The organism is Dyella tabacisoli, from assembly GCF_003350925.1.
GTDB lineage: Bacteria > Pseudomonadota > Gammaproteobacteria > Xanthomonadales > Rhodanobacteraceae > Dyella_C > Dyella_C tabacisoli.
On sequence record NZ_KZ857185.1, the window covers coordinates 1 to 57,428 of the forward strand.

A 57,428-nucleotide genomic window follows, 5' to 3' on the forward strand; every position below is an offset into this window, starting at 1 on the left:
TCCCCCTACTAGTAGGGGGAGGCTGGGAGGGGGTGCAACCTCGCCGCAAGATTGAACCCCTCCCCAACCCTCCCCTGCTAGCAGGGGAGGGGGCTGTGTGGCGTGCGTTTCATATATCGGCGACTGTGTGTAGTCGCTCCCGAGTGCGCGCACGACGCGCGCTGCTCTTCGGGGCCCCTTTGCAGCGGTGAGGCTTGGACGACAAGGCCCGCAGGGGCATCGACACGGATGTCGATGCCTTTTCGCCAGGGCAGGAAGCCCTGTCGAAAAGCCCGGCCAAGCCTCACGCACTCGCAGGGCAGGATGCCCGTAGAGCGCTGCATCGGGGTGGCCTTCTCTTTGGTTACTTTCTCTTGGCCACTCAAGAGAAAGTGACTCGGACCCCGGCAGGGGTTCGAAAACCGCCGCAGGCGATCCAGCTCGCGATAACGTCAAGGAGCTAATAAGCCTCACTAAAACGCAACGCTAGTCTTCAACCCCAACACAAAAGCATTGCTGTTCTGCCGCGTCCCCCCTGGATGCAAGATGTACTGCAAGTTCGGGCGCAGGTTGATCGAGGGAATCGGTGACCAGTTATAGAACAGTTCCGAGACGTACTCGTAACCGTTCTTCACTAGCCTCGGGGTATTCGGATGGAGTTGGTTGTACAGGCGTTGATACTTGGCCAGACGGCTATTTGCATGGCTGGCGCCGATGGCGAAGCCGACCATGTCGTTGGCGCGATTGAACGGGCCTTTGTATTCCATGCCCATGGCGATCTGGCGATCAGTCGCCGAGGTGTTGCGATCGGCTTGGGTAGCATTGAAGAACACCGTGGTGCCCTTACCGCTGACCTGTTGTTGAAAGCTGAGGTAGCCGCCGTAGCGGAAATCGCGCTTGAGCGCAGCACTGCCGGTGATGGCGAGCGGTTGGCGATTAACGTCGTAATACAGGTCGGAGCCGCCGGCATTGTTATACCAGGCACCTACTTTGTAACTGCCGGGTAGCCCATTGGCATTCGGTGTCCAGCCAAACTCCAGCGGAATCAACGCACCGGTGGTGCCGCCGGGATTATTGAGCTTCCAGCCGTTGCGACGTGCCCAGCGATCATTCACGTAGTTGGGGTTGATCTGATAGGCGCCTATTTGCACATAGGTCTGCTCGCTGGTATGTAGCTTAAGGTGTGTGGCCCATTGGCTGGTCGGCCAGTTCACCCAGTAGTCGCCGACGATATTGCCTGGCGGCGCGCCGCAGAATGTGAGGTTTTGAAAGTCGCAGGAGAAGCTGGCGAAATCCTCGCCTACCGGCAGTCGGCCGATGCGCCAGTCGAGCTTGCCGTCGAAGAATTTCTGGTTGAGCGCGAAGACGGTCAGATGCCAGGTCTGCCCACGGCCATACACTTCCTGGATGAGCTGGTTATTGCCGATATGGGCATCGGCGCCCAGATTGCGGCCGTTGCGGTTGGTCATCATGATCTGGAAGGTGCCGCCGCTCCAGCCCCACAATTTTTCCAGATCGAGCGTGGAGCCGAGCTTCCATTGATCGGTATAACGGGTGATCTGCTTGGTACCGCCGGTGAAGTTGTGTGCCGCTTCACTGCCATAACCAAATTCGAAACGAATGCCTTCATCGGCGAGTCGGCTGCGGGTGCCGTTCCAGTCGCCGAACAGGTAAGGGCTGTCGGTGGCCTGGCTTTGCGATGACACGGTGAAGCCGAGGAGGGCGAATAGGGTGCATGTAGCAAGTGATTTTCTAGGCGCGCTCAGGTCCATGGAATGACTCCGTTGCGGCTTGAGTTGTTATTGCCTTGTGCAGGGTTTTAGTGGGCCGGAATGGTTGGCATGCAGGGTGAAGATAGAGTGCTCCATCCCCTTCTCTACAAGCAGTGAAGGGGATGGAGCGTCGGTTGCTATGCCGTCGTTTTCAAACAACCATCAAAGCTTGATACCCAGCGCTTTAGCCACTCCTTCGGCATACCCTTTATCTGCCTTGGCGAAGTGACCAAGCTGACGGCGCACGATCTCTTCGGGCACGCCATGCATCGCAGCGGCGATGTTGCCGAACAACTGCTGCTTTTGGTCTGCGCTCATGAGGCGGAACAGATCGCCGGCCTGGCTGTAGTCGTCGTTGCCATCGCGATGGTTATAACGGTCTGCATCGCCGGAAATTTTCAGCGGTGGTTCTTTCACCGACGGATCTTCAACCGGGCCGCCGAAAGAGTTCGGCTCGTAGTTCACGCTGCCGCCGCCATTGCCGTCGAAGCGCATCGCACCATCGCGATAGTAGTTATGCATCGGACAACGCGGGCGGTTAACCGGTAACTGCTCGTGATTGCCGCCAAGGCGGTAACGTGCCGCATCGGCGTAAGAGAAAATACGAAACTGCAACATCTTGTCCGGGCTATGGCTGATGCCTGGGACGACATTGGCGGGAGAGAAGCTCGATTGCTCTACTTCGGCGTGATAGTTCTCCGGGTTCTGATTGAGTTCCAGTACGCCCACTTCAATCAGCGGGTAGTCCTTGTGCGGCCATATCTTGGTCAGATCGAAGGGGTTGTACGACGTCTTTTCGGCGTCGGCCTCGGGCATCACCTGCACATACATGGTCCAGCGCGGAAACTCTTTACGCTCGATGGCCTCGTACAGGTCGCGCTGGTGTGACTCGCGATCCGCGCCGATCACGTTCGCCGCATGCTCGTTAGTCCAGTTCTTGATGCCTTGCTGAGTCTTGAAGTGGAATTTCACCCAATGACGCTCGCCGGCCTCGTTCCAGAAGCTGAAGGTATGACTGCCGAAACCGTCGATGTGACGCAGGCTCGCCGGCAGGCCGCGATCGCTCATCAAGATGGTTACTTGATGCAGCGACTCAGGTGACAGCGACCAGAAGTCCCACATGGCGGTCGCGTTACGCATATTGGTGCGCGGGTCGCGCTTCTGCGTATGGATAAAGTCAGGGAACTTGTAGGGGTCGCGCACAAAAAATATCGGGGTGTTGTTGCCGACCAGATCCCAGTTGCCTTCTTCGGTATAGAACTTCAGTGCGAAGCCGCGTACATCACGTTCGGCATCGGCGGCGCCGCGCTCACCGGCGACGGTGGAGAAGCGCAATAGCAGCGGCGTTTTGCTGCCCGGCTTGAACACCTTGGCGAGCGAGTACCGGGTGATGTCGTGGGTGATGCTGAGGGTGCCGAAGGCGGCGGAGCCTTTGGCGTGCACTACACGCTCGGGGATGCGCTCGCGGTTGAAATGAGCGTGCTTCTCGAACAGTTGGTGATCTTGCACCAGCAGCGGGCCACGCGGGCCGGCGGTGAGGCTGTTCTGGTTGTCGGGAATCGGCGCGCCTGCGGCGGTGGTGAGGGTCTTGCGATGGCTGCTCATGGGCGGATCCCTTTCTGAGTGGCTTGAATGTGGCTTGCAGCAACTAATGGAGTGGCTGGTGTCGGCCGGCTTGAACTGGAATCTACGCAGATCGGGCGATTGATGGAAGTCGATTCTTTCAATACATGCGATAGCTGATGGCTATCAATGGGCGGGTTGCCCCGAATGTACTGCGCCAACACGATATCTGACGTCGATTCACTGCCGAGTGATTGGCGTCAGCCGATCAATTCGAGTGCCAGTGCCTGGGTGGCTTCGCGAATCTCATTGCGAAACGCTGCGTCGTCGAAGGTGCGTGCCAGCACCATACCGCCAACGCACAAAGCGGTGAGGGCGAGCCCGCGTTGATGTGCTTTTTCCTTGGGCATGTCATCCGGGTTATCCAACGGTGGCAGACCATCGGCAAAGATACCGGCCATGCGCACCAATAGATCGAAATAGGCCTGTTTGACGCGCGGACTTGCCCTGGCCGCGTCGGACGGTAACGCAATCATGGGGCAGTGGCCGTCGATATCGTCCAGATGCGAGCGCGAAAGGTAGGCTTGAATCATCTGCTTGGCATGCGCTTTGCCGCATCGCGTTGGATCGAAATCCAAGCCTTCCCAACGGTCGGCCGGGTTGAAGTTCTGGAAGGCGATCACCGCTTCGGCGAACAGATCTTCCTTGGTCTTGAAATGATTGTAGAAACCGCCGCGGGTCAGGCCAGCGTGCCCCATGATTTCGTCGATCGAGACGCTGACGAAGCCTTTGCGGTTAAACAGTTCGCGGGCGCATTCCACGATGCGATCACGTGTTTTCTGCTTGTGTTCGGTGGTGTAAGGCATGGCTGGCTCCAAGTGACTGGAAGAGCGTAGCGTGTCACCAGAATATGTTCTTGAACATATGTTGTTCGCTGCCAGACTGCGCCCGTTCACCAGCCTCACCACCTCAGCCTCAATCATCCAGGAGAGAGTCGTATGAAGCTCTATTACGCAGAGACATTGAATCCACGTAAATCTTGCGCGGTCGCGAAATATCTCGGTTCGCCCGTGGAGTTCGTGCGGATAGCACTGGAACACGGCGAACACCTCAAGCCGGAATATCTGGCCAAAAACCCGAATGGAAAAGTGCCGCTACTGGTCGATGGCGATCTCATATTGTGGGAAAGCGCGGCGATCATGACGCATCTGGCGGTGAAGGCCGGTTCCAATCTATGGCCCAGCGACGGTGCGCAACAAGTCGAGGTAATGCGTTGGCTGTCCTGGGACTTGGCGCATTTTTCGCGCCATGGCGGGGCGCTGTATTTCGAGAACTACGTCAAGCCCGCGATAAGGATGGGCGAGACGGATGCGGCTGTGGTGGCAGAGGCGACTAAGTTCTTCAAACGCTTCGCCGGCATACTCGATGAGCATCTGGCCGACCGTCGCTACCTTGTAGCCGATCAGCTCAGCCTTGCCGACTTTGCGGTCGCCTCGGTTTTGCCTTGGGCCAAGGAGGCGAAATTGCCGCTGGAAGGGTTTACCCACATTGTCCGTTGGCATGATCGGATGATGGAGCTGCCGGCATGGCGCGAACCGTTCCCGACGCCGCTTTCGGCAGCGGCTTGAGTCGTTGACTAACGCTCCCCTTGCATCGCAGGGGGAGCTGACCCGTCAGAGCAGCGCCTTAAGCCGATATAGCGCTTCCAACGCTTCGCGCGGCGCGAGTGCATCGGGGTCCATCGCCTCCAGCGCGCGCTCCACCGCCGAAGGTGCCGACGGTGCGAATAACCCGAGTTGCGGCGAGCTTTCGCTGACGGGATGAGCCGCTGAAGCATGCGCATGCATGCCACGCTCCAGTTCGGCCAAGGTGCGTCGCGCATCGGCGATCACTGATTTAGGCAAGCCTGCCAGCGCTGCGACTTGCAGGCCAAAGCTGCGATTGGCAGGCCCCTCTTTCACCGCATGCATAAACACCAGTTGCTCGCCGTACTCGACCGCATCCAGATGCACATTGGCGATGGTGGTGTATTCGCCGGCCAGCTCGGTCAACTCAAAATAATGTGTGGCAAACAAGGTGTAGGCGCGGCTGGCGGCTGCCAAATGCACGGCGGCTGCGCGAGCCAGTGCCAAACCGTCGTAGGTGCTGGTGCCGCGGCCGACTTCATCCATCAATACCAGGCTGTGTTCGGTAGCGTTATGCAGGATATTGGCGGTCTCGCTCATCTCCACCATAAAGGTGGACTGGCCGCGGGAGAGATCGTCGCCGGCGCCGATACGGGTAAATATGCGGTCGATCGGTCCAATCACCGCGCGGCTGGCCGGCACGTAGCTGCCGATATGCGCAAGCAGCACGATCAAGGCGTTCTGCCGCATGTAGGTGGATTTACCACCCATGTTCGGGCCGGTGATGACCAGCATGCGGCGATGATTATCGTCGAGGCACAGATCGTTCGGCTCGAACGGTTCGTCGCGGACTTTTTCAACCACCGGGTGGCGGCCGCGTTCGATGGCGATGCCGGGTTCGTCGGTGAGTTCCGGCGCGCTCCAATCCAGCACACTGGCACGCTCGGCCAAGTTGGCCAGTACGTCCAGTTCGGCCATCGCGTTGGCGGCGGCTTTCAGCGGTTCGAGTTTTTCAGTGAGGGTGTCGAGCAAGGCTTCGTAAAGGGCGCGCTCACGCATCAGCGAGCGCTCTTTCGCCGACAGTACTTTGTCTTCGAAGGTTTTCAATTCTTCGGTGATATAGCGCTCGGCATTCTTGGTGGTTTGCCGACGTGTGTAATGCGTAGGCGCTTTGTCCGATTGACCCTTGCTGATCTCGATGTAGTAACCGTGCACTCGGTTGTAGCCGACCTTGAGCGTGGCGATGCCGCTGGCCGCTTTCTCGCGCTCTTCCAACTCGACCAGGTACTGGTCGGCATGGGTGGAGAGGCGCCGCAGCTCATCGAGTTCGGCGTCGTAACCGTCGGCGATCACGCCACCATCACGTTGCAAGACCGGCGGTTGCGCCACGACAGCGCGCGCGAGCAGGGCGGCGGTATCGGCATGGTCGCCGATATGCGCGACGAGTGCGTGCAGCAGCGGGCTATCCAGGGTAGCTATGCGCTCACGCAAGGTCGGTGCGGCGGCGAGGCCATCGCGCAAGGTGGACAGATCGCGTGGCCGTGCCGAGCGCAGCGCGATGCGCGCGAGAATGCGCTCCAAGTCGCCAATGCCGCGCAATTGCTCGCGCAAACCTTCGTGACGGCGGTTATCGATCAGTGTGCCGATAGCCTGATGGCGCCGGCGCAGCAAGTCGCGCGAGCGCAGTGGGCGATTCAACCAGCGACGCAGCAGGCGTGCACCCATCGGCGTCACGGTTTCGTCCAGCACGCCCAGCATGGTGTGCTCTGTGCGGCCGCTGGGATGGGTGTCCAGCTCCAGATTGCGGCGGGTTGCCGCATCCAGTGCAATGGTTTCGCTGGCGCTTTCCACCGCCATGCCGGAGAGATGCGGCAGCGCGCTCTTCTGGGTTTCTTCGACATAGCCGAGCAGGCAGCCGGCGGCGGCAATCGCCAGTGGCAGATTCTCTACCCCGAAGCCGCCGAGATCGTGCGTGCCGAAAAAGCGATTCAATTCGCGCCGGGCGGCATCGGCGTCGAAGTGCCACGGCGCCCGTTTGCGCAGGCCGGGCAAGGTGCTGACGAGTTTGGGCCAGGCAACGTCCTCGCCGACCAGGGTTTCTGCGGGCTGCAGTCGTGCCAGCTCGGCAGCCAGTGCCTCTGCGCTAGGCACTTCGCTGAGCAGGAAACGGCCGCTGGATAGATCGACCCAGGCAAGGCCATGCGCGCCGCCCGCGCCAGCGGCGATCGCCAGCAGCAGGTTGTCGCGACGTTCTTCCAGCAACGCGGCATCGGTGACGGTGCCGGGGGTGACAATGCGCACCACCTTGCGTTCTACCGGGCCCTTGGAGGTGGCCGGGTCGCCAATCTGCTCGCAGATAGCGACCGATTCGCCTAGCCGGACCAGCCGCGCCAGATAATTTTCCGCCGCGTGATACGGCACCCCCGCCATCGGAATCGGCTGGCCGGCCGATTGACCGCGTTGCGTCAGCGTAATGTCGAGCAGTCGCGCCGCTTTGCGCGCATCGTCGTAGAACAGTTCGTAGAAATCGCCCATACGGAAAAACAGCAGCACATCGGGGTGCGTGGCCTTGGCGGCGAGGTATTGCCTCATAAACGGCGTGTGTTCCTTCACCGGATGAAAGGGGGCGGCATCGGTGTGAAGGGTGGCAGAATCGTTCATGTATCCGGGCTGGCGTGGGTGAGCTGGGTATTGTCGTTCACGGCCGCCGGGTTTGCACTGCGCGACGAGCAGGCTCTCAATGGTGGTGATGATTTGCAGTCGCGATGATTTCCGCTACAACAAGAGGGAATTCCCTCCGCTTCCCTGGTTGCCGTGATGTCTTTGCTTTCCGATGTTCCCACTGATACCGATCTGCAGGTTCTCGCCGATGCCCTGGGCGTGCAGCTACGCGCTACGCATCAACGCCTGGTCACCGCTGAAAGTTGCACGGGTGGCTGGATCGCCAAGGTGGCCACCGATATCGCCGGTTCGTCGGACTGGTTCGACTGCGGCATTGTCGCCTACAGCTACGAGGCCAAGCAGGCGCTGCTTGGGGTGCGTCCGCAAACGCTTGAAATACATGGCGCTGTCAGCCGCGAGACGGCGATGGAGATGGTTTCCGGGGCGCTTATCACCGCGGGTGCCAGCCTTGCCGTGGCTGTGACCGGCATCGCCGGCCCAGGTGGCGGTAGCGAGGACAAGCCGGTCGGTACAGTCTGGGTCGCCTGGAAGCGCCGCGGCGGCTATGCCCGCGCGGAAGTGTTTCATTTTGCTGGTGATCGTGAAGCAGTGCGGCGGCAGACGGTGGCGAAGGCGCTCATCGGCGTGCGGGATATGCTGACGGCATAATCAGCCGCCGCCGTCTGACCCGGCCCGGCAATGTGGGATACTTTCAAGTCAGCAGGTCGCAGCCCGTGAGATTCACTCCGGGCATCATGCACTCCATTCACAGCCACTCCAGGATTCACGACAATGGATGACAACAAGCGCAAAGCGCTCACCTCCGCTCTCGGCCAGATCGAAAAGCAGTTCGGCAAAGGTGCCGTCATGCGTTTAGGCGACCGTGTAGGCGAGGCTATTGAGACAGTCTCCACCGGTTCGCTGGGCCTGGACATTGCCCTGGGTATCGGTGGCCTGCCGCGTGGTCGTGTGGTCGAGATCTACGGCCCGGAATCCTCCGGTAAAACCACGCTGACCCTGCAAGTCATCGCCAGTTGCCAGAAAGCCGGCGGTACGGCGGCGTTTGTCGATGCCGAGCACGCACTGGACCCTTCCTATGCCGAAAAGCTCGGTGTCAACGTCGACGATCTGCTGGTTTCGCAGCCCGATACCGGTGAGCAAGCGCTGGAAATCGCCGACATGCTGGTGCGCTCCGGCGCGGTAGACGTGGTGGTGGTCGACTCGGTCGCCGCATTGACGCCGAAGGCTGAAATCGAAGGTGAGATGGGCGACTCGCACGTTGGCCTGCATGCACGCTTGATGAGCCAGGCCCTGCGCAAACTCACTGCCAATATCAAGAAGTCGAATTGCCTGGTGATCTTCATCAACCAGATCCGCATGAAGATCGGCGTGATGTTCGGCAGCCCGGAAACCACCACCGGTGGCAATGCGTTGAAGTTCTACGCCTCGGTGCGCCTGGACATCCGCCGCATTGGCGCGGTGAAGAAGGGCGACGAAGTGATCGGTTCGGAAACCCGCGTCAAAGTGGTCAAGAACAAGGTGGCACCGCCGTTCCGCCAGGCCGAATTCGAAATCCTCTATGGCGAAGGTACCTCGCGTGAGGGTGAGATCATCGAGCTGGGCGTGGCACAGAACCTGATCGACAAATCCGGCGCCTGGTACAGCTACAAGGGCGACCGCATCGGCCAGGGCAAGGAGAACGTGCGCCAGTTCCTGCGCGATAATCCGGCCATTGCCAATGAGGTCGACCTGGAGCTTCGTAAGCGCTTGCTGGTGACTGGCAAAAGTGCGGCGACATCGGAAGAGGCGCTTGCTGAGGCGTAAGGTTTGCGCTCCTGCGCTCCCCCTTGCTATGCATGGACGAGGTAGAGCCTCGTTGTTGCATCACTCTATTTCCGCAGAAGCAGCTCAATCCTATGAGCCGACGGCGCGACAAGTCCGGTGACGAAAAACCCAAGCCCAGTGCCTATGACAAGGCGCTGGGCTTGCTCGCGCGTCGCGAGCACTCCCGCCGCGAATTGAAGCTCAAGCTGCGCCAGCGCGGCTACGAGGGCGAAGAGGCCGGGGCCGCGCTGGACCGACTCGGGGAGCAAAGCTATCAAGATGACGATCGCTTCGCCGAAATACTGGTGCGCAACCGGTCGGGACAGGGCTATGGGCCACAGCGGCTGCGGGCTGAATTGAAAAGCCATGGCTTGTCCGATGCCCGCATTCGCGAGCTGCTGGACGCTGCCGGGATCGACTGGACGGCCTTGGCCGCCGCTCAGTTGCGCCGTCGCTACGGCGCCGCGGCCACGGTCGACCCCGCCGAACGTACCCGCTGGGCGCAATTTCTCTTGCGCAGAGGCTTTGCCGCCGCCACAGTACGGAGTGTTACCCACGCCGAAGTGGACGAAACTGCAGACGATTGATCGCGGTACCGTCATGGCGTGGCCCCTCGCAGCCTGAACGCCACGAACCGCATGACTCAATACCGAATGAAAACGGCAGAAATTCGCTCGACCTTCCTCGATTACTTCCGCTCCAAGGGCCATGCCATCGTGCCGTCCAGCTCGCTGGTGCCGGCCAGCGACCCGACCTTGTTGTTCACCAACTCGGGCATGGTGCAGTTCAAGAACGTGTTTCTCGGCAGCGAGAAGCCCGGCTATGTGCGTGCGGCCGACGTGCAACGTTGCCTGCGGGCCGGCGGCAAGCACAACGACCTGGATGCGGTGGGCTACACCGCCCGTCATCACACCTTCTTCGAGATGCTCGGCAACTGGTCGTTTGGCGATTACTTCAAGCGCGATGCGATCAGCTACGCCTGGGATCTGCTTACCAACGTCTTTAAATTGCCGAAAGATAAGCTCTGGGTCACCGTCTATCACACCGACGACGAGGCCTACGACATCTGGCATAAGGAAATCGGCGTGGCCGCCGAGCACATTGTGCGTATTGGCGACAACAAGGGCGCGCCCTTTGCCTCCGATAATTTCTGGCAGATGGCCGATACCGGCCCCTGTGGCCCGTGCACCGAAATCTTCTATGACCACGGTGCGGACATTGCCGGAGGCCCACCGGGCTCGCCCGACGAGGACGGTGATCGCTACATCGAAATCTGGAATCTCGTGTTCATGCAGTTCGACCGCGCGCCGGACGGCTCGCTGACGCCGCTGCCGGCACCGTGCGTGGATACCGGCATGGGCCTGGAGCGCCTTGCCGCGGTGTTGCAGCATGTGCATTCCAACTACGAGATCGATCTGTTTGCGCACCTGATTCGCGTGGCAAGTGCGCTCACCCAGACCAATGACCTGGCGAACAAGTCGTTGCGCGTGATTGCCGATCACATCCGCGCCTGTTCGTTCTTGATCGTCGATGGCGTACTGCCATCCAACGAAGGTCGTGGCTATGTGGTGCGCCGGATCATCCGCCGCGCGTTGCGCCATGGCTGGATGCTGGGCGTGCGCGGTGATTTCTTCTGGAAGATGGTGTCGCCGCTGGTCGAGGAAATGGGCGAGGCCTATCCCGAACTCGCGGCCAAGCAAGCCTTTGTCGAAGAGGCGTTGCGTATCGAAGAGCAGCGCTTCGGCGAAACGCTAGAGCACGGCATGCGAGTGTTCGATGACATTGCGGACAAGGTCGGCAAAATCATTCCGGGCGAGGACGCATTCCGTCTGTACGATACCTACGGTTTCCCGGTCGATCTCACGGCCGATATCGCACGCGAGCGCGGCCTGACTGTCGATATGGCCGGTTTTGAGCAGGCTATGAAAGAGCAGCGCGAGCGTGCGCGCGGGGCCAGCCGTTTCGAAGCCAAAGGCCTGATGCCGGCCGAGCTGGCCAGTCATTTGAAACCCACCGTGTTCCTTGGCTATGAGTCCTTGCTCAGCCAGGGGAGCAAGGTGATCGGTATCGTTCGCGGCGGCAAACAGATTGACCAATTGAGCGAGGGTGAAGAGGGGCTGGTCATCCTCGATAGCACGCCGTTCTACGCCGAATCCGGCGGTCAAATGGGCGATGCCGGCACCCTGTCCAATACGGCTGGTCGCTTGACAGTCGCCGATACCATCAAGATGGGTGGCGTGTTCTTCGGTCACGCCGGCCGCTGGCACGGAGCGCAGTCGCTGCGAACGGGCGATATGGTTGAGGCCGGCGTGGATGCCTCCCGCCGCCAAGCCATCGTATTGAATCATTCAGCCACCCATTTGCTGCACGCCGCCCTGCGCAAGTTGCTCGGTGAACACGTCGCGCAGAAGGGCTCGCAGGTCGCACCCGAGCGCCTGCGCTTCGACTTCTCGCACTTCAAGCCGCTGAGCCGCGACGAGCTGGCACAGGTTGAGCTCATGGTGAATGACGAAGTGCGCCGTAACGTGCAGGCCGAAGTGCATCAGATGGCTTATGACGAAGCGATCGACTTCGGCGCCATTGCCCTGTTCGGCGAGAAATACGGCGACGAAGTGCGCGTGTTGAAGATGGGCGAGTTCTCTACCGAATTGTGCGGCGGTACGCATGTTGGCCGCACCGGTGATATCGGGTTGTTCAAAATCGTCAGCGAGGCTGGTGTGGCCTCTGGCGTGCGCCGTATCGAGGCGGTGACGGGGGCTGGTGCATTGGCCTACGTGGCCGACGAAGAGCGGCGCCTGGGCGAGCTGTCGCAGTTGTTGTCCAGCAGCGGAGACGACGCGGTAGAAAAGCTGCGCCAGATGTTCGACAAGCAGAAAAAACTAGAGCGTGAATTGGACTCGCTGCGCTCCAAGGCCGCCGGCTCAGCCACGGCCGATCTGGCCACCGCCGCACACGAGATCGACGGTATCAAGATCGTGGCAGCACGGCTGGAAGGCCTGGATGCGAAGGCCTTGCGCGACAGTGTCGATCAGCTCAAGCAGCAGTTGGTCGATTGCGTGGTGCTACTGGCAGGTGCTGCAGACGGCCGCGCATCATTGGTGGCCGGTGTCCATGGCAAAGCACTGGGACGGGTCAAGGCCGGCGAAATAGTGGCTCACGTCGCCGCTCAAATCGACGGCAAGGGCGGTGGACGCCCCGACATGGCCCAGGGCGGCGGTAACGATTCACCGCAGTTGCCAGCGGTGCTGGCGAGCCTGCCTGCCTGGATCGGCGCTCAAATGAGTGGCGTATAAGTAGGTGAATAAGTGCCTCTGTTTGGGCAGGAACGCATTGCATACGGCGAGCGCGCTCGGCTAGTATCGTCCGAATGTCGGCTCACAGGTTGTAGTGTGCCGCCCGGCAAAATGTCTCCCGGGACATTTTGTCTGTGAGCCGGGGAGGGCGTAAGCCTTCGAAGGAATATTTCGGACAGCCAGGCGGTGATGCTCAGGGGTGAGGCATCGCGGGTTGCTGGCCTTGACCAATAGCATTCATGGAGTGGCAAACATGTTGATTCTGACCCGCAGGGTCGGTGAAACCTTGATGATCGGTGACGAGGTGACCGTTACCGTCTTGGGTGTGAAGGGCAATCAGGTGCGTATCGGCATCAATGCTCCTAAGACCGTAGCCGTGCATCGTGAAGAGATCTTTGACAAGATCAAGAACGAACGCGAGCAAGGTGGTAGTACTCCTGGCAACACCGGCGAGCACTAACTATCAATTAAGGCTTTACCTTGATCGCGCCGGTCAGTATGCTTGCCGGCTCCGCAGCGATGCGGAACAAAAATCGGAGAGATGCCCGAGTGGCCGAAGGGGCTCCCCTGCTAAGGGAGTATAGGGTCAAAAGCCTTATCGAGGGTTCGAATCCCTCTCTCTCCGCCAGATACGCAAAACGCCCCCTAGTGGGGCGTTTTGCGTATCTGGCGGAGAGATGGTGGTGGACGAACCCTCCGGTTCGACAAATTTGTCAGGAACAAATTTGGACAGCCGAACGGCTGGCCCCGGAGCGCGCAGCGCGTAGGGGTGAGGCCCATGGATGGGCCGAACAATCCCTCCCGTCACGAAATAGGGACCTGCATCGATGCGTGGGGCGTTTTGCGTATCTGGCGGAGAGATGGTGGTGAACGAACACTTACGGTTCGACAAATTTGTCTAGAACAACAAGGACAGCCGCAGGCTGGCCCCGGAGCGCGTAGCGCGCAGGGGTGAGGCCCATGGATGGGCCGAACAATCCCTCGCGTCACGAAATAGGCACCCGCATCGATGCGTGGGGCGTTTTGCGTATCTGGCGGAGAGATGGTGGTGGACGAACCCTTACGGTTCGACGAATTTGTCAGGAACAAATTCGGACAGCCGCAGGCTGGCCCCGTAGCGCGTAAGCGCGAAGGGGTGAGGCCCATGGATGGGCCGAACAATCCCTCGCGTCACGAAATAGGCACCCGCATCGATGCGTGGGGCGTTTTGCGTATCTGGCAGAGAGATGGTGGAGGACGAACCCTATGGTAATTCGGCGGCACTCCTGTGCCTCGCCCTTCGTGCCATCGGCCACGCCGATGTTCGCTCCGGCATCCTGCTTCCGCAGTCGACGAATTTGTCAGGAACAACAAGGACAGCCGCAGGCGAAAATCTTTCCTGATGGCCTCACCGCTCTTGCTCCTCCCCCTACTTGTAGGGGGAGGTTGGGAGGGGGTAAGGCCCTTGCGATAACGCGAGGCAAGAGCCTCCGCCCTCCCCAGCCTTCCCCTGCAAGCAAGGGAGGGAGCCAGCAAGCCGTATCAGCCGCCGAAGCTGCTGGGCATGCAGTGCAAGTGAGGATGGTTAGTGGCGACAATCAGCCAGTAGGGAGGCCACGCAGTTCGGCGGCATCGGCGGTTACCCGCAATACCGACCCCTGCTCGTACCAATCGCCGAGAACAATGCGTTCGGCTGTTTTTCCGTCCAGTTCGAGGCGATGGGTTGCTGGTCGATGGGTGTGGCCGTGAATCAGCCGGTCGACACCTGCCGCGCGCAATGCTTCAAGTACGGCGTCCTGATTCACATCCATGATCGTCTCCATCGTGTTGCCAGTATGTGCGCGGCTGTCTTCGCGGGCTTTGGCTGCGAATGCGCGGCGGGCATCGAGGGACATGGAAAGAATCTGCGCCTTCCATTGAGGCGTGCGTACCTGCTTGCGTACGGCCTGGTAGGCGGTGTCGTCAGTACACAGCAGGTCGCCATGCATCAGCAGGGTGCGGTGGCCGTACAGGTCATGTACGACGCCGTCTTCGAGCAGGGTGAGGCCTGCGCGGCGAGCGAAATCTTCACCGAGCAGAAAGTCGCGGTTACCCACCATGAAATACACGGGCACGCCGCTATCGCGCAGCGTGCGGGTGGCGTTTGCGATGCGTTGGGGCAGCTCGGCATCGTCGTCGTCGCCGATCCATGCTTCAACCAGGTCGCCGAGGATATACAGCGCATCGGCGCGGCGTGCTTCGTCGCTGGCGAGATAGTTCTCGAATAGCTGGGTGATGTGCGGGCGGCTGGCGTCTAAGTGGAGATCGGCGATAAACAACGTAGCCATCGTGTGCTCAGTCCTTGGCCTTGGTACGCTTTTTCGCGGGTTTGGTGGGTGCGACGGCCGGAACGTTGCTGGCGGCAGGGAGGGGCGCTTTGCTGCTGGAGGCTGCCGCAGGCGCTTCTTCGCCGACGACATTGGCACCGTCGACCACGATCAGCGGGTTGGGCACGTCGCCGGCAAAGGGGCCGAGGCCGCGGGTGGGCAGAGCGGCGATCTTGTCGATCACATCCATGCCTTTGAGCACTTTGCCGAACACGGCATAGCCCCAGGTAAGGCCACTCTGATTGCCGACATAGTCCAGCCGACGGTTGTCGACCAGGTTGAAGAAAAACTGGGCGGTACCGGAGTTGGGGTCGGCGCCGCGGGCTACGGCGATGGTGCCGCGCACGTTAGGCAGGCCATTGTCCGCTTCGCTGGGAATCGCCGAGCGCGTGCGCTTGGGCTGCAAGTCGCGGGTGTACAGGCCGCCCTGCACGAGATAACCGGGAATGGCCCGATGGAACACGGTGCCGTTATAGAAGCCATCGCGCACGTACTGCAGAAAATTGGCGGCGCTCTTAGGCGCCTTGTCCGGGTATAGCTCTAGTGTGATTTCGCCTTGCGAGGTGTGCAGCACCACTTGCGGATGTGCTGATGTTTCCGGGCTGGGCGCGCTCGCTGGTTTGGCTGTTTGCGCGGCAAGCGCAATGGGCACAATGAGCAGCAATAGAGCGAGTGAGAATCGTGGCATGGCGAGTCGGGCGGCTTGTGACATCCGGGCATGATACGCGGCTGCGGTGAGTGAGCCTATTCACATCGCAGCGAGGGATTCAGATAGTGATCAAATCCAGCCGTGGCCCAAGCTCGGACATGGGGGCGCGTTCTTGCTCAAGATCGGCTTCGGTCAGCGGGTGCTGCTCCAGCCATGCGGCCGGCACGGCCAGCCGCAGTCGCTGACTGGTCGCGGTCAGGCGCATTTGCGGCAGTGATTCGGCGCGACGGGCGCGGCGGAACAATACGGCCAGCCGCAGTAACGCGGTGATATGGCGGGCTAGCACGCGATAGCGCTGCGGCAGGGCAGAGAACAGGGTTTTGTCTGGTTTGCGGCGATGCGATTGAACGATGGCTGCGAGCAGTTGTTGCTCCTGCCGCGAGAAACCGGCCAGATCGGCATGGCGCAGGATATAGGCGCCGTGATGATGGTGTTGGCTGTGCGCGATGGCCAGGCCGATCTCGTGTACGCGAGAGGCCCAGGAAAGCCATTCGCGAGCTTCGAGGTCCATCTTCCAGGCCTTGGCGACTTGGTCGAACAGCAGTAGCGCGGTCGATTCCACCCGTCGGGCCTGCGCACGATCCACGCCGTAGCGGGCGGCCAGCGCGTCGATACTGGCGGTGCGCGGGTCGCTGCCGCCGGCGCGGCCCAGCAGATCCCATAGCAGGCCCTCGCGCATCGAGCTTTCGCATACCCGCAGGCGCTCGATGCCGAGTGCGGCAAACGCCGCTTCGAAGATCACCACGGCGCCGACGATCACCGGCGCGCGATCTTCGGCCAGGCCGGGCAGCTTGATGGCGCTGATCTGGCCCTGCTCGATCAGCGCGTCGCGCAGCAAGGCCAATGCGGCGGGGGTGATGCCGTCATCGGAGAACTTCATCGCCTGGACCACCGCGCCGATGGCCTTGGCCGAGCCCGATGAGCCGTAGGCATCGAGCCAGCCGGCCTCGCGGTAATCTTCGGCAAACTGCTGCAATAGCACGCCGATCTCACTACGTGCGCGTTGCCAGCGCTTGCGGTTGAGCTTGCCGCCGGGGAAAAAACGCAGGGTCGAGGCGATACAGCCTGCCTGCACGCTTTCGGTCTGCAGTGGGGCCAGTCCGCGGCCGATGATGAACTCCGTGCTGCCGCCGCCGACATCAATGATGAGCCGGTTCTCGCGTGAGGCTGGCAGATCGTGCGCCGCACCGAGGAAGATCAGGCGGCCCTCCTCGCGACCGGAGACGATTTCCACAGGGTGACCCAAGGCAGCCTCCGCCGCCGTCAGGAACGCCTGTGGCGAGGCCAGCCGGCGCACGGTATTGGTTGCTACGGCACGAACGCGCATCGACGGTACGCCGGCGATGCGTTGACCACAGCGAGCCAGGCAATTGAGCGCACGGGCGCGGTGTTCGGCGTCCAGGGTGCCATCGGCGCGCAGGCCTGCGGCCATGCGCACGGTTTCGCGCAAGCGGTCGATGACGCGAGGTTCGCCGTGCTCCATACGGGCGACGACCATATGAAAGCTGTTCGATCCCATGTCCACGGCGGCGATCAGCTCGCCGTCCTTGATCTGAATCTGATCGCCTTGGCTCATGCGTGGCTCTCTTGGGCTACAAGGTGGCGATTCTCGCACGCGTAGGCATGAGGGCGAAGCTTTATGCCCTCTCCTGAGCAGCGGGAGAGGTTCTTACGACTTTGTCAGGCAGAGCTTTTCCAGCAGGGTTTGCTGCGCGTTATGCGGCGCGGCTTCGCCCGGCTGTGCACGTACATAATGGCCGTCGCTGTCGAGCAGCCAGGCCTGCGTATTGTCGATGAGGTAGTTGGCCAGGGTCTCGTCGTAGACGCGCGTGGCCAATACCGGATCGAGAATCGGAAAGGCGACCTCGATTCGCCGCATCAGGTTGCGTTCCATCCAATCGGCGCTGGCGCAATAAGTCTCCGCCGCACCATCGTTGGCGAACCAGTAGACGCGGCTGTGTTCCAGAAAGCGTCCCACGATGGAGCGTACGCGGATGTGCTCGGAGATACCGGGCAGGCCAGGGCGCAGGGTGCAGGCGCCGCGCACGATCAGGTCGATTTCCACCCCCGCCTGCGATGCGCGGTACAACGCCTCGATAACGTGGGCTTCGTTCAGTGCGTTGAGTTTGGCGACGATGCGTGCCGGTCGCCCTGCCTCGGCATGAGCGATTTCGCGCTCGATCTTCTCAAGCACGCTCTTGTACAAGGTGAAAGGCGAGTGCAGCAAGCGCTTCAGGCTGATGATCGGCCCTAGCCCGGAGAGCTGCAGGAACACCTTATGCAGGTCTTCGCCGATCTCCGGTTGCGCCGTCATCAGGCCGATATCGGTGTAGGCGCGGCTATTGGCCTGGTGATAGTTGCCGGTGGACAGATGCACATAGCGGCGCAGTACGTCGTCCTCGCGGCGCACGATCAGCAGCATCTTGGCGTGTGTCTTGTAGCCGACGACGCCGTAGACCACCTGCACGCCGGCCTCTTGCAGACGTGTGGCGAGGCCGATGTTGGCTTCTTCGTCGAAACGAGCGCGTAGTTCGACCACGACGGTGACGTCTTTGCCGTTGCGTGCCGCCTCCACCAGTAGATCGACCAGGGGTGTGTCGGCGCCGGCACGGTACAGGGTCTGCTTGATGGCCAGCACATTCGGATCTTGCGTGGCCTGGCGCAGCAGTTCGACCACGGCAGCGAACGATTCATAAGGGTGATGCAGCAGCACATCGCGCTGGCGCAGCACTTCAAAAGTGCATTTGCTGGTTTCGAGTGCGCGCGGCAGTCGCGGCGTGAAGCGCGGATATTTCAGCTCCGGCCGGTCCAGGCGCTCATAAATAGTGCCGGCGCGGATGATATTGACCGGGCCGTTGCAGCGGTAGACGTCGGTTTCTTCCAGCTCGAAATTGGTGGTCAGCAGGGTGACGATGGCTTTGGGGCAGTCGTTGCCGATCTCCAGCCGCACGGGGCGGGCATAGCCGCGGCCGAGCAGCTCCTCGCTGAGGGCGCTGGCCAGATTCGCCACCTCAGCTTCTTCCACCATCAGCTCGCTATTGCGGGTGACTCTGAATTGGTAGGAGCCGGCCACCTTCAAGCCGGGGAACATCAGGTCGACGAACCCTTGCAGCAGTTCGGCGAGAAAGACGTAATGGTCGCCCGGCTCGCACACTTCATCGGGCAGACGAATGATCCGCGGTAGCGAGCGCGGGGCGCGCACCAGCGCCATATGTCCTTCGCGGCCAAACGCATCGCGGCCTTTCAATACGACGGCGATGTTCAAGGTCTTGTTGAGAATGCGCGGAAATGGATGCACGGGGTCCAGCCCCAGCGGCGACAGCACCGGGAGCACCTCGTTCTCGAAATAGCCCTGCAACCAGTGCAGTTGGCGCGCGGACCAGCGGTCGCGAGTAAGAAAGCGGATGCCTTCGGCATCGAGTGCCGGCCCCAGCTCGTCTTGCCAGGTGGTGTATTGCTCGGCGGCCAAGTCCAGCACGCGCTTGCGGATGCGCGTTAATAACTCGCCCGACGGCACCCCGTCCGGCCCCGGTGCAGCGGAGCCGTAGCTATGGTGATGCTTGAGCATCGCCACGCGGACCTCGAAGAATTCGTCCAGATTATTAGCGACGATGCTTAAGTAGCGCAGGCGCTCCAGCAGCGGCACCTGCGGATCTCGTGCCTGGGCGAGCACGCGAAAGTTGAATTCTAAGGCGGCCAGTTCACGGCTGAGGTACAGCTCAGGGGCGTTTCGGTCGGCGATGGGCGGGGGAGTCGTGGGTTTACGGCGCATGGTGCCATTCTGGCGTATGGCGTGAATAAGCTCATGCCGCAGCGCCGCGTATTGTGATGGCCGGCTTGGTTGCTATTCACGATGGCGGCGCTGATGGGGCCGCCCGCGATCTCGGAGAGGCTCTTAAACCTCGTCCGAGCCACCGAGTTTGAGCAGCCGCTCGTGTCCGAAACAGCACGAGAAGGTGGAGCCCTGGCCGGGCTCGCTTTGGATATCCAGCCGGGCCTGATGCAGGTTCAGCACATGTTTGACGATCGAAAGCCCCAGGCCGGTACCGCCGCTGTCGCGCGAACGGCTGGACGACACGCGGTAGAAGCGCTCGGTAAGTCGAGCCAGGTGCGAGGCAGGAATGCCAAAGCCGGTATCGGTGACCGAATAGGTGGCGCCTTCGGGTGTCCGTAGCCAACGGATGGTGATATTGCCGCCGGTTGGGGTGTAGCGCACCGCATTGCTGACCAGATTGGACAACGCGCTGTGCAAATCTTTGACCGAACCGAGCAGATCGGTTTCGGCGGTGGATTCGAGCACGATGTGGTGGCGACCTTGGCTGAGCGCTTCGGCTTCTCGCCGAATAGTGGCCATCAGCGGCGTCATCTGCACACGCTCGTCAGCCACGTGCTCCTGAGTTTCCAGGCGTGACAGGGTGAGCAGATCTTCGACGATCTGTCCCATGCGCTTGGATTGTGCGCGCATCTCACCCAGCACCGGGGCAAGTTCGGGGACGTCACTCGGATCGATCAGTTCCAGATAGCCGTGGATCACCGTAAGCGGTGTGCGCAGTTCGTGCGATACGTTGGCCACAAAGTCGCGACGAATCTGCTCCAGCCGCGTCAGGTGGCTGATATCGCGCGCCAGCAATAGCCGCTGACGGCGTCCGAACGGCAACAGGGTGACATTGATGTGGCGATTCGGGTGTCCGGGCGCAGCGACGTCGTTGAGCGGCTCGAAAGCGCCGTCCTTCAGCCAGCCCGCCAGTTCGGTGGTACTCAGGCGTTCGTGCAGGGCGGTGCCACGATCCTGCGGGCGACGCAGGCCGAGCAGGTCTTCGGCGGCATGGTTGAACCAGCGCACATGCTGCTCGTTGTCGAGCAGCACGACAGCGTCCGGCAAATTGCCGGCGGCGCTGCGCAGGTCGCGCAAACTGGAGGCGATACGACGAGAACGCGTCATGAAACGGTCATGCTGCAAGGGGCTGAGGCCGGGAGGGGCTGTCATCATGGAGCCGGTTTGATGACGGATTCGAGTCAGCAGCAAGACGGTTTCCGCTACAGCGACCAGGGACACGCCAATGGCGATATAGCCACCGGCCAACCACCCTAATGCGGCACCCACGACCAAGCCGGCCGCAAGTGCGGCCGGCAGTTTCCAGGTGGATTCAGATGATTGCTGCATTAAAATTTAGGCCGGGTTGCGCTGGCAATCGCCAAGCATCGGCAAAAGCCGCAGTCCCCGCAAGCCACCAACGCCGGTTCAGTCAGCAGAGTCGAGTCAGACGTTAGCGGAGAAGCGGTAGCCGGCACCGCGAACGGTCTGCACCATGTCGTCCAGTTTCCATGGCTCCAGCGTCTTGCGCAGCCGACGGATATGAACGTCAACGGTGCGTTCCTCGACGTATACGCTGCCGCCCCATACATGGTCGAGCAACTGTGCGCGCGAGTAGACACGCTCGGGATGGGTCATGAAAAAGTACAGCAAGCGGTATTCGGTGGGGCCGATGACAACGGCATCGTCGCCAGCGAATACCCGGTGCGCCGGGCCATCGATGCGCAAACCGCCCAGTTCGACCTGGCCGGAGCCATCGTCGCCCTGGCTTCGGCGCAATACGGCCTTGATCCGCGCGACCAGTTCGCGGGTCGAAAACGGCTTGACCACGTAGTCGTCTACACCAGCTTCCAGGCCATTGACTCGATCCATCTCTTCACCGCGGGCGGTAAGCATGATGATCGGAATCTCACGGCTCAGTTCTTCTTTACGTAAGCGCCGGGCCAGTTCTAGACCGCTGGTGCCGGGTAGCATCCAATCGAGCAAGATCAGATCGGGTACTTGTTCGGCGATAGCGAGCTGGGCGGCTCGTGCGTCGGCGGCGTGGGCCGCGTCCATGCCAGCTTTGCGCAAGGCAAAGGCGACCATGTCGCGGATCGAGGCTTCATCTTCAACGATCAGGATGCGTTTGTGCACGCGTAGGTCTGCTTTAGGTGGCCTGTGACGCAATTATTGCAGCGGTCCAATGTTACGCGGCGATGACACGTAACAAAAAATGGCCTAACCAGCCGTAATTCTTGCGAAGACCGGACACCCCAACACTGCCTCGTGTTAACGCTGGGCCGGTTCCAGGCCGAAGCATAGCCGTCCCGCACAGGCTGTGCCGGGATTTTGCAATGGCTGCTGGCTGCGACCGTCCGGATTGTCCTCGGTTTGCACCTTGCGCTTGCGCAGCTCCATGACCAGCGGGGTCAGGTCGCTGATTCGCGACTGGATGCGTGCACGGGCGTAATAGTCCAGATCGGACCGGGTCAGCAGGCGCTTGAGTTGCTCCATGGCATCGAACGGGTGCCCTGACAGGTAGCTGGCATCGGCGTATGCCTCGCCGGCCCGCACCGGTTCGCCGGCCTTATCGCTGGCCTGGGCATAGGTGCGATAGAGGTCCGGCTCGTCGGCGTTATCGAGCATCGGACGCAGCATGTCGGCGGCCTGGGTCGCGTCGGCTTTCGAGCCGCCGTCGATGAGCGCTTTTGCATAAGCGAGTGCTGTCGCGCGATTGCGTGGCGACAGGGTGTTGAGTTCTGCGTAAAGCGAGAGCGCCGCCACCCTTTGGCCGGCTTGGAACTTGGCATCGGCCAGTGCCAGTTGCAGGATCTGGTTGCTGGGATGGGTGGTTAACAGAGGCTGCAATTCGTCAATGGCTTTGCCGCCGCGGCCACTGCGCGTGAGTGCCAGCGCATAGCCGTAATGGTTGGCTGGCGTGTCGAATTCACGTCGCTTTTCGGCAATCGGCGCAGCAAAGCTCGATGCGTAGTAGGTGCTGAGCTGGGTGGAGTCGCCGGCCAGTACGCGTACCCGTTCGCGCATTAGCGAATAGGCATCGAGCTCTTTTTTATCAGGGTCGGCCTTGCTGCTTCCTTGCTGGGTGAGAGCCGTAGTGTCTTTGACGAAGGGGATCGGCGCGGTGCTTTTATCCCACTGGTTTTTGACCAAGGTGGAGTTGGCCGGGCGCTGCTTTTGCAAAGCGATCAGCGCATCGGCGCGCGATTTGGCATCGCTGATGCGCGTTAGCGTGACGGGATGGGTCTGCAATAGCTGCGGTACATCGCGATCCCCGCCCGAGCCAACCCGCATGGTGTCCTGCATGCGCTCGAAAAAGGTCGCCATCGCGTTGGGATCGAAGCCGGCATTGGACAGGGTCTGGATACCCACGCGGTCAGCTTCGACCTCGTCTTTGCGGGTGAAGTTGATCTGCTTCTGCATGAGCAACCCCTGGCCGCCCATCATGATCGCGCCGGCGGCATCGCCGGCATGCGCGCCCGCGCCTGCGGCGATCGCGCCCAGCAGCACCAGAGCCATCAATGGGGCGTCCTTTTTGGATGCTTCAAAGGCGCGCTGTAAGTGATTTTGCGTGATATGACCGATTTCGTGGGCCACTACCCCGGCCAGCTCACCTTCGCTGCGAGTGATATCGATCAGCCCGGAGTTGACCGCGATATAGCCACCTGGGGCGGCAAAGGCGTTGATGACGTCGTCCTTCACAATGAAAAACGAGAAATGATCCTTGGGCTTGTCGCTACCGGCGACCAGGCGGTAGCCGAGATCATTGAGGTAGTCATCGAGCATGGCGTCGTCAACCACCATGTTCAGCGCGCGCATCTGGCGCAGCATGGAGGCGCCGTACTCCTGCGCTTCTTGCGGCGAGATCAGGGCGTTGGCCGAGCTGCCCAGATCGGGCAGGCGGACGCTGTCTTGCGCACCGGCGCCTAAGGCGAGGCTGGCGCAAATAAGTGCGGTCAGAAGGCGGGGAGCGAGGGGTCGTAGTGCCATGCGCATAAGTTAAGAGACAATACCACTGTCAGACCGCTGTCTGCGGCGTCAGTTCGACCCCGTGGCGACTTGTTTTTCAAAGCAAGGGTCCTCATTTTGCTGAACGTTTACACCAAGCCGCCGGAGTGCTGTCGTGCCCAAGATTGAGATTTATTCCAAGATTGTCTGCCCTTACTGCGTCAATGCGAAAAACCTGTTGAAAGCCAAGGGGCTGACCTGGAATGAGGTGCTCGTCGATACCGACCCAGAGCAGTTCAAAATCATGCTTGAGCGTAGTGGCAACCGCCGTACGGTTCCGCAAATCTTCATCAACGACCAGCACATCGGCGGCTTTGACGACCTGGTGGCTGCCGATCGCAACGGCAAGCTGGCTGAGCTGATAGGTCAGAGCGCATGAGCAAGGATCGTCTGGCTGAATTCACGGCATTCCGCCATCGCATGAATGAGCGGATTCTGGCCGAGGACAATCAGGTCGTGCGCCGATTCTTCGCGCTGGACACGCAGACCTACAAGGCCGGTGCACTGGATGTGAAGACTAAGGAGCTACTGGGCCTGGTCGCCTCCCTGGTGCTGCGTTGTGACGATTGCATCAGTTATCACGTGGCGCAGTGCAAAGAGGCCGGCGTCAATCGCGAGGAATTCTTTGAAACCTTCAGCGTAGGCCTGGTGGTGGGCGGCTCTATCGTGATTCCGCATCTGCGCCGCGCGGTGGATTTTCTCGATCAATTGGAGGCTGGTACAGGCTCCGGCGAAGCCGAGGGCTGCGCCAGCCACGCTTGATGCGGCGGGCGAAGCCGGCAAAAAACCCTGCGTGCGAGTTTTCGCAACGCTGCATGCGAGTATTTGCAACGCCTTGCCGGTGTTCGCATAGGGCTGCATAAGCGATAATTGACAAGTTTTCAGACTGTGCGCGGTTCTCGCCGCACAGCCTGCGCGGTTCTATTCTGAGGAGTTTCCCATGAGCAAAACCATTGCCGTGATTCCGGGTGACGGTATCGGTCCCGAAATCATGAAGGCAACATTGCGCGTGCTCGATGCAATCGATTGTGGCCTCAGCTATGACGTTGTCGAGGCGGGCATGATCGCCCTCGACAAGCAAGGCGACCTGCTGCCCAAGGCCACGCTCGATGCCATCGCCAAGCATAAAGTGGCCTTGAAGGGGCCGCTCACCACGCCGATCGGCGGTGGCTTCACCTCGATCAACGTGACCTTGCGCAGGCATTTTGACCTGTACGCCAACGTGCGCCCGGCGATCAGCTTTCCGGGCACCAAGGCACGTTACGAAAACATCGACATCATCACCGTGCGCGAGAATACCGAAGGCGCTTATCTGGCTGAAGGCCAGACACTGTCCGATGACGGCGAAACAGCGACCTCGATCATCCGCAATACCCGTCGCGGCAGCACCCGCATTGTGCGTTACGCCTTTGAGATGGCCGTGAAAAAGGGCCGTAAGAAGATTACCGCCGTGCACAAAGCCAACATCATGAAGACTAGCTCGGGTCTGTTCCTCAATGTCGCCCGCGAGGTCGCCAAGGAATACCCGCAGATCGAATTCAACGAGATGATCGTCGACAACACCTGCATGCAGTTGGTGATGCGTCCTGAGCAATTCGATGTGATCGTTACCACCAACTTGTTCGGCGACATCATTTCGGATCTGTGCGCCGGCCTGGTCGGTGGCTTGGGCTTGGCGCCGGGCGACAACATCGGCGCCGATGCGGCGATCTTCGAGGCGGTTCACGGCTCAGCGCCGGACATCGCCGGCAAAGGCATCGCCAACCCCTGCGCGCTGTTGCTGGCGGCGGCCGATATGCTCGACCATCTCGGCATGGTGGAGAAGGGCAGCAAGATCCGTCAGGCGATCCGCGACACGATGGAGCACGACCGCGCTCACGTCACCCCCGATCTGGGCGGCAAGGGCAGCACCGAAAGCTTCGGCGAGGCTATCGCCAAGCGCGTTCTGGCGGCTTGATCGCTCCACGATAAGTAGCAGCGGGAGTGGGTTGGGGTGAGCAAAGCGAACCCCAACATGGCATGGTTTCTATGGTCATAACGAACGGTATTCATTATTGGACGCCTCCAATAGCAGGGGTCCTTAAAAAAATAATCCGCCGCGATATGCCCAAGAGTACGTAACGGTACGCTAGCAGTTCACTTCTTGTTGTCTGTACGAAAGGGTCGTGACTAGGCGATTTTAGCTGAAGCAAGGGGCCGGCTCAGCTTGAAAACAGGCGCATAATCCTTGAGGGGGCTTTGGGACGTTCTCTAACAATGGTCGTTTAAGGACTGCCGATGTTAATCATCAAAAGTCCACGAGCAGAGGGGAATGCTATGAAAAAATTAAAGCCGCTTGTGTATGTTGCTATGGTCGCCATTACTGCTCCCGCAATGGCTCAGCATGATGAGGCTTGCTCGGCTGCCTGGAAAAGCTCGTCTGCCGCGCAGACCTGTACGACGTGGGACTATGTCAGCCAGGTCGAGCCAGGTATCTGTAAGTTGGATGTCGGATGCAGGACAGGTAGAGAGTTTCGAGGGCAAGACAACTACCAGCATCAAGAACGGCCCGTACAAAACACGGGCCGTTGGTATCTCGATAGCATGAAAGATTTGGTGAATAGCAATGGCAAGCTCAGTGGCGGCAGAGAGGCTCCGCGGCCACCGATACCAGACTGGTGGCCGTGAATAAAGTGATTAACACTAGGTTCGCATAAGCATAAAAAAGGTCAGGGGCATTTAAACATGTCTCTGACCTTTTTATTTTTCGTGCCGATCAAAGATTCACGCAGCGATAACAGGTGGTGGGTGTAAAAGCTTCCTCGCACCCGAGGGGGCGCAATGCCCATCCACACCAAAGCCAAACCTACGACATGGTTTGTCTTACGGTAGAGGGGAGCATGTCATGAATATGTCCAATCATTCATTTTCCATACGCGTCATTCTCTTTGCCCTGGGGTTATTTATCAGCTCCATGGCTTCCGCTGCAGGCCCTGTAGGCCAATGGTATGGGACCGCCCCCGTTTGCGGTTACAAGCTTGGAGACCAATGCCCCGCGAACACGGGGTACTCGCCCGTGTGTTATGCCCAGAAAGAGCGCGGCACCTCCACGGTTGATGAGTCAGTGGAGAAGAGATGCCCTAACCGCTTGAGTACGGGTTTTGGATCTGAGTGCTTGTCAGGGTGGAAGGTTTACTGCGAAAAATTTGTTCATTAAGTAAATGGCGACTTCACCTCGGCGCGTTTAAAAATGCGTCGAGGCGATTGGATAAAAAGGCAGAGTCATTTAAATGTCTCTGCCCTTTGATCTTTAGGGTCAGGCCGCTTGCTGCGCTGCAGGTTGATAACTGCCCGGCACAGCCTGAAATGGAATCGCGATGCGGTTCCAGGCATTGATAAGAATGGTTGTCATGTTGAGGTTCAGCAATTCTTCCTCTTCGAAAGAGGCGCGAGCCTGGGCATAGATTTCGTCCGATACGCCATGCTCACCGAGCCGGGTTACCGCCTCGCACCAGGCCAGTGCCGCGCGCTCGCGCTCGCTGTACAGCGGCGTTTCGCGCCAGGCTTGCAGTAGGTAAAGGCGCTGCTCGGTTTCGCCGGCGGCACGGGCATCTTTGGTGTGCATATCGATGCAATAAGCGCAGCCATTGAGCTGAGATACACGCAGCAGCACCAGTTCGATCAGGCTCTGCTCAAGCCCGCAATGATGAACGTAGCGGCCGAGTGCCAGCAGCGATGCGGTGGCTTTGGGGTAATCAGCATAGGAAAGGCGTTTTGTCACGGGAATGCTCCAGTTGGGCGGCCCGATGGGCCGGTCCTATCTAAGACGCATGACCAGGAGCAGATGTGACAGCATTGAGCCTTGCCAGTTTCTGCGGGTGCCGCAGTGAATGGATCGCGGTGATTTGCTCGCCGTCCGTTTCGATCCAGCAAACCGTTACCAGGGTGGCGTTGATCCAGCTAAACAGTGCGGGTGCACCGTTGAGCCAGTGCAGGCGATGTACGGCATGGCTGCCCTGGTAGCGCTGCGCGATTTGCGTGTAGAGCCGGATGAGCCGCTCGCTACCGTGTAACGGACGCAGGGCTGCGCGCACCACGCCACCGCCATCGGATAGGTGCAGCACATCGGCGGCAAACAAGGCTTTGAGTACATCAGGAGTCGGCTCTTGCAACGCCTGCATGAATTTTTCCAGCAGACGCTGCTGCACGGCCGGCGCGTAGCTGAAGCGCGGCCGGCCTTCACGCAGGCGTTGCTTGGCACGATGCGCGCGCTGGCGGCAGGCGTCTTCGGTAATGCCCAGCATGGCGGCGGCTTCGGCGTGGCTGTAATCGAAAACGTCGCGCAGTAGAAACGCCGCTCGCTCATCCGCGCTCAAGCGCTCCAGCAACAGCAGGAATGACAGGTTGAGGCTTTCGCTGCGCTCGAGTTCTGATTCGGGCTGCTCGTCATCGGCGATCAACGGCTCTGGCAGCCAGGGGCCGGTGTAGTGCTGCCGCTCGGTCTTGGCGCGACGCAGGCGATCCAGTGCCAGGCGCGTGGTGACGGTGACGAGCCAGGCCTCGGCGTCATCGAGCGCATCGGTATCTTGCTGGTGCCAGCGCAGCCAGGCATCGTGCAGCACGTCTTCGGCGTCATTAGGCGTGCCCAGCATGCGGTAGGCCAGCCCGAACAAGCGCGGGCGGTGCTGCTGAAACAGAGCGGTTTGCGGGTCCATCGAACGTTCCATTGGCGTAGATCTAGCCAGGACGTATCCACAGCCAAGAATGTGACAGCACGATCAACGCACGAAGGGGTAGGGGGCCAGAAAGACCAGCCAGATCATCAAGACGATGCCGATGTACTTCAGTACGCGAAACAGCTTGGGATGCTTTTTCTTGAAGGTCCGGCTGCGTTCGCGGCTGCGCTGGTTGAGGGCGAACACGCGGTTGACGAAGCCGGCTTTCTCGGTCGCTGACTCCGTGTTGGGCGAGGCGGTGATTTTGCCCATAAAGGCACCTACGCGGTGGTTGATGGCGCTCATCCAGCGGGTACGTAACGGTCGCTCCACGTCGGCGAACAGGATGACGCGTGTCTGGTCGGTACGGTTTTCGGCCCAATGCACATAGGTTTCGTCGAAGACGACATCCTTGCCATCACGCCAGGCGTGGACTTCGCCATCGACGAATATGCGGCAATCGTCCGAGTTCGGTGTAATCAGGCCCAAGTGATAGCGTAAGGAGCCTGCAAATGGATCGCGATGCGGATTGAGCTTGCTGCCCGGAGGCAGCAGCGCAAACATGGCGGCTTTCACGCTGGGAATAGACCTTAGCAGCGCTACCGTTTTCGGGCACAGTGTTTCGGCCGAGGTCAGTGGCTCGCCATACCACTTGAGATAAAAGCGCTTCCACCCTTGTTTGAAGAAGCTATTGAAGCTGGCATCGTTGTGCTTTTCGGCAGCACGGATATGCCCCTCGTCGAACAATTGCATGGCTTCTGCGCGAATGGTCTGCCAGTTCGCTTGCAGCAGATCCAGTTGCGGAAAGCCACGGCGATCCAGGATCGGTCGCGCCGGCACTGCCGAGAATGCATACATCAGCAAGTTATACGGGGCAAAGATCGCCGAGTGATCCACCAGTTGACGATCAAAGCGCAGTCGTGCCCGTCCGCGAAGATGCACTAGCAGCACGCATAGAGCGAAGAAGGCGAACAACAGAAATAGGGCGATTCGTGGTGCAAAAATCATGTCGGATGATTCGACGGCCGGTGCAAGGCCCTGATTCTACTCCTTAGCTAACGCGTCGTTGAGGCGACCTTGCGTAGCTGCTGCTGGGTCAGCTCGACATGTCGTTGCGGGCTGATCGGCAGATGAATCGGGTCGGTGACGCTGTTCTTGTGTCTTAGTGCGGCGATCATGCTGGTGGTGGGGTAGCGCCCTTGCGTGAGCGCTTCGGCGTCGATGGCTTGCACATGGTCGATCAGCGCGCGGTCTCGCTCTACATCAGGGGCAAAGTTGAAGCCGATACGACGTTCGATAAACGGAACAATGGCGGCGCCGAAGCTGAAGAACAGCTCGAAATCGAATTCTTCCAGCAGGCAGCCAACAATGTCTTGCGCACGCACGCCTTCATTGGAATAAGCGGCATGGTCGATCGATGGGTACTTGGCTTGTCGAGCGCCAAAGTGCCGATCGAATTGTTGCTCGGGCGGCAGGCTTGCCCAGATACGTTGCACCTCGATCTCGACGTCGGGCCACAGTTGATGGCCATTGCGGCCGATGATGTCCGAGCTGAGCAGTACGCCATCGGGTGCCAGCGAGTTGCGCAGCGATCGACAGAAGGTTTCCAGCTCGGTGACGTGGTGAAAGAACTGGTTGACGATGATGACGTCTTGCGCAGGCCGTTCAAAGGGCCGGTTGCAATCGCAGGTCTCGAATGTGATCCACGGATCCAGGCCACGCGCTTTTGCCGATGCAGCGGCGTTGCGCATCAGCGTTGGGTTGAAATCCATGCAGATGATCTGAGCGGCCACGCCTGCTGCGCGCAATTGCTCGGCCAGATAGATCTCCATGCTTGCGGCACCGGAGCCGAGGCTCAGCACGCGCAGTGGCATTGAATGGCGCTGCGCTGCTCGGATGCGATCAAGATAGAACGCTTCCGGTGAATCAATGCCAAGACGTTGCGCTTGCGGCGCAAGGTAGCGGCCCGACCAGTAATGAAAGATCGCCGGCAAGGTATCGCCCTGGTACTGCGGTGTCAGGTTGAAGGCCACGCGCTCGGCCAGCGCGCGTACGCGACGGCTTGCCGAAGCGGGGAGCTGCCGTGACAGCCATGCCACAGCGCGTTTGCCGATGAGTCGGTGGCGATAGATCAACGCAGCCACAGTCATGCTTGATGCTTCCTCGGCGGGTGGTGCGAGAGTATATGGCGGTCAGTGCCGCAGCACGTGAACCGAGCCGCTACCGGGTCGATAACTGCGTACCAATGCACGATGCACATAAGCAACGGCGCGACGCACGGCGGTGCGTGGGGCCTGGCCTTTGGCAAGTTCGGCGGTGATCGCCGCGGCGAGGGTACAGCCGGTGCCGTGCCCTTCCAGCTTCAGGCGGGGGTGTCTTAGTTCGAGCATGCCGCGCTCGTCGTAGAAACGATCCACGACCACGCGGCCTTCGGCATGGCCGCCTTTGAGCAGTACGGCGCGGCAGCCCAGTTCAAGCAGTGCCGCACCGGCGCGGTCGAAATCTTTTGCGTTGCGGATCGGCTCGCCGAGCAGTGCTTCGGCCTCTGGCACGTTCGGCGTAATGATGTCCGCCAGAGGCATCAATTCATGAACCATCGCATCGACCGCATCGGCTGCCAATAATCGCCCGCCGCTAGTCGCGATCATTACTGGATCGACCACCAGCCAGGCCGGCTTGCGAGTGCGCATTTCGCGAGCAACCAAGTGGGTGATCGCTGCGCTGCCAAGCATGCCGGTTTTAACCGCGGCCACTGGAAAGTCATCGAATACCGCCGCCAGTTGGCTACGAATATGCGTCAGTGGCACCGGATGCACGGCGGTCACTTCGCGGGTGTTCTGCGAAGTGATGGCTGCGATGACCGATAGCCCATGCACGCCGCGTGCATGAAAGGTTTTCAGGTCGGCCTGGATGCCGGCACCACCGCCGGAGTCCGAGCCGGCGATGGTGAGGGCGGTGGGCATGGAGCGAGGGGGCTTGGTATGGCTGGTCATTGCCTGGCGAGCTACAACGCCTCCGACGCAAAATCCGCCAGTCGCGAGCGCTCGCCTCGGCGTAAGGTGATATGCGCCGAATGCTCCCAGTGTTTGAAGCGATCGACCGCGTAGGTGAGGCCGGATGTCGTTTCGGTGAGGTAGGGTGTATCGATTTGTTCGACATTGCCCAGGCAGACGATCTTGGTGCCAGGGCCGGCGCGGGTGATGAGGGTTTTCATCTGCTTTGGCGTAAGGTTTTGCGCCTCGTCGATAATCAGGTAACGCGACAAGAAGGTACGGCCGCGCATAAAGTTGAGCGCGCGGATCTTGATGCGCGAGGCCAGTAAATCATTGGTGGCCTGGCGTCCCCAGCTACCGCCTTCGACGGGGTTGGCCAGCACTTCGAGGTTATCGGTGAGTGCACCCATCCAGGGCGTCATTTTTTCCTCTTCGGTGCCGGGCAGGAAGCCGATGTCTTCGCCCACCGATACCGTGGCGCGGGTCATGATGATTTCGCGATAGCGCTGCTGATCCATCACCTGGGCCAGACCGGCGGCGAGTGCGAGCAAGGTTTTGCCGGTGCCGGCGGTGCCGAGCAGGGTGACGAAATCGACGTCGGGGTCCATCAGTACGTTGAGCGCGAAGTTCTGCTCGCGGTTGCGAGCGGCAATGCCCCATACGCTGTGATTGGAGTGGCTGTGATCGTCCAGCAGAACCAGCGTGGCCTTGACGTCGTCGATGTGCAGCACGCGCAGCTCGACGCTGCTTTCGCCTGGTAGATACAGGCACTGATTGACGTACCAGTCCTCATCTTTAAGTCGATCGACTTTGTAAAAGGTGCGGCCACGCTCGTTCCACGACTGCACTTCGGGATGCTGATCCCAGAAACTCTCGGCTAACTCGGTCGAGCCGGTATAGAGCAGGGAGAAATCATCCAGCGCGCGATCGTTTTCGTAGTCCTCGGCATCAATGCCGTAGATCTTCGCCTTGATCCGTAGATTGATGTCTTTGGTGACCAGGATGACTGCGCGGCCTGGATTCTGATCGCGCAGCTCAATCACGGACGACAAGATCAGATTGTCGGCCTTGCCGTGGCCATTGGTGGTGCGCTGCTGAAAGTACAGCCGGCCCACGGCCGAGCCGCGCTTGAGATTGACTCCTTGCGGACTGGTCAGGTCAAGCCCATTGCTGATGCCGTGGCCGTTGCCGTGTTCGATGAGTTCGTTGAGAAAGCGGCTGACCTGACGGCCGTTACGCGAGACTTCGGAGGCGCCTTTCTTTTTTTCATCGAGCTCTTCCAGCACGGTCATCGGAATGAAGACATCGTGCTCTTCAAAGCGAAAAAGCGAGGTGGGATCGTGCAGCAGGACATTGGTGTCGAGAGCGTAAATGCGTTTGCTTCCGGTCATACGGAAGGAACCTCGCTGGTCATGAGGTGAATAAAACGCGGCACGCGGGTTGCCGTGGGTGGGTGCTGCCAGTCATCAAGGCCGGCTCGCTGGTGGCATGCCGGCTTGATGGAGAAAACATGAATGAATAGAGCAGGGTGGATACGTTTCACTTGGCGGGGATGGTGTCGAGCACAGCTTGGGCATGACCCGAGACTTTTACGTTGCGCCATTCTTGTACCAGTCGGCCATCGGGATCGATGAGGAAGGTACTTCGTACGACACCCATGTGACGTTTTCCATACAGCACTTTTTCATGGATCACATCGAAGGCCTGACACCACGTTTCGTCGGTGTCGGAAATGAGCGGAAACGGCAGTTCTTGCTTGGCCGCAAAGTTGGCGTGGGATTTGGTCGAATCGCGCGAGACGCCAATGATTTCGGCGTGGCGTTTGCGAAAATCCGCGTAGAGGTCGCGGAAGTCTTTCGCTTCGGTCGTACAGCCCGGGGTGCTGTCCTTAGGGTAGAAATACACCACCACCCATTGACCCTTCAGGCTGTCGAGCTTTAGTTCGGCACCGTCGCCGGTGATGCCTTTGAGTTTGGGGGCTTTCTTGACAACTTCAGGCATGGTCTCTCCTGCGAAGCCAGGGCTGGCTTCGACTGCTGGCTCGTTTCAAGGTTAGTTTCAGGGGTTGGGTGACGCTAATGACCGGCGCGTCGATAAAAGGCGTGCTCTGTGCGATCGGTGTAGCTCGATACGCTCGTTGCATGCACGCTCCTCGAAGGTCTCTGGGACAAAGACTAGCGCTTGCCGGGACGGATAACAGCCCCCGCGACATTTTCAGTTTAAGAGCCTGTTTTTATTGCCGTCCAAGCCCTGCAGAGCGATGAGGGCAGTGTAGGCCGATGTTTGGTCAGCGTCAGAACTTGACCGGATCCATGATGGCGTCGAGGTTCAGGCCATCGCAGAATTCGAGGAAATCGTCGCGCAAGGCGGCAATGTGAGTCTCCGCCGGAATGCCGATCGTGAACTGCGCCTGGAACATGGCTGCACCCGTTTGCATGGCCTGATAGCGCATCGAGCTCAGTTGCTCGACGCTGATGTCGTGGCGATCGAAGAAATCCACGATCTTTACCAGGATGCCCGGACGGTCGGCCGAAATGACCTCGATAAGGTAGGGCAGGCGGTGCGAGTCCTGCTCGCGCTCACGTGGCCCGGTGCGGTAATGCACCAGGCGCAACTCCTCGTCGCGGCCCAGTTTGGTCAGCGCTGTTTCCAATTTCGCCACGGCGTCCCAGGCTCCGGTCGCCAGCAAGGTCAGCGAGGTATCGGTGCCGATGGTGGCGACCCGAGCATCGGCCAGGTTGCAGCCGGCATCGGTAATGCGCCGGGCCAGCGCCTGCAGCGGTGCGCGCGACGACGGTGTCATCGTCTGGATAAGCAGTTGGTTGTCGGTGCCTGCACGCGCAGAAGAACGGTTCAAAGGGGATCTACCTGTGGCAAATCCCGCACAGCGCGGGAATGGCGGGGAATCTAGGGCTGCCTTCAGGGCTGCCTTTGAAGGGTGCCCTGATCTGTTTGGAGCTTACTTGCCGCCCCGGTTCGCCCGCAAGTAACATAGTTGGCTTAGATTTTGGCGGAGCAAGCCTTGAATATTCGCGGAAGCATCTGCGCGCTGGTCACCCCATTTGCCGCAGATGGCGCACTCGACTTGGCGGCGTTCGGTCGATTGCTCGATTTTCAGATCGAGGGCGGTACCGAGGCCGTGGTCGTGGCCGGCTCCACCGGTGAAGCGCACATGCTGGAGCATGACGAATACGATCGTTTGCTCGCCTTTGCGGTTGAACGGGTCGCTGGCCGCATTCCTGTCATAGCCGGCACCGGCGAGGCAGCCACCGCTAAAACCGTTGCCTTGACCCGCCGTGCCCGTGCGCTGGGTGCCGATGCCGCGCTGGTGGTCGCCCCGTATTACGTGCGCCCAACGCAAGAAGGGCTGCGCCGCCATTTTCTCGAAGTGGCCGGGCACGGCGGCTTGCCGGTGCTGCTCTACAACGTACCCGGCCGCACCGCTTGCGATCTGCTGCCTGAAACGGTGGCCACGTTACGCGAGCACCCGGCCATCATCGGGATCAAGGAGGCGGTGGCCAGTGACGAACGAATCCGGGCCATGGCGGAACTTGTAGGCCCGAATTTCGTCTACTTGAGCGGTGACGACGCTACCGCCCGCAAAGCCATGCTGGGCGGTGCCGCCGGTACTATTTCGGTGGTAGCCAACTTGGCGCCTAAGGCGTTCCGTATGCTTTGTGATGCGGCGACACAGGGTGACCGGCAGGCTGCTGAACGCTACGATGCGCTGTTGGAGCCATTGGTGCAGGCGCTTAACTGCGCGCCGAATCCAATTGCGGTGAAGGCCGGTTTGCCCGCATTGGGACTGGGTTCCGCCGTGCCACGCCTACCTTTGATTGAACTGGAAGACGGCCCTGACCGTGCACGCATACGCGAGGCGCTGGCAGGTCTGGCATCCTTGGCAGATGCTGCCTGACCCACCGCCTTATAACTCTTAAGTTACGGAACCCGACTTCATGAAGAAATCCCCGCTCGTCGTAGCCTTGCCGGCTCTGGCCCTATCTGCCTTGTTGCTGTCTGGTTGCGGCATGTTTCGTTCGCATAAAGCGTGGGAAGCGGCTAAGCAGGAGTCTCCGTTGGAGATACCGCCGGGCCTGGACACCCCGTCCACCAGCGCGGCGCTGGTCATTCCCGAGCCGGGCGCCAACAGCCCAACTGCCAATGGAGCTACGGCCCGTGCCGGCAAGGGTGGCGGCGTGATTGCCGATGGCTTCGTGTTGTCGGGCAATGTGGATGACAGCTACCGTCGTGTCGGCCAGGCGCTGGAGCAGGGCGATATCGGTTCGGTGGTTTCGCATGACGATGCGGCGCATACCTATACGCTGAGTGTGATTGCTTCAGACGCACCGGCGAGCAAGCCTGGCCTGTTTGGTCGGCTGTTTGGCAGCAAGAAAAGTGGGGCTGCCGCTCCAGGTGCCGCCCCGCATCAGGTACTGGTCAGTATCGGCACCAGCGGCCAGAGCGCCAGCGAAGTGCGCGCACAGGGCGATTCCGGCGCGGTGGCCAAGGTGGTCGATACGCTCAAGTCGCGACTGAACGGCCGTTGATCGCATAGTTTCATGCTCAAACAAAAAACGCCGCCCGGATGGGCGGCGTTTTTGCGAGTGCCGGATTCACTGATCCGATGAATTACTGAGAGCGTATGGGGTGCTCAGCGCTTCAGCTCGTCGAGTTTGTTGGGTTTGTTTTCCCAGTCTTTAGCGTCGGCTAGCCCGTCTTTACGTTCGGTAATGACAGGCCAGTCTTTCGCCAGCTCGGCATTCAACGCGACGAAGCTCTCCTGGCCGGCAGGCACGTCGTCTTCGGGGTAGATCGCGTTGATCGGGCACTCCGGCTCACATAGGGTGCAGTCGATGCACTCATCCGGATTGATGACCAGGAAGTTCGGGCCCTCGTGGAAAGCATCCACGGGGCAGACTTCAACGCAGTCGGTGTATTTGCACTTGATGCAGTTGTCGGTAACGACAAAGGTCATGATGTTGAGGGCTTGTGCTGATTTACCGCGGCCCGTGCCAGGCCGGAATTGGCGCTCCCTACGAGGTTCGAACTCGTGTTCCCGCCTTGAGAGGGCGGTGTCCTAGGCCGCTAGACGAAGGGAGCGAAATGCACCGGAGCGCGCTAGTATAACGAAATCGTTTCGTCCGGCAATGCCTGGGGCCCGCTTTCATGTCATGTGTTTCATGTCATGCCATCCAAGGCTAAAGTGCTGCCGCCTGACCGATGCAATAACGGTATCGGTATGTGGCATGAACTACACATTGCCGCTCTGGGAGCAACTTTGGCTGCAAGGATCCACATCGTTTGAACTTGAAAGCAAGGAACGACGCCACGCCCGTGTTGCGCATTATTCCGCGTGAGCAGCATGTGATTTCGCGCAAAAACATCAGTAAGGCAGCGCTACGCGTGCTGTACCGCTTGCACGAAGCGGGTTATGCGGCCTATCTGGTCGGCGGCGCTGTGCGTGATTTACTGCTCAGCGGCCACCCGAAGGATTTCGACGTTGCCACCAATGCAACGCCCGACGAGGTCAAGAAGCTATTCCGCAACTGCCGCTTGATTGGCCGTCGCTTCCGGCTTGCCCATGTGGTGTACGGGCCCGAAATCATCGAGGTGGCGACTTTCCGGGGTACCGGCGAGGACGGCGGCGAAGGTGATCGGCATGTCGTGGATGGCCGCATCGTGCGGGACAACGTGTGGGGCACGATCGAAGAAGATGCCGTGCGCCGCGATTTCCGTGTTAACGCCTTGTATTACGACATCAGCGATTTCTCGGTACGTGACTACGTCGGCGGCATGCAGGACGTGCAGGACCGCGTATTGCGCCTGATCGGTGATCCGGTCACACGGTATCGCGAAGATCCCGTACGTATGCTGCGCGCGGCACGCCTGGCGGCCAAGCTCAACTTCCGTATCGATACGGCGGCGGCGGCGCCGTTCGAGGAGCTGGGGCCGCTGCTCGCCGATGCTGCGCCGGCAAGGCTGTTCGACGAATCGTTGAAGATGTTTCTGGGCGGGCATGGGCTCAAGAGCTTCCGCATGCTCGAACAATGCGGCCTGCTGAAGTTTATGTTTCCGGCGACGGCGCGCGCGCTCAAGCGCGGCGACGAGGCGCTGCGCTCGCTGATCGAGCAGGGTCTGACCAACACCGACGAGCGTATTGCCGAGGGCAAATCGGTGACGCCGGCATTCTTGTTTGCCGTATTGCTGTGGGGCGAGGTGCGCGACCAGGCACATGCCTGGATGGTCAAGGGCCTGGACAGTAACGAGGCCTGGGATCGAGCTGCCGCACATGTAGTGGCGGAGCAATGCCAGCGGGTAGCGATACCGCGCCGCTTCACGTTCACGATGGAAGAAATCTGGTCGTTGCAGCCGCGTTTTGAGCAGGTGCAGCGCAAGCGAGTGTTTCGCCTGATGGCACATCCGCGTTTTCGTGCCGCGTTTGACTTTCTGCTGCTGCGCGCGCCCGAATCATCTGCGATGCGCGAGCTGGGGCAATGGTGGTCGCATGCACAGAAATTACCGCATGAAACCTTGGCCGCGGCCTTGTCCGGTGTAGCTGATGCCGGGGTGGAGCCGGCTGTGAGCACGGCGACTGCGGCGAGCAAGCCGCGCAAGCGGCGGCGGCGGCGCAAAAGCAATGGCAAACCGGACGCGACGTGACGCAAGCTTATGTTGCGTTAGGTAGCAATCTTGGTGATTCGCGCGGGCAATTGCTTGATGCGATGGATGCGCTTGCCGGGTTACCGCAAACCCGGTTGTTGGCGCGCTCGCGGCTTTATCGCACGCCGCCGTGGGGCAAGCTTGAGCAGCCGTCGTTCGTGAATGCCGCCGTATTGCTCGATACCGCGTTGACTCCGCATGAACTGCTCGACGCCATGTTGGCGATTGAGCGGGCCGCCGGACGCGTCCGTGATGGCGAGCGCTGGGGGCCGCGCATGCTGGATCTGGATCTGCTTCATATGGATGGCGTGCAAATGGATGACGCGCGCTTGACCCTGCCGCATCCGCGCATTGCCGAGCGCATTTTCGTGTTGCTTCCGCTGCATGACCTGACGCCTCAATTGCTGTTGCCTGGGCAAGGGCGCGTCGACCAGTTGCTTGTCGGGCTGAATGCCGCAGACTGTGAGATCTTGTCTTGAGCAATAGCCTCCGCGCGCCGGATAATCGATTGCTTATGCATTTCCTTCGCTAATCAGGAACACGCCGTGTACGTGCAGAACGCCAATACGCCTGTCCGCAAGCCAGTTACCGTGCCGGGGCTGCGTGCGATGAAGGCGGAAGGCCGCCAGATTGTCATGTTGACCGCCTACGACAGCAGCTTCGCCTGGCAATTAGAGACAGCCGGCATTGATGTGGCGCTGGTCGGTGACTCCTTGGGTATGGTGGTGCAGGGACATCGCAGCACCTTGCCGGTAACGCTCGATCACATGGTGTATCACACTGCGGCGGTGGCACGTGGCTTGTCGGCCACTTTGCTGGTCGCGGATTTGCCGTTCATGAGCGATCGCGACGTGCCGCATGCGCTGGAAGCCGGCGCGCGACTGGTCGGCGAGGCTGGTGCCGCGATGGTGAAAATCGAAGGCGCTGCGCCGCATGTGCTCGATGCTATCAAGGCCCTGGTTGAGCGGGCGATCCCCGTTTGCGCCCATCTTGGCCTCACCCCGCAATCGGTGCATAAATTCGGCGGTTTCCGCATCCAGGGGCGCGAACAAGAGGCGGCCGAGCGGGTGCTGAAGGAGGCGTTGGCGGTCGAGGCGGCCGGGGCCGATTTGTTGGTCCTGGAGGGCGTGCCCGCCGCGCTTGGCGAACGCGTGACCCAGGCTGTGTCGATACCCGTGATTGGCATCGGTGCAGGCCCGCATTGCGATGGCCAGGTGCTGGTTCTGCACGATATGTTGGGTGTTACGCCGGGCAAACGGCCTAAGTTCAGCAAGGATTTCCTCGTTGGGCGCGATTCTGTCGCCGCGGCGATCAAGGCCTATGCCGACGATGTGCGCAGCGGTGCTTTCCCGGCGCCGGAACATTGCTTCTAAAGCCTCTAGCCTCCAAAGTTTACTGAGTAAATTATGCAGACAGTGCAAGATGCCGCGGCGCTACGTGCCGCGATCCGTGGCTGGCGTAGCCAAGGCCAGACCGTGGGTTTCGTGCCGACCATGGGCAATCTGCACGCCGGTCATCACGCGCTGATAAAGCTGGCGCGAGCACGCACCGATCGGGTGGTGGCCAGCATTTTCGTCAATCCCACTCAGTTTGGCCCGAACGAGGATTTCGAACGCTATCCGCGCACCTTGGTGCAAGATCAGGCCGGTCTGGCCGAGCACGATTGTGATCTGCTATTCGCCCCCGAAGTGGCCACCCTTTATCCGTTTGGCGCGCAGGGCAGCGTCAGTTTGCGTGTGCCGCAACTTACCGAGACCTTGGAGGGCGCACACCGGCCCGGGCATTTCGACGGCGTCGCCACGGTGGTATGCAAGTTGTTCAATTTGGTGCAACCGGATATCGCGGTGTTCGGCCAGAAGGATTTTCAGCAGCTCAAGGTGATTGAGCGGATGGTGCGTGATCTTTCGCTGCCGGTAAAAGTGATGGCAGCGCCAACGTTCCGTGCCGATGACGGCCTGGCGCTGAGTTCGCGCAATCAATACCTGTCCGTCACCGAGCGTGCCTTGGCGCCGCAGATCTATGCCACGTTGCTGCAAATACGGGAGCTGATGGCGAAGGGACATGCCTGGCGGGTCATCGAGCAGGCTGCCGCGGCCAAATTGACCCGTGCCGGCTTCGTGCCCGACTACGTGGCGGTGCGGCGTGCCGAGGACCTGTCCGAGCCCGCTGACGATGAGCGCAGCGGCCTGGTGGCGCTGATCGCCGCCCGTTTAGGCCAGACCCGGCTGATCGACAACTTGCTGTTGGACTGAACGCCCCCAGATGGAGATCACCGGCACTGTTGCAGCGCAGCGTCGCCGGTTCGATAATCCCCGGCTACGCAGGCCGTTCCTGCTGGAATGAAACACGTCATGAATCTGAATATGCTCAAGGCCAAGATCCACCGCGCGACGGTGACCCACGCTGAGTTGCATTACGAAGGCTCGATTGCGATCGACGGCCTGCTGCTCGATGCCTCCGGTATTCGCGAGTACGAGCAGATCCATGCCTGGAACATCAATAACGGCAAGCGCTTCGTTACCTATGCGCTGCGTGCCGAGAACGGCTCCGGGATCATCTCGGTGAATGGCAGTGCCGCCCATCGTGCACAGCCCGGCGACCTGATTATCATCGCCGCGTTCGCCCAGCTTGCCGAAGCCGAGGCAGAGCAGTTCCAGCCGACCCTGGTCTATGTGGACGCGGACAATCGCATCTCGCATACCAATCGCAGCATCCCCACGCAGATGGCGGCAGCTTAAACGTGCTGGGGGTCTTGAGAGCGGTTTAAAGCGCCGCTACTCAAGCGCCATCTTCAGCACGTAAGATCGGATGCTTCGTCAGTCACTGTACGAGCATCCATGCTATTTGAGCGTCGCGTCCCCTTGTTTGCCGATCACGCACAGCGCCTTGCGCAGACTTCGCTACGCGAGCTGCTGAACGATATTCCGCGTGGCGAGCGCTTACGTCAGCGGTGGGGGCCGATCCTGCTCGACTTGAGTCGACAGAAGCTCGATAACCAGGCCCTGGATGCGCTCGGAGCCCATGTCGAGGCGAGCGGTTGGCAACAGGCGCGTGATGCGATGTTTGCCGGGGCGTCGATCAACACATCGGAAAACCGTGCGGTGCTGCATACCGCGCTGCGCGCCAGCGTTGCGCAGTTGCCGTCGCCGGCACCGCGTGAAGCCTTGCAAGAGATCGAGCAGACGTTGCAGCGGATCGACAAGCTGGTCCAGGCGATCGGTCAGGGCGAGGCGGCCAGTCTGGGTCTGCCGGCAACGATTACGGATGTGGTCAATATCGGTATCGGCGGCTCCGATCTCGGTCCGCGTTTGGCAGTGCGGGCACTTGCACCGTTTCATGTGCCGCATATACGTAGTCACTTTCTGACCAATGTGGATGGCCAGTCTGCCCATGATTTGATGCGTCAGTTGGATCCCAGGCGCACCTTGGTGATCGTTGTTTCTAAAACGTTCACTACGCAAGAGACCCTGCTCAACGGCAATGTGCTGCGCGATTGGATAGCGCGTGCCTATGACGGTGATGAACGTCTGGTGGCGCGGCATTTTCTTGCGGTCAGCGCGAGCCCGGCTGCTGCCCAGGCATGGGGCGTTCCCGCCGCGCACATTTATCCCATGTGGGATTTTGTCGGTGGGCGGTTTTCGTTATGGTCCGCCGTAGGCCTTTCATTGGCTTTGGCGATTGGCATGGAGCATTTTCGTGCCTTGCTGACCGGTGCGGCAGGTGTCGACGATCATTTCCGCACGGCGCCATGGCAGCGCAACTTGCCGGTGCTGCTCAGTCTGGTCGAATATTGGAACCGTGATGTGCAACGGCATACCAGCCGTGCAGTGGTCCCTTATGCGGACCTGCTTGGCGATCTGACCTCTTACCTGCAGCAATTGGAGATGGAGAGCCTGGGCAAGCAAGTGACGCCGCAGGGCGATGCCGTGAGTGGCCCGACAGCACCGGTGGTGTGGGGCAGCGTGGGTACTAACGCGCAGCATGCTTATTTTCAGGCGTTGCATCAGGGCACCGATGTTGTGCCGTTGGAATTCATCGGCGTGGTTAAGCCAGCGCATCCATTGCGTGCCAATCACGATGCACTGCTTTCCAATCTGCTGGCCCAGGCTGCGGCACTTGCGTTGGGCAAGACCTTTGCAGAGGCCTTGGCCGAGGCAAAAGATGGCGGTGCGGAGGCCTTGGCCGAGGCTAAAGAAGGTGGCGATGCCACGCGTCGCGCGTTGGCTGCGCAGCGTACCTTTCCAGGCGATCGTCCAAGTACCGTGATTCTGCTGGATGCGTTGACGCCGGAGAGTCTGGGTGCACTGATCGCGCTGTATGAGCACAAAGTATTCATGCTCGGCCATCTATGGGGCATCAATGCCTTCGACCAATGGGGTGTGGAGCTGGGCAAAGGCATCGCCCGGCAAATTCTGCCGGCCCTGGATGGAACGGCTGAGCAACGGGCGGGTTTCGATTCCGCTACTCGCGCGCTGATCGAAGCGATCCAGGAGCGCCGCGAAGGCTGAGAGGGTGTCCTATGACGAGGACTGTCGCGCCAGAGCCCAGGCAACATGCTCGCGCACGATGGCTGACGGATGCTCGGCACGCGCCTGCAATGCCAGTAACACCTCGGCGGAATGCGGTGCGTTGCCCAACGCCACCGCGATGTTGCGCAACCAGCCCTCATAGCCCGTGCGGCGGATCGCCATGCCTTCGGTGCGCTTGAGAAACTCGTCTTCGCTCCAGTCGAATAGTTCAACCAGTTTGGCGCCATCGAGGCTGTGACGCGGGGCGAAATCAGGCTCGACCGCCTCCTGCGCGAACTTGTTCCACGGGCAAATAAGCTGGCAGTCGTCACAACCAAAGATGCGATTGCCCATCGGCGCGCGTAGTTCTTCGGGAATGCTGCCTTTCAATTCGATCGTGAGATAGGAAATGCAGCGCCGCGCGTCGAGCCGGTACGGGGCGACGATGGCCTGGGTCGGGCAGATATCGATGCAGCGGCGGCAACTGCCGCAGTGCGCGCTGGCAGGTTCGTCGCTGGGAAGCGGCAGGTCGGTATACAACTCGCCAAGAAAGAAATAAGAGCCGGCGCGGCGATTGATAAGCACGGTGTGCTTGCCGATCCAGCCGATGCCGGCATTGCGCGCCAGCGCTTTTTCCAGCACCGGGGCCGAGTCGACATAGGCGCGATAGCCGAAGTCGCCGATGGCGGCGTGAATACGTTCGGCCAGTTTCTGCAACCGGTTGCGCATCAGCTTGTGGTAGTCGCGTCCCAGCGCGTAACGCGCCACATAGCCCGTGGACGGATCGTTGATGACATCCCAGGCATTGCGGGTGCCTGGCGGCACGTAATCCATGCGTACTGAAATCACCCGCAGCGTGCCTGGCTCAAGTTCGGCCGGCCGGCTGCGTTTGCTGCCATGACGAGCCATGTACTCCATTTCACCGTGATGGCCGTCATCGAGCCAACGCTGCAGATGTAATTCGTCGTCACCAAGATGGGTGCCGGTAATGCCTGCCTCGGCAAACCCCAATTCGCGCGCCCAGCGTTTGATATCGCCGGCCAGGGCGATGTAGTCAGGTGAGGTGAGGGCGGTGGCGGACATGGGCGTATTTTAGGGGAAGGGGGGGTAAGAGCGGGGAACGGGGAATGGGGAACGTGCAGACTGATGGGTGGTTGCGGCGCCGCGTTCTTTTTTGATTTTTCTTTGGTTTTGCTCTTGCTTTTTTGCTCCTGCTTTTTAGGCTTTTCCCCGTTCCCCGTTCCCCGTTCCCCGTTCCCCGTTCCCCGTTCCCCGTTCCCTATAATTCCCCGCATGACCGCCAGCGCCCATCGCCATAACCTGTATACCGTCGATCAAGTACGTGCCTTGGACCTGCGGGCTATCGAAACGCTGGGTATTCCTGGTTATGAGCTGATGCGTCGCGCTGCCTGGGCCGGTTTGTCCAGTCTTCGTCGGCATTGGCCGCAACTCGGCCGGATCGCGGTGTATTGCGGGCCGGGCAACAATGGCGGTGATGGCTTTCTACTCGCTGCCTTGGCGCGAGAGGAGGGTTTGCAGGTTGAGTTGTTTGCGCTGGGTGCTGAGTCAGGTGGTGATGCCGCCCTTGCACGCACGGCTTACGAAGCGTCCGGTGGTCGTGTGCTGCATTGGGATGAGCAGTCGTCATTGCCAAACGTTGAGCTGCATGTCGATGCCTTGTATGGCACCGGGTTGCGGCGCGCGCCTGAGCCGGCCGTCGCCGTTTTGATCGAGCGCATCAACGCCAGCGGTGTGCCGGTGTTGGCATTGGATGTGCCTTCGGGTTTGAATGCCGATACCGGGCATTGTCCGGGAGCGGCGATTCGCGCCAGCGTTACTGTAAGTTTTATCGCCGCCAAACGCGGCTTGCATACCGGACATGCCGCCGAGCAGGTCGGCATAGTGGAGTTGGATACGCTTGGCTTGCCCGATGAGCTTTGGCGAGGCTCGTCTGCCGATGCTGTGCTGCTCCAGGTGCAATCGTTGCCCCCGCGAGCGCGGTATGCCCACAAAGGCGATAACGGCCATGTATTGGCGATCGGCGGCAACCACGGCACGGCTGGGGCGGTTCGGCTTTGTGCAGAAGCGGCACTGCGCGCCGGTGCGGGTCTGGTCAGCGTAGCCACCCAAGTTGGGAATCTAGTCGGGTTGAATAGCGCGCGGCCGGAACTGATGGCGCATGCGGTGAACGGGCCGCAGGCAGTCACGCCCCTGATCGAGCGCGCGACGGTACTCGCCGTAGGGCCTGGTCTGGGGCAAGGCGCATGGGGGCATGCCTTATGGCTGACCGCGTTAGATAGCGATAAACCGCTGGTCCTGGATGCCGATGGGCTCAATTTGCTTGCCTTGGAGTCGCGTCGCTTCGTGCAACCGGCGGTGCTGACACCTCATCCGGGTGAGGCTGCGCGGCTGTTGGGCATCACCACCAAGGAGGTCGAGCTGGATCGCTTTGCCGCGGTACGTGCGCTGGCGCAGCGTTACGGGGCGGTTGTGGTGCTGAAAGGGGCGGGTAGCTTGATTTCCGACCCAGATGGACGTCTAGCCGTCTGTCCGTGGGGAAATCCCGGCATGGCCTCCGGTGGCATGGGTGATTTGCTCACGGGCATCATTGCCGCTTTACTCGCCCAGGGATTGACGCCTTGGCAGGCAGCTTGCCTCGGTGTCGGCTTGCATGCGCGGGCAGGTGACGAGGCGGCGCAAGCGGGTGAGCGGGGCTTGATTGCCAGTGACCTGCTCATGCCTTTGCGTCAATTGCTTAACGCGCAGCCGTTCGACGGGCCGGGACTATGAGCAAACAGACTTGGGAGCTTGCCGACGAAGCAGCCACGGTGGCGCTGGCGGCACGCCTGGCTACGGTGCTAATCGACAACGGCGGTCATGCCGAGTCAGACCGGGGCTTGGTGATTTATTTGCACGGTGAGCTGGGCGCCGGCAAAACCAGTTTCGCCCGTGCCCTGCTCGGTGCCCTGGGGGTCGGAGAGCGGATCAAGAGTCCAACCTACAGCCTGGTCGAGTCTTATCAGGCACAAGGACGCCTGGCCTGGCATCTGGACCTATACCGCATTGCCGACCCAGGTGAGCTGGAATGGCTGGGGTTGGATGCATTGTCCGATCCGGCGGCCCTGGTGCTGGTGGAGTGGCCCGAGCGTGGCGCTGGAGCCTTGCCGGTCGCTGATCTGCAATTGGACCTGAACTATGCCGGTATGGGGCGCCAGGCCACTTGGCACAGTCATACCGAGCGCGGCGCACGGGTTCTTGCTCGCCTGGGCTGATCGCCCGCGGCCTGCTTTTGCGCTAACTACGCGTCCGCCTTGGATTTTTTGCCGAAAGAGGATCTGCCGGGGATGCCTTTTGAATGCGCGGCTTGCAGGCTATAGCTGGATACAGTGTGACGAATAGCTTGCAGGTTATGGATATTCAAGGGAAAAACACTTGCATTCAGGAAAGTGCTGCGCTTCAATGCCGCCCTATGAGGGGATATCCGACGCGACTTTGTCTGTACACCTGTCTCGCCACTTTGGCGATGCTGCCGCTATGCGCCTCGCAGGCCGCCGATGTGAAGTCGGCCAGAGTCTGGGCCGGCCCTGAATACACCCGGCTGGTGCTCGATATTTCCGGCCCGGTGAGTTACAAATTCGACCAAAATGGCGATCAAGTTGTGCTCAACCTGGATCGCAGCGCTATCGCCAGCGGTTTTGCAGCACCCGCTGCGCAAGGTTTGTACAAAGGCTTGAGCGATGATCGTCAGGGTGATCGCCTGCAGTTGACGGCCAAGATCGCGCCATCCAGCCGGATCAAGAGCTTTCTGGTCAAACCCTCAGCCGATTTAGGTTACCGGTTGGTGCTGGACGTCTACCCTGGTAGCGCTACGGCAAAGCCGACTAGCGTCGAGGCGGCTGATGAAGACAGCACACCCGTTGCCGCCGTAACTGCCCCGACCGAGATTGCTCCGAGCAAGACCAGCACTAAAGCGCCGTCCAAGAGCAATCTCAAGGCCAGCCAAAGCGGCATGGCGTCCACGCGGCAAGCTGCCGCGCTGATGAACGGCCAGCGCAAAGTCGTGGTGGCGGTTGATGCCGGCCACGGCGGCAAGGACCAGGGCGCACATGGCCCCAGCGGCACGTTGGAGAAGAACGTCACGCTTGCCGTCGCCCGCGAGCTGGCGGCGCAAATTAATCGCCAGCCCGGTATGAAGGCCGTGCTGACCCGCGATGCCGACTTTTTCATTCCGTTGAAGCAGCGCTATCAGATCGCCCGCGAGAACAACGCGGATATGTTTGTGTCGATTCATGCCGACGCCTTCGTCAATGGCGATGCGCGAGGCTCTTCCGTGTGGGTATTGTCTCCGCGCGGCAAAACCAGCGAAGCCGCGCGTTGGCTGGCAGACAGCGAAAACCGCGCCGACTTGATCGGTGGTGTTTCGCTGGACGATAAAGACGACAGCCTGGCTGCCGTGCTGCTCGATTTGCAGCAGGGTTACGCCATGCAAGCCAGCGAATCGATTGCCGGCAACGTGTTGAAAGCACTGGGTAACCTTGGGCCGACCCATCGTGGCTATGTGGAGCGCGCGAACTTCGTAGTGCTGCGCTCGCCCGATGTGCCGTCGATCCTGGTCGAGACCGCCTTCATCAGCAACCCGACCGAAGAGCGCAAGCTACGCGATCCCAGTCATCAGACTCGGCTCGCCGAGGCGGTCATGGGGGGGGTGAAGAATTACTTCGAATCCACGCCGCCGCAAGGCACCTGGTTTGCCGCGCAGGCTGCTCGGCGTAATGGCGTTCAGCCGGCCAGTAAAGATGACGGTGATACCCCCGCTCCCGCTGACACCGATGCCAAGGTAGCCGCAACGGTAGCGAGCAAGGATGCGGCGCCCAGTGTTGCCAAGGCTGCCGATGCCGATATACGCGACCTGCATCGTGTCGCCCGCGGTGAGAGCCTGCGCAGTATTGCCCGTCAGTACGGCGTGAGCATCGGGGCCTTGAAGAGCGCCAATGGTCTCAGTGGCGAAACGGTACACGCCGGTACGATGCTGGCCATTCCTGCGGGTTAATTCGTCATGACGATAAGCTGACGTTCCCACTGGCGGGCGCAGGCTTTAAGCTTGCCGCATGTCTGCTATCCGTCCGCTTCCCCCCGAACTCATCAACCAGATTGCCGCCGGCGAGGTCATTGAACGCCCGTCATCGGTCGTCAAAGAGTTGGTCGAGAATAGTCTCGATGCCGGCGCTACGCGGATCGAAGTGGAGATCGAGCAAGGCGGCTCGCGCTTGATTCGTGTGCGCGACGACGGCGGTGGCATCGCTCAAGACGAACTGCAGCTTGCAGTCGCCTCACATGCGACCAGCAAGATCGGCAGTTTCGACGATCTCGAGCACGTCGCCAGCATGGGCTTTCGCGGCGAGGCGTTGGCTTCGGTATCCTCGGTGGCCCGTTTTGCGCTGACATCGCGCGCGCGCGGGCAAGACGCTGCGTTTCGCATCGAGGTGGATGGTGGCAAGGCGCAGGCCGCGCGGCCCGCCCAGCATCCGCAGGGCAGCAGTGTCGAAGTGCGCGATTTGTTTTATAACGTGCCGGCGCGACGCAAGTTTCTCCGCGCCGAGCGCACCGAATTTGCGCATATCGACGACTTGCTGAAATCGCTGGCTCTGGCGCGCAGCTCGGTCGAGTTTCGTCTTAGCCACAACGGTAAGCCGGTACGTATTCTCAAGGCCGTGCGCGATGAGCAGGCGGCCTTGCAACGTGTCGCCGAAGTATTAGGCGAGGATTTTCCGGCGCAGAGTCTACGCATCGATCATGCGGTGGCTGGGCTGCATCTTTCCGGCTGGGTCGGCTTGCCGACCGCATCACGTTCACAGGCTGATTCGCAGTACTTTTATGTCAATGGGCGTCTGGTGCGCGACCGTGTGGTAACGCATGCGGTGCGCCAGGCTTATGCCGATGTCTTGTTCCACGGTCGCCACCCGGCCTTTGTGCTGTATCTGGAGCTTGACCCGGTAGGGGTGGACGTAAACGTGCACCCAGCCAAACATGAAGTACGTTTTCGCGAGCAGAGGCTGGTGCACGATTTTTTGTTCCGCACCTTGCACGAGGCGTTGGCGCAAACGCGAGCCGGGCAGGTCGTTTCTACCGCTCAAACGGTGGACGGTGTGCTGACCATGGCGTCCGGAGCGACTGCGGCATCGTACGCGGCATCGGGGGCGTCACCGTCCGGTGGGTCCAGTTACAACCCCTCTCATCAGGGCAGCGTCTATCAAAACCAGTTCAGTCAAAGCCGGTTGAATCTGGGCGTGCGTGACGAGCCACTGGCGGGCTATGCGGCACTATTGGGCGAGCCGCCACGCGAGCGCAGTGCCGAGCCGTTTCCGGCGACCGATGAAAGTGAGGCGCCGCCGTTGGGTTTTGCCATCGCCCAGCTCAAAAATATCTACATTCTTGCCGAGAACGCACATGGTCTGGTGCTGGTGGATATGCATGCCGCACACGAGCGCATCACCTACGAAAAACTGAAAGCCGGCCGCGCCTGCAGCAATTTGCGTTCGCAGATGTTGCTTGTGCCATTGAACGTTTCGGTCAGCGCAAAAGAGGCCGCCGCGGCGGAAGAGCATGCCGAGGCTTTGGCCGATTGGGGGCTGGAGCTGTCGCGCAGTGGTCCATCTGGCGTCGTGATTCGACGTATTCCTGCCTTGCTGGAGGGCGCCGATGTCGCTCAGCTTTGCCGCGATGTACTGGCGGAGCTCGCCCAGCACGGCAGTTCGCGACGGCTGCAAGAGTTGGAAAATGAACTGCTCTCGACGATGGCTTGCCACGGTTCCGTGCGTGCCGGTCGCCGACTTACCCCTCCTGAGATGAATGCGCTATTGCGCGAGATGGAGGCCACCGAGCGCTCGGGTCAATGCAATCATGGTCGCCCGACCTGGACCCAGTTGAGCCTGGGTGAATTGGATCGATTGTTTATGCGTGGTCGTTGATCGGATGGTTTAAGTTTTGGCCGTCCATACTGATAGGTCTTTCGAGTGGGGGTGTGCCTTGTTCCGTTATGTCCTAGCGAGTATTGCCTTTAGCCTTGGAGTTGCCGTCGTGCATGCCGATACTGTTGATTCCCCTACCGATTATCAGCGTGACATTCAGCAATGGCAGCAGCAGCGCGCCGCCAGTCTCACTGCGCCTAACGGCTGGCTGAGCCTGATCGGGCTGGAATGGTTGAACGAGGGTAGTAATCGCGTCGGCAGCGCTAGCGACAACGACATCGTGTTGAAGGCAGGTCCTGCACATCTGGGCGTTATCACGCTGGATAAGAACGGGGCCATGCACATAGTGCTAGCCAAAGGCAGTAACGCAACCATCGACGAAAAAGCACTGCATGAAGCGATCCTGGTTGACGATGCGCATGCTGGCGACGCCAAGCCAACTACCGTGGCATTCGGCACGGCAAATTTTTATGTGATTGATCGCGACGGCCGCAAAGGCCTGCGCGTGAAGGACAGCAACGCCACGACACGCACGCATTTTCTTGGGCTGGATTATTTTCCGGCGGATCCGTCCTGGCGTGTCGTTGCCGACTGGGTGCCGTTCGATCCACCCCACGAGCTTGAGATTGGCTCGGTGCTGGGCACGGTGAACAAGGAAAAAGTGCCAGGCAAAGCCGTGTTTCAACGCGATGGCCACACTTACGAGCTGATGCCGATCCAGGAAGAGCCCGGCTCGCTGTTCTTCGTCATCGCCGACCGCACTTCGGGTCACGAGACCTATGGCGCGGCACGCTTTCTCGACGTGGCGTTGCCTAAAGACGGCAAGGTAGTGCTGGACTTCAACCAGGCCTACAACCCGCCATGTGCCTTCACCGCATTCGCGACCTGCCCACTAGCTCCACCGGAAAACCGTATGGACCTGCGCGTGATGGCCGGCGAGAAAAATTATCGCGGCGGGCATCACTAAGCCTGTGTCCGATCGCTGCGCGTCGCAGCGATCAGACCTAGTGCGCCAAGCTCATGCGCTTGCTTAGCGCCCTTTGAACTGCGCTTTGCGTTTCTCCAGAAACGCTGTCGTTCCTTCGCGCATGTCTTCGGTGGCGAAGGCAAGCGCAAACGCCTGCGTTTCAAATTCCAGGCCTTGGTCGATGGTGGTCTCACCGCCTTGCAGCACGGCGTCGAGAATACCTGCGGCGGCCAAGGGCGCTGCGGCAGCAAGTTGATCGGCCAGGGCATTTACCGTTTCGTCCAGCGCTTCAGCGGCGACCACGCGGGTGACCAGTCCCAGTTCGTAGGCGCGCTGAGCGCCGATCGGCGCGCCGGTAAGGCACAACTCCAGCGCTGCGCCGCGACCGGCCAGACGCAGCAGGCGCTGGGTGCCGCCAAAACCGGGAATCAGGCCAAGATTGATTTCTGGCTGGCCGAATTTCGCCTTCTCGCTGGCGATACGTAGATGGCAGGCCATTGCCAGCTCCATGCCGCCGCCCAGGGCGAAGCCCTGAATGCGTGCGATTACCGGTTTACCTAGTCGTTCGATTGAACTCATCAACCGTTGCCCTGTGCGCGAAAAGCCCTGCGCTTGCACCGGTGTGTAGCCATTCATCTCGGCAATGTCGGCACCGGCGACAAAAGCTTTCTCGCCAGCACCCATCAGTACCACTGCCCGGACGGCATCGTCCTGGGCGGCTTGGGCAAAGGCCAGGCTCAGTTCGTTGAGGGTGTCGCGATTGAGTGCATTGAGCTTGTCCGGGCGGTTTACAGTGATGGTGCGCACTGCGCCGCGATTGCTGATTTCCAGGTTGCGATAGGCCATAACGGTTATCTGACGGGTAAAGTGTTCATGTTAGCAGCGGGAACCTTTGGTACAGCAGGCTTTCTTATGGCCTGCCCTCAGCGCCCATGGTTATATGGAGGCCGAGCAGCTTTTGAGACGCCGGCAGCGCTGCACGATCTGCCATAACCGCTTAGCATGGTAGGGTTCGCGCACAGTGATGGAGGATGGCATGAGACAACGGTGTTGGCTGGCTCTGGGCATGTTGTTGCTGGGAGGTCTGGCGCATGCACAGAACCGCGCCGTGCCGCCCGGTACGCCGTCGGTCAAGCCGGATAAGGCCAAGTTGTCTTATGCGATCGGCTACCAGATCGGTAGCCAGTTCGTCAGCGGTGAGCCGGAGGTGGATATCGCCGTCCTGCAAAAGGCGATCCAGGACGCCTATGCCAAACGCCCGCCGTCGGTACCCATGCAGGACATGCACCAGCAGCTACAGCGCATGGACCAGCAAATGCACGATAGCGCGGTGGCCGAGTACAAGCGCATCGCCGCGGCCAATGCACGCAAGAGCGCCGACTACATGGTGCGCAACCGTCAGCAGTCCGGTGTGGTGCAACTGCCGTCAGGTGTTCAGTACGCGGTATTGAAAAAAGGTGACGGTGCGGCCAATCCGGCCGTCAACAGCATTGTCACGGTGAACTATCGGGGCATGTTGGTCGACGGTACCGAATTCGACAGCACCTGGGCACGCGGTGCGCCGGTACATTTTGCGGCGGATAAAGTCATTCGCGGTTGGCAGGATGTCATTCCACGCATGCATATCGGCGATCGCTGGAAAGTGGTGATTCCGCCGCAGTTGGCTTATGGCGAGGTGGGCGCCTTGCCGCGTATCGGCCCGAACGAGGCGCTGGTATTCGAGATTGAGCTGCTCGACATCAAGCCGCCGGAGTCGCCATAGACACACACTTTTGCTGCCGAATGACCGCGTATCGGCTAGCATGACGGGCTCATGCCGAACGAATCTACTGCCGCTACAGCCCTTCCTTTAACGCCTTGCATCGGCATTTGCCGATTGGACCCGCGCGGCTATTGCATCGGCTGTCAGCGCAGTGGGGATGAGATTGCGCGGTGGCGCAGCATGAGCGATGCCGAGCGGCTGCATTACATGCGCGATGTTTTGCCTGCGCGTTCAATACCATGATGCGTCTAGCACCATGACGGAAGGGCAACTGTCCGCGCTGTTGACCGCGCTGCGACCGTTGTCGTCACCGCCGACCGCGCCCGGTTGGAATCATGTCGAAATGGCTGAGCTGCTTGGCGATACGCCGCGCAGCCCGGCAGCCGTACTGGTCGGCCTGCGTCAGGGTGTGCAACCGCGGCTGGTGCTTACGGTGCGTACCGATCACTTACAGGCGCATGCCGGGCAGGTCGCTTTTCCTGGCGGTCGTACCGACCCTGAGGATGGCGATGCGCTGACCACCGCCTTGCGCGAGAGTGAGGAAGAGATAGGCCTCGATCGCGCGCTGGTGACCCCGCTGGGTTATCTGGACTGCTTCGAGACGATCAGCGGTTTTTGCGTCACCCCGGTGGTCGCCTGGATCGATGCGCACGCACCCTTGTATCCGGCGCCCGCCGAGGTGGCTGAAGTATTCGAAGTGCCCTTGGCATTTCTTTTGAACCCGGCCAACTTGCGCCGCTATACGATGGAATTTCGCGGTCATCAGCGGCCGATGGTGGAGTTCGTCCACGGTGGTCATCGTATCTGGGGTGCAACCGCTGCGATATTGTTGAATTTGCTGCATAGGATGGGATGCGCATGAGCCTTCACACGACGTTGATCGATGCCGCGGCTCTCGCGGTTTTGCCCCCCGGACAAGTGTTGATCGTCGATTGCCGCGTCGATATGGCCGATCCCGGCCGAGGCGAGCGTGATTACCGCGAAGGACATATTCCAGGGGCAGTATTTGCCAGCCTCGACCACGAGCTCTCCGACCTGTCGCGGCAGGCATTGGGATTGGGTCGGCATCCGTTGCCGTTGGAGTCGGCCTTCTCGGCGTTACTGTCGAGCTGGGGCTGGCATCCGGGCCTGCAAGTGGTGTGCTACGACACGCAACATGGCGCGCTGGCGGCCGCGCGGCTGTGGTGGATGTTGCGACTGGTGGGCGCGCCCGAAGTGGCCGTGCTGGACGGTGGCTATGCGGCCTGGTTGGCAGCGGGCTTGCCCGTAGAGACGGCGATACCAGTGCGACAACCAACCCATGTCGAACGGCACTACGACCTTAGCCAGGTCGTACTCGATCACGAGACACTGCGTAACGCATCCGATCAGTTAGTGTTAGATGCGCGTGCCGCGCCCCGTTATCGCGGCGACATCGAGCCGCTCGATCGGGTTGCCGGCCATGTTCCCGGCGCATCGAACCGACCATTCAGCGACAACCTGGATGCGCAGGGGCGCTTCAAGCCGGCCGAGGTATTGCGGCGAGAATTTCTTGCAGTATTGGGAGCCGCGAAGCCCGCCCAGGTAGTGCATATGTGCGGCTCAGGAGTTACCGCCTGTCACAACTTATTGGCGATGGAATATGCCGGGCTGAACGGTGCGCGTTTATATGCGCCGTCATGGAGTGGCTGGATCAGCGATCCTTCGCGGCCGATTGAACGAGACGATACGAGCCATTGAAATTACCGTGCTTGTTTTGCCTGCCCGCATCATCAGGTGCATTGCATGCTGAAGCTATTCACCAAGAGTTTGCTGGTGCTGTCACTGTGGCAGATCAGTGCTATCGCGATGGCCGTCAAACCGCCGTCTGAGGTCATCGCCATCGGCCGCGCCGAAAAAATCGGCGATGGCATCGTGGCGTTTCTGCCGCAAGGCATGAAGGCTTATCCGGCTTCGCTTGCACTGCTCAAGCCGCCGGTATCGCAGGGCTCGCCACCATCGGACTGGGCCATCCGCCCGCAGTTCGCACAACGCAGTACAGGTACCCGCGTCACAGTGCAGGTGCCCGAAGGAGCGGATCTGTACGGCACCGGTGAGGTGACCGGGCCGCTGCGCCGCAATGGCAGCAAGATCACCCTGTGGAATACCGACAACTTCGAATACGCCCGCGAAGACGGGCATCAGCTATACCAGTCGCACCCATGGGTGTTGGGGGTGCGCAAGGATGGCAGCGCATTTGGCGTGCTGTTCGACTCCAGTTGGCGCGCCGAGCTCGATACCGGGCAGCAGATCGTATTTGCTTCGAGTGGACCGCCGATGCCGGTGATCGTGATCGATCGCGCATCGCCGCAAGCCGTACTGCAGGGCCTGGCCGAACTCACCGGCAGGATGCCGTTGCCGCCGCGTTGGGCACTGGGTTACCAGCAATCGCGTTGGTCGTATACGCCGGACACGCGGGTACTCGAAGTCGCCGATGAATTTCGCAAGCGCAAGATTCCGGTCGATGTGATCTGGATGGATATCGACTACATGGACGGGTTTCGTGTCTTTACCTTCAGCCCAAAGGACTTCCCCGATCCGAAGCGGCTCAATAACGCTTTGCACGAGCGTGGTTTTCATAGCGTATGGATGATTGATCCCGGCGTGAAGTTCGATCCTGGCTATGCGGTATACGACCGCGGCACCGCGCAAGACGTGTGGGTGAAAGATGCCCATGGCAGCGAATATCACGGCGAAGTCTGGCCGGGCGCGGTGGCTTACCCTGATTTCACCATGCCGGCGACGCGCCATTGGTGGTCGGCGCTGTATCAAGGGTTTATGGCGCAAGGTGTCGACGGCGTGTGGAACGATATGAACGAGCCGTCGGTGTTCAAGGTGTTGAGCATGACCATGCCGGACGACAACTGGCATCGTGGCGGTGGCGAACTGCCACCCGGCCCGCATCTGCAATATCACAATGTCTACGGCATGTTGATGACGCGTGCGACTCGCGAGGGTATCCAGACTGCGCTGCCAGATCGGCGGCCGTTTGTATTGACACGGGCCAACTTCCTCGGCGGTCAGCGTTACGCCGCGACCTGGACCGGCGACAACGCCTCCACTTGGAATCACCTGAAGATGTCGATTCCAATGTCGATCAATCTCGGTCTGTCGGGGCAGCCGTTCAGCGGCCCGGATATCGGTGGCTTCAGCGGCGAGGCGACCCCGGATCTATGGGCGAACTGGATCGCTGTCGGCGCGTTCTATCCGTTCTCACGAGGGCATACCATCAAGGCCCCGCAACAGAAGGAGCCTTGGGCTTTCGGGCCGGCGGTCGAGAACACCGCGCGCATAGCGATCGAGCGCCGCTACCGCCTGCTGCCTTATCTTTACACGCTGTTCCACGATGCTTCGATGGACGGTACGCCGGTGATGCAGCCGGTGTTTTTTGCCGATCCGCGCGATCCGCGGCTGCGTAGTGAGGAGCAGGCCTTTTTGCTTGGTCGCGACTTGCTGGTGGTGCCGGCCTGGGCGCATCAGCCGGCGTTGCCCAAGGGTATCTGGCGCAAGGTCTCGCTGATTGATGGCGAGGCTGGCGACCCCTATCAGGCGACCTTGAAATTACGTGGCGGCGCGATCGTGCCATTGGGCAGGGTGGTGCAGAACACTAACGAAGAATCGCTCGATCCGCTCACTTTGCTGGTGTGCCTGGATGCGCACGGCGAGGCGCAAGGCAGGCTTTATGAGGACGCGGGCGAGGGTTATGGCTATCGGCAGGGCAACTACCGCCTTACTCGCTATCGCGCCCAGCAGCAGGGTGACACGGTGCGAGTAAGCATCATCGGTAGCGAGGGCAAGCGGACACACCCGGCACGGGACATCGTTGTGCAAGTCATCACCGACGACGGGGTGTTTTCCGGCAAGGGAGCTGATAGCAGGGTGTCGGTGTCGCTGCGAAATCCGCACTAAGGCGCTGGAGAGCATCGAATGAGGCCACTGCCTCACTCGATGCTCTGGTTTGCTCAAGCATCAGCCTTTCTTTTTAAGCCGTGCCACAAGCTGCTGCAGCACTGACTGTGTTTCCTCGTGAAAGAAACCATCGAGAAAATCGTCGAGCGGCAAGGCATCGACATCGGCATAAGCATCGGCAAGATCGGCGCGGGCCAGCGCACGGGTGGCCAACATCGCGCGCGGCGGTAACGCGAGCAATTGATTGAGCCACTGAATGGCACGCGGAACCACTTGTTCTGCCGCTGCGAGTTCGTCGACCAAGCCGTAGCTCAGGGCCTGTTCCGATTCGACCATCGCACCGGCGACCAAAAGTCGTTCGGCTCGATAAGCGCCCACTACGCGGCGCATGGCGAACTGGATGCATTCCGGTACGACCAACCCAACCTGCACTTCGTTGAGGCCGATGCGAAACGTTCCCTGTGCCATCACCCGGTAGTCGCAGAACAAGGCCAGCACGGCACCGCCGGCAGGGCTGTGGCCGGTGATTGCAGCGACCACGGGTACCGGCGAGCGTGCCAGCACGGCGCATGTAGTGAAAAATTCATGCCAGTACTGGTGCACGCCTGCTCGGTCGCGGCCGAGCAAGGCCGGCACATCCACGCCCGCGGAAAACATGCCAGGCGCGCCCGACAGCACGATGCCGCGCGTGCCGCTTCGCACGGCTTCGTCAATGACCTGGCGTAGCGCTTGCAACAGTTCGAGATTGAGCGCATTGACCGGAGGCCGCGCGAGGTTGATCTCAGTGATCGCATCGTGGGTGACGAGGTTAAGCATGACTGTCCCGATCAGTGGTGAGGTGAGTGCCAAGAGACTTTGAGCAAGCTCTTATTGTGGTTGTTCGTCAGCCGTCCATTCATAGCGCACCGCATAGTCGAGTGTCGCCTTGCCGCCAGCGGGGACTTCGATGCGAAATTCCAGCAAGTCCGGCTTTTGTTGGCTGGGTTTGCTGGACGACGATACCAAGGTCCATTGCCGCCAGCGGTTGGGATGCTCGCGCACCGTGACGATACGCGCACTATCGCTGGCATTGCTCAAGTTGATGCGGAAGGTTTCGTTCAAGGTGCGGCCAGCCTTGTCTACGTTGAAGGCCGTGCGCTCGCGCTCGGCGCGCAGATCGAATGCGGTACCCAGTGTGATGGTGGCGTCACTGTTCTTGGGGGTGTCATTGATACGACCTTCGCCAATGAATTGGGGCGTGCCGTCGCGGTCGGCGCTCATGACGCGCAGATAGCCGGCGGGCAAGCTGTCAAAGGCGTGCAAGCGCAGCGTGCTGATAACCTCGCCACCACTACCCTGATTGAAATCGCGTCCAAT

General features: G+C 60.5%; 49 protein-coding genes, 2 tRNA genes and 1 pseudogene (1 of these 52 running past the window's edge). 27 read left to right on the plus strand and 25 right to left on the minus strand.

Features of this window, described 5'->3' with window-relative positions; translation table 11 throughout:
• Positions 1 to 452 precede the first annotated feature (452 nt).
• From DVJ77_RS19680 to DVJ77_RS19690, 3 genes are all read right to left on the minus strand, one after another.
• A complete protein-coding gene (locus DVJ77_RS19680) occupies positions 453 to 1,685 on the minus strand; it encodes a carbohydrate porin (protein WP_225428110.1) in 1,233 nt (410 codons plus the stop codon).
• 228 nt (positions 1,686 to 1,913) lie between these two features.
• Positions 1,914 to 3,356, minus strand: coding sequence for a catalase (locus tag DVJ77_RS19685; protein ID WP_114847245.1), 1,443 nt, complete (start codon positions 3,354 to 3,356; stop codon positions 1,914 to 1,916).
• A 218-nt stretch (positions 3,357 to 3,574) separates the two neighbouring features.
• A complete protein-coding gene (locus tag DVJ77_RS19690) occupies positions 3,575 to 4,180 on the minus strand; it encodes a TetR/AcrR family transcriptional regulator (RefSeq protein ID WP_114847246.1) in 606 nt (201 codons plus the stop codon).
• A 132-nt stretch (positions 4,181 to 4,312) separates the two neighbouring features.
• Here DVJ77_RS19690 and DVJ77_RS19695 point away from each other — a divergent pair, with 132 nt between their 5' ends.
• Complete coding sequence (locus tag DVJ77_RS19695; protein ID WP_114847247.1) at positions 4,313 to 4,942, plus strand: glutathione S-transferase family protein; 630 nt, start codon at positions 4,313 to 4,315, stop codon at positions 4,940 to 4,942.
• Between the two features lie 45 nt (positions 4,943 to 4,987).
• Here DVJ77_RS19695 and mutS read toward each other — a convergent pair whose 3' ends face one another.
• A complete protein-coding gene (gene mutS, locus DVJ77_RS19700) occupies positions 4,988 to 7,600 on the minus strand; it encodes a DNA mismatch repair protein MutS (protein WP_114847248.1) in 2,613 nt (870 codons plus the stop codon).
• Between the two features lie 156 nt (positions 7,601 to 7,756).
• Here mutS and DVJ77_RS19705 point away from each other — a divergent pair, with 156 nt between their 5' ends.
• The 6 genes from DVJ77_RS19705 (at position 7,757) to DVJ77_RS19730 (ending at position 13,345) form a co-directional block, all read left to right on the plus strand.
• The gene (locus DVJ77_RS19705; protein ID WP_114847249.1) at positions 7,757 to 8,269 is read left to right on the plus strand and encodes a CinA family protein; all 513 of its coding nucleotides are present in this window, start codon (positions 7,757 to 7,759) and stop codon (positions 8,267 to 8,269) included.
• 123 nt (positions 8,270 to 8,392) lie between these two features.
• A complete protein-coding gene (gene recA / locus DVJ77_RS19710) occupies positions 8,393 to 9,424 on the plus strand; it encodes a recombinase RecA (protein WP_114847250.1) in 1,032 nt (343 codons plus the stop codon).
• A 92-nt stretch (positions 9,425 to 9,516) separates the two neighbouring features.
• A complete protein-coding gene (locus DVJ77_RS19715) occupies positions 9,517 to 10,011 on the plus strand; it encodes a regulatory protein RecX (RefSeq protein WP_114847251.1) in 495 nt (164 codons plus the stop codon).
• 66 nt (positions 10,012 to 10,077) lie between these two features.
• Positions 10,078 to 12,717, plus strand: coding sequence for an alanine--tRNA ligase (gene alaS, locus DVJ77_RS19720; RefSeq protein WP_114847252.1), 2,640 nt, complete (start codon positions 10,078 to 10,080; stop codon positions 12,715 to 12,717).
• A gap of 253 nt (positions 12,718 to 12,970) precedes the next feature.
• Complete coding sequence (gene csrA, locus DVJ77_RS19725) at positions 12,971 to 13,177, plus strand: carbon storage regulator CsrA (protein WP_114847253.1); 207 nt, start codon at positions 12,971 to 12,973, stop codon at positions 13,175 to 13,177.
• A 75-nt stretch (positions 13,178 to 13,252) separates the two neighbouring features.
• A tRNA-Ser gene (locus DVJ77_RS19730) sits at positions 13,253 to 13,345 on the plus strand.
• A 949-nt stretch (positions 13,346 to 14,294) separates the two neighbouring features.
• On the opposite strand, the gene DVJ77_RS19735 is transcribed toward DVJ77_RS19730, so the two are convergent.
• From DVJ77_RS19735 to DVJ77_RS19765, 7 genes are all read right to left on the minus strand, one after another.
• Positions 14,295 to 15,023, minus strand: coding sequence for a UDP-2,3-diacylglucosamine diphosphatase (locus tag DVJ77_RS19735; protein WP_114847254.1), 729 nt, complete (start codon positions 15,021 to 15,023; stop codon positions 14,295 to 14,297).
• Positions 15,024 to 15,030: 7 nt separating this feature from the next.
• The gene (locus DVJ77_RS19740) at positions 15,031 to 15,750 is read right to left on the minus strand and encodes a peptidylprolyl isomerase (protein ID WP_114847330.1); all 720 of its coding nucleotides are present in this window, start codon (positions 15,748 to 15,750) and stop codon (positions 15,031 to 15,033) included.
• A 79-nt stretch (positions 15,751 to 15,829) separates the two neighbouring features.
• The gene (locus DVJ77_RS19745) at positions 15,830 to 17,347 is read right to left on the minus strand and encodes a Ppx/GppA phosphatase family protein (protein ID WP_114847255.1); all 1,518 of its coding nucleotides are present in this window, start codon (positions 17,345 to 17,347) and stop codon (positions 15,830 to 15,832) included.
• A 93-nt stretch (positions 17,348 to 17,440) separates the two neighbouring features.
• Positions 17,441 to 19,543, minus strand: a complete 2,103-nt coding sequence (gene ppk1, locus DVJ77_RS19750; protein ID WP_114847256.1) for a polyphosphate kinase 1 — start codon at positions 19,541 to 19,543, stop codon at positions 17,441 to 17,443.
• A 123-nt stretch (positions 19,544 to 19,666) separates the two neighbouring features.
• Positions 19,667 to 20,935, minus strand: coding sequence for a phosphate regulon sensor histidine kinase PhoR (gene phoR / locus DVJ77_RS19755; protein ID WP_114847257.1), 1,269 nt, complete (start codon positions 20,933 to 20,935; stop codon positions 19,667 to 19,669).
• 96 nt (positions 20,936 to 21,031) lie between these two features.
• Positions 21,032 to 21,721, minus strand: coding sequence for a phosphate regulon transcriptional regulator PhoB (gene phoB / locus DVJ77_RS19760; RefSeq protein WP_114847258.1), 690 nt, complete (start codon positions 21,719 to 21,721; stop codon positions 21,032 to 21,034).
• Between the two features lie 135 nt (positions 21,722 to 21,856).
• The gene (locus DVJ77_RS19765; RefSeq protein WP_114847259.1) at positions 21,857 to 23,581 is read right to left on the minus strand and encodes a M48 family metalloprotease; all 1,725 of its coding nucleotides are present in this window, start codon (positions 23,579 to 23,581) and stop codon (positions 21,857 to 21,859) included.
• Between the two features lie 127 nt (positions 23,582 to 23,708).
• Here DVJ77_RS19765 and grxC point away from each other — a divergent pair, with 127 nt between their 5' ends.
• The 3 genes from grxC to DVJ77_RS19780 all read left to right on the plus strand — a co-directional run bounded on the left by grxC (position 23,709) and on the right by DVJ77_RS19780 (position 25,550).
• Positions 23,709 to 23,972 carry a glutaredoxin 3 gene (gene grxC / locus DVJ77_RS19770; RefSeq protein WP_114847260.1) on the plus strand — a complete coding sequence of 88 codons (264 nt, stop codon included), beginning with the start codon at positions 23,709 to 23,711 and terminating at the stop codon, positions 23,970 to 23,972.
• Complete coding sequence (locus DVJ77_RS19775; RefSeq protein WP_114847261.1) at positions 23,969 to 24,355, plus strand: carboxymuconolactone decarboxylase family protein; 387 nt, start codon at positions 23,969 to 23,971, stop codon at positions 24,353 to 24,355. The genes grxC and DVJ77_RS19775 overlap by 4 nt, the downstream gene beginning before the upstream one ends.
• 178 nt (positions 24,356 to 24,533) lie before the next feature.
• Positions 24,534 to 25,550, plus strand: coding sequence for an isocitrate dehydrogenase (locus DVJ77_RS19780; protein ID WP_114847262.1), 1,017 nt, complete (start codon positions 24,534 to 24,536; stop codon positions 25,548 to 25,550).
• A gap of 1,338 nt (positions 25,551 to 26,888) precedes the next feature.
• Here the strand turns inward: DVJ77_RS19780 and DVJ77_RS19785 are convergent.
• From DVJ77_RS19785 to DVJ77_RS19820, 8 genes are all read right to left on the minus strand, one after another.
• Positions 26,889 to 27,353 carry a carboxymuconolactone decarboxylase family protein gene (locus tag DVJ77_RS19785; RefSeq protein ID WP_114847263.1) on the minus strand — a complete coding sequence of 155 codons (465 nt, stop codon included), beginning with the start codon at positions 27,351 to 27,353 and terminating at the stop codon, positions 26,889 to 26,891.
• Between the two features lie 40 nt (positions 27,354 to 27,393).
• Positions 27,394 to 28,287, minus strand: coding sequence for an RNA polymerase sigma factor SigJ (sigJ, locus tag DVJ77_RS19790; RefSeq protein WP_114847331.1), 894 nt, complete (start codon positions 28,285 to 28,287; stop codon positions 27,394 to 27,396).
• A gap of 63 nt (positions 28,288 to 28,350) precedes the next feature.
• Positions 28,351 to 29,277 carry an aspartyl/asparaginyl beta-hydroxylase domain-containing protein gene (locus tag DVJ77_RS19795; RefSeq protein WP_380038471.1) on the minus strand — a complete coding sequence of 309 codons (927 nt, stop codon included), beginning with the start codon at positions 29,275 to 29,277 and terminating at the stop codon, positions 28,351 to 28,353.
• Between the two features lie 65 nt (positions 29,278 to 29,342).
• Entirely contained in the window at positions 29,343 to 30,437 is a 1,095-nt protein-coding gene (locus DVJ77_RS19800; protein ID WP_114847265.1) for a class I SAM-dependent methyltransferase, read from the minus strand.
• A 42-nt stretch (positions 30,438 to 30,479) separates the two neighbouring features.
• The gene (gene thiD / locus DVJ77_RS19805; RefSeq protein WP_114847266.1) at positions 30,480 to 31,250 is read right to left on the minus strand and encodes a bifunctional hydroxymethylpyrimidine kinase/phosphomethylpyrimidine kinase; all 771 of its coding nucleotides are present in this window, start codon (positions 31,248 to 31,250) and stop codon (positions 30,480 to 30,482) included.
• Between the two features lie 41 nt (positions 31,251 to 31,291).
• The gene (locus DVJ77_RS19810; protein WP_114847267.1) at positions 31,292 to 32,671 is read right to left on the minus strand and encodes a PhoH family protein; all 1,380 of its coding nucleotides are present in this window, start codon (positions 32,669 to 32,671) and stop codon (positions 31,292 to 31,294) included.
• A 148-nt stretch (positions 32,672 to 32,819) separates the two neighbouring features.
• Entirely contained in the window at positions 32,820 to 33,281 is a 462-nt protein-coding gene (locus DVJ77_RS19815) for a peroxiredoxin (protein ID WP_114847268.1), read from the minus strand.
• A 292-nt stretch (positions 33,282 to 33,573) separates the two neighbouring features.
• Positions 33,574 to 34,083: a glycine cleavage system transcriptional repressor gene (locus tag DVJ77_RS19820; protein ID WP_380038468.1), complete on the minus strand. Its 510-nt coding sequence runs from the start codon at positions 34,081 to 34,083 to the stop codon at positions 33,574 to 33,576.
• Positions 34,084 to 34,302: 219 nt separating this feature from the next.
• On the opposite strand from DVJ77_RS19820, the gene dapA reads away from it, so the two are divergent.
• On the plus strand, positions 34,303 to 35,196 hold the full coding sequence (dapA, locus tag DVJ77_RS19825) for a 4-hydroxy-tetrahydrodipicolinate synthase (RefSeq protein ID WP_114847333.1): 894 nt from the start codon (positions 34,303 to 34,305) through the stop codon (positions 35,194 to 35,196).
• Between the two features lie 40 nt (positions 35,197 to 35,236).
• A complete protein-coding gene (locus DVJ77_RS19830) occupies positions 35,237 to 35,827 on the plus strand; it encodes a hypothetical protein (protein ID WP_114847269.1) in 591 nt (196 codons plus the stop codon).
• Between the two features lie 104 nt (positions 35,828 to 35,931).
• Here DVJ77_RS19830 and fdxA read toward each other — a convergent pair whose 3' ends face one another.
• Positions 35,932 to 36,255: a ferredoxin FdxA gene (gene fdxA, locus DVJ77_RS19835; RefSeq protein ID WP_114847270.1), complete on the minus strand. Its 324-nt coding sequence runs from the start codon at positions 36,253 to 36,255 to the stop codon at positions 35,932 to 35,934.
• A 49-nt stretch (positions 36,256 to 36,304) separates the two neighbouring features.
• Positions 36,305 to 36,380, minus strand: a tRNA-Glu gene (locus DVJ77_RS19840).
• 201 nt (positions 36,381 to 36,581) lie between these two features.
• Here DVJ77_RS19840 and pcnB point away from each other — a divergent pair.
• The 6 genes from pcnB to pgi all read left to right on the plus strand — a co-directional run bounded on the left by pcnB (position 36,582) and on the right by pgi (position 42,448).
• Positions 36,582 to 37,940 (plus strand): polynucleotide adenylyltransferase PcnB, encoded by a 1,359-nt coding sequence (pcnB, locus tag DVJ77_RS19845; RefSeq protein ID WP_114847271.1) that lies wholly within the window; start codon positions 36,582 to 36,584, stop codon positions 37,938 to 37,940.
• Positions 37,937 to 38,419 (plus strand): 2-amino-4-hydroxy-6-hydroxymethyldihydropteridine diphosphokinase, encoded by a 483-nt coding sequence (folK, locus tag DVJ77_RS19850; protein ID WP_114847272.1) that lies wholly within the window; start codon positions 37,937 to 37,939, stop codon positions 38,417 to 38,419. The genes pcnB and folK overlap by 4 nt, the downstream gene beginning before the upstream one ends.
• Before the next feature lie 66 nt (positions 38,420 to 38,485).
• Positions 38,486 to 39,313, plus strand: coding sequence for a 3-methyl-2-oxobutanoate hydroxymethyltransferase (panB, locus tag DVJ77_RS19855; protein ID WP_114847273.1), 828 nt, complete (start codon positions 38,486 to 38,488; stop codon positions 39,311 to 39,313).
• Positions 39,314 to 39,346: 33 nt separating this feature from the next.
• The gene (gene panC / locus DVJ77_RS19860) at positions 39,347 to 40,192 is read left to right on the plus strand and encodes a pantoate--beta-alanine ligase (RefSeq protein WP_114847274.1); all 846 of its coding nucleotides are present in this window, start codon (positions 39,347 to 39,349) and stop codon (positions 40,190 to 40,192) included.
• A gap of 99 nt (positions 40,193 to 40,291) precedes the next feature.
• Positions 40,292 to 40,678 carry an aspartate 1-decarboxylase gene (gene panD / locus DVJ77_RS19865; RefSeq protein WP_114847275.1) on the plus strand — a complete coding sequence of 129 codons (387 nt, stop codon included), beginning with the start codon at positions 40,292 to 40,294 and terminating at the stop codon, positions 40,676 to 40,678.
• Between the two features lie 99 nt (positions 40,679 to 40,777).
• Positions 40,778 to 42,448 (plus strand): glucose-6-phosphate isomerase, encoded by a 1,671-nt coding sequence (gene pgi, locus DVJ77_RS19870; protein ID WP_114847276.1) that lies wholly within the window; start codon positions 40,778 to 40,780, stop codon positions 42,446 to 42,448.
• A 9-nt stretch (positions 42,449 to 42,457) separates the two neighbouring features.
• Here the strand turns inward: pgi and queG are convergent, their stop codons facing one another.
• On the minus strand, positions 42,458 to 43,531 hold the full coding sequence (gene queG / locus DVJ77_RS19875; RefSeq protein ID WP_114847277.1) for a tRNA epoxyqueuosine(34) reductase QueG: 1,074 nt from the start codon (positions 43,529 to 43,531) through the stop codon (positions 42,458 to 42,460).
• A 210-nt stretch (positions 43,532 to 43,741) separates the two neighbouring features.
• Between queG and DVJ77_RS19880 the strand changes: the two genes are divergently transcribed.
• From DVJ77_RS19880 to DVJ77_RS19900, 5 genes are all read left to right on the plus strand, one after another.
• Positions 43,742 to 45,238, plus strand: a complete 1,497-nt coding sequence (locus DVJ77_RS19880) for an NAD(P)H-hydrate dehydratase (protein WP_114847278.1) — start codon at positions 43,742 to 43,744, stop codon at positions 45,236 to 45,238.
• Entirely contained in the window at positions 45,235 to 45,720 is a 486-nt protein-coding gene (tsaE, locus tag DVJ77_RS19885) for a tRNA (adenosine(37)-N6)-threonylcarbamoyltransferase complex ATPase subunit type 1 TsaE (RefSeq protein ID WP_114847279.1), read from the plus strand. The genes DVJ77_RS19880 and tsaE overlap by 4 nt, the downstream gene beginning before the upstream one ends.
• A 197-nt stretch (positions 45,721 to 45,917) precedes the next feature.
• A complete protein-coding gene (locus DVJ77_RS19890; RefSeq protein WP_114847280.1) occupies positions 45,918 to 47,498 on the plus strand; it encodes an N-acetylmuramoyl-L-alanine amidase in 1,581 nt (526 codons plus the stop codon).
• Positions 47,499 to 47,556: 58 nt separating this feature from the next.
• Entirely contained in the window at positions 47,557 to 49,416 is a 1,860-nt protein-coding gene (gene mutL, locus DVJ77_RS19895) for a DNA mismatch repair endonuclease MutL (RefSeq protein WP_114847281.1), read from the plus strand.
• A 58-nt stretch (positions 49,417 to 49,474) separates the two neighbouring features.
• Positions 49,475 to 50,383: a DUF1684 domain-containing protein gene (locus DVJ77_RS19900; protein WP_114847282.1), complete on the plus strand. Its 909-nt coding sequence runs from the start codon at positions 49,475 to 49,477 to the stop codon at positions 50,381 to 50,383.
• A 63-nt stretch (positions 50,384 to 50,446) separates the two neighbouring features.
• Here the strand turns inward: DVJ77_RS19900 and DVJ77_RS19905 are convergent, their stop codons facing one another.
• Positions 50,447 to 51,229, minus strand: a complete 783-nt coding sequence (locus DVJ77_RS19905) for an enoyl-CoA hydratase-related protein (RefSeq protein WP_114847283.1) — start codon at positions 51,227 to 51,229, stop codon at positions 50,447 to 50,449.
• Positions 51,230 to 51,419: 190 nt separating this feature from the next.
• Here DVJ77_RS19905 and bamJ point away from each other — a divergent pair, with 190 nt between their 5' ends.
• From bamJ to DVJ77_RS19930, 4 genes and pseudogenes are all read left to right on the plus strand, one after another.
• Positions 51,420 to 52,145 (plus strand): BamJ family beta-barrel-assembly machinery protein, encoded by a 726-nt coding sequence (bamJ, locus tag DVJ77_RS19910; RefSeq protein WP_191983727.1) that lies wholly within the window; start codon positions 51,420 to 51,422, stop codon positions 52,143 to 52,145.
• Positions 52,146 to 52,196: 51 nt separating this feature from the next.
• Positions 52,197 to 53,007: pseudogene (locus tag DVJ77_RS19920) on the plus strand (NUDIX hydrolase).
• The gene (locus DVJ77_RS19925; protein WP_114847287.1) at positions 53,004 to 53,864 is read left to right on the plus strand and encodes a sulfurtransferase; all 861 of its coding nucleotides are present in this window, start codon (positions 53,004 to 53,006) and stop codon (positions 53,862 to 53,864) included. The pseudogene DVJ77_RS19920 and the gene DVJ77_RS19925 overlap by 4 nt, the downstream one beginning before the upstream one ends.
• Positions 53,865 to 53,909: 45 nt before the next feature.
• Positions 53,910 to 56,072, plus strand: coding sequence for a TIM-barrel domain-containing protein (locus DVJ77_RS19930; protein ID WP_191983728.1), 2,163 nt, complete (start codon positions 53,910 to 53,912; stop codon positions 56,070 to 56,072).
• 60 nt (positions 56,073 to 56,132) lie between these two features.
• On the opposite strand, the gene DVJ77_RS19935 is transcribed toward DVJ77_RS19930, so the two are convergent.
• Complete coding sequence (locus DVJ77_RS19935) at positions 56,133 to 56,888, minus strand: enoyl-CoA hydratase/isomerase family protein (protein ID WP_114847288.1); 756 nt, start codon at positions 56,886 to 56,888, stop codon at positions 56,133 to 56,135.
• Positions 56,889 to 56,939: 51 nt separating this feature from the next.
• Positions 56,940 to 57,428, minus strand: the 3' portion of a protein-coding gene (locus DVJ77_RS19940) for a DUF4139 domain-containing protein (protein ID WP_380038185.1). It continues 972 nt past the right edge of the window; the window shows 489 of its 1,461 coding nt (coding positions 973-1,461); the start codon falls outside the window, past its right edge; its stop codon occupies positions 56,940 to 56,942.

Coding starts and splice junctions, on each gene's coding strand:
- DVJ77_RS19780 (WP_114847262.1), top strand. CDS start 24,534: ATGAGCAAAACCATTGCCGTGATTCCGGGTGACGGTATCGGTCCCGAA.
- ppk1 (WP_114847256.1), bottom strand. CDS start 19,543: ATGCGCCGTAAACCCACGACTCCCCCGCCCATCGCCGACCGAAACGCC.
- DVJ77_RS19930 (WP_191983728.1), top strand. CDS start 53,910: ATGCTGAAGCTATTCACCAAGAGTTTGCTGGTGCTGTCACTGTGGCAG.
- DVJ77_RS19695 (WP_114847247.1), top strand. CDS start 4,313: ATGAAGCTCTATTACGCAGAGACATTGAATCCACGTAAATCTTGCGCG.
- thiD (WP_114847266.1), bottom strand. CDS start 31,250: ATGCCCACCGCCCTCACCATCGCCGGCTCGGACTCCGGCGGTGGTGCC.
- DVJ77_RS19800 (WP_114847265.1), bottom strand. CDS start 30,437: ATGACTGTGGCTGCGTTGATCTATCGCCACCGACTCATCGGCAAACGC.
- recA (WP_114847250.1), top strand. CDS start 8,393: ATGGATGACAACAAGCGCAAAGCGCTCACCTCCGCTCTCGGCCAGATC.
- fdxA (WP_114847270.1), bottom strand. CDS start 36,255: ATGACCTTTGTCGTTACCGACAACTGCATCAAGTGCAAATACACCGAC.
- DVJ77_RS19880 (WP_114847278.1), top strand. CDS start 43,742: ATGACCGCCAGCGCCCATCGCCATAACCTGTATACCGTCGATCAAGTA.
- csrA (WP_114847253.1), top strand. CDS start 12,971: ATGTTGATTCTGACCCGCAGGGTCGGTGAAACCTTGATGATCGGTGAC.
- DVJ77_RS19890 (WP_114847280.1), top strand. CDS start 45,918: ATGAGGGGATATCCGACGCGACTTTGTCTGTACACCTGTCTCGCCACT.
- DVJ77_RS19765 (WP_114847259.1), bottom strand. CDS start 23,581: ATGCGCATGGCACTACGACCCCTCGCTCCCCGCCTTCTGACCGCACTT.
- pgi (WP_114847276.1), top strand. CDS start 40,778: ATGCTATTTGAGCGTCGCGTCCCCTTGTTTGCCGATCACGCACAGCGC.
- DVJ77_RS19820 (WP_380038468.1), bottom strand. CDS start 34,083: ATGACACCGTCGTCGCGCGCACCGCTGCAGGCGCTGGCCCGGCGCATT.
- panC (WP_114847274.1), top strand. CDS start 39,347: ATGCAGACAGTGCAAGATGCCGCGGCGCTACGTGCCGCGATCCGTGGC.
- DVJ77_RS19830 (WP_114847269.1), top strand. CDS start 35,237: ATGAAGAAATCCCCGCTCGTCGTAGCCTTGCCGGCTCTGGCCCTATCT.
- panD (WP_114847275.1), top strand. CDS start 40,292: ATGAATCTGAATATGCTCAAGGCCAAGATCCACCGCGCGACGGTGACC.
- tsaE (WP_114847279.1), top strand. CDS start 45,235: ATGAGCAAACAGACTTGGGAGCTTGCCGACGAAGCAGCCACGGTGGCG.
- DVJ77_RS19715 (WP_114847251.1), top strand. CDS start 9,517: ATGAGCCGACGGCGCGACAAGTCCGGTGACGAAAAACCCAAGCCCAGT.
- DVJ77_RS19935 (WP_114847288.1), bottom strand. CDS start 56,888: ATGCTTAACCTCGTCACCCACGATGCGATCACTGAGATCAACCTCGCG.
- mutS (WP_114847248.1), bottom strand. CDS start 7,600: ATGAACGATTCTGCCACCCTTCACACCGATGCCGCCCCCTTTCATCCG.
- mutL (WP_114847281.1), top strand. CDS start 47,557: ATGTCTGCTATCCGTCCGCTTCCCCCCGAACTCATCAACCAGATTGCC.
- DVJ77_RS19810 (WP_114847267.1), bottom strand. CDS start 32,671: ATGACCGGAAGCAAACGCATTTACGCTCTCGACACCAATGTCCTGCTG.
- bamJ (WP_191983727.1), top strand. CDS start 51,420: ATGAGACAACGGTGTTGGCTGGCTCTGGGCATGTTGTTGCTGGGAGGT.
- DVJ77_RS19745 (WP_114847255.1), bottom strand. CDS start 17,347: ATGAGCCAAGGCGATCAGATTCAGATCAAGGACGGCGAGCTGATCGCC.
- DVJ77_RS19685 (WP_114847245.1), bottom strand. CDS start 3,356: ATGAGCAGCCATCGCAAGACCCTCACCACCGCCGCAGGCGCGCCGATT.
- sigJ (WP_114847331.1), bottom strand. CDS start 28,287: ATGGACCCGCAAACCGCTCTGTTTCAGCAGCACCGCCCGCGCTTGTTC.
- queG (WP_114847277.1), bottom strand. CDS start 43,531: ATGTCCGCCACCGCCCTCACCTCACCTGACTACATCGCCCTGGCCGGC.
- DVJ77_RS19735 (WP_114847254.1), bottom strand. CDS start 15,023: ATGGCTACGTTGTTTATCGCCGATCTCCACTTAGACGCCAGCCGCCCG.
- phoR (WP_114847257.1), bottom strand. CDS start 20,935: ATGCAGCAATCATCTGAATCCACCTGGAAACTGCCGGCCGCACTTGCG.
- DVJ77_RS19905 (WP_114847283.1), bottom strand. CDS start 51,229: ATGGCCTATCGCAACCTGGAAATCAGCAATCGCGGCGCAGTGCGCACC.
- DVJ77_RS19690 (WP_114847246.1), bottom strand. CDS start 4,180: ATGCCTTACACCACCGAACACAAGCAGAAAACACGTGATCGCATCGTG.
- DVJ77_RS19775 (WP_114847261.1), top strand. CDS start 23,969: ATGAGCAAGGATCGTCTGGCTGAATTCACGGCATTCCGCCATCGCATG.
- DVJ77_RS19925 (WP_114847287.1), top strand. CDS start 53,004: ATGAGCCTTCACACGACGTTGATCGATGCCGCGGCTCTCGCGGTTTTG.
- DVJ77_RS19815 (WP_114847268.1), bottom strand. CDS start 33,281: ATGCCTGAAGTTGTCAAGAAAGCCCCCAAACTCAAAGGCATCACCGGC.
- alaS (WP_114847252.1), top strand. CDS start 10,078: ATGAAAACGGCAGAAATTCGCTCGACCTTCCTCGATTACTTCCGCTCC.
- DVJ77_RS19705 (WP_114847249.1), top strand. CDS start 7,757: ATGTCTTTGCTTTCCGATGTTCCCACTGATACCGATCTGCAGGTTCTC.
- DVJ77_RS19740 (WP_114847330.1), bottom strand. CDS start 15,750: ATGCCACGATTCTCACTCGCTCTATTGCTGCTCATTGTGCCCATTGCG.